This window comes from Acidovorax delafieldii, assembly GCF_007993815.1.
Classification (GTDB): domain Bacteria; phylum Pseudomonadota; class Gammaproteobacteria; order Burkholderiales; family Burkholderiaceae_C; genus Acidovorax; species Acidovorax delafieldii.
Genome location: NZ_VJWE01000003.1, coordinates 57066 through 105020 on the forward strand (window position 1 = coordinate 57066; position 47955 = coordinate 105020).

The following is a 47955-nucleotide window of genomic DNA, read 5'->3' on the forward strand; positions in this document are numbered from 1 at the left end:
GCCCACGGGCCGCCAAACCGCCGCCGTCAAGAAGCGTGCGGCGCAGGCGGCATCGCTGGCCGCTGACGCACTGACCGAGGCCAAGGAACGCGCCGCCATGCGCTGGCTCACGGTGCATGGCGCGCAGTTGCACAACCTGCAGAACGTGACGGCCACCGTGCCGCTGCACCGCCTGGTGGCAGTGACGGGCGTGAGCGGTTCGGGTAAGTCGACTCTGGCGCGCGATGTGCTGCTGGCCAATGTGCAGGCCTGGGTGCAGCAGCGCAGTACCAAGGCCGGGCGCGATGCCATGGACGCGGGCAAGGCGCCGCCACTGGTCGGTTGCACAGGCCTGTCGGGCTTCGAGAGCATCGACCGCGTGCTCGAAGTGGACCAGACACCCATCGGCAAAACGCCGCGTTCATGCCCCGCCACCTACATCGGCTTCTGGGACACCATCCGCAAGCTGTTTGCCGAGACGCTGGAGGCCAAGGCACGTGGCTATGCGGCCGGGCGCTTCAGCTTCAACACCGGCGAAGGCCGCTGCCCTAGCTGCGAAGGCGCGGGCGTGCGCACCATCGAGATGAGCTTCTTGCCCGATGTGAAGGTGCCCTGCGAGACCTGCCACGGCGCGCGCTTCAACCCCGAAACGCTGGCCGTGACCTGGCGCGGCAAGAGCATCGGTGACGTGCTGCAGATGGAAGTGGACGAGGCCGTGGGCTTCTTCGCCACCATGCCCAGCATTGCGCATCCGCTGCAGCTCTTGCAGGACGTGGGCCTGGGCTACCTCACGCTCGGCCAGCCGTCACCTACGCTGAGTGGTGGCGAGGCCCAGCGCATCAAGCTTGTGACCGAACTCACCAAGGTGCGCGACGAGGTCGGCCGACGGGGCCAGAAGGCGCCGCATACGCTGTATGTGCTGGACGAGCCCACGGTGGGGCTGCACATGGCCGACGTGGACAAGCTCATCCGCGTGCTGCACCGCCTGGTCGATGGCGGCCACAGCGTGATCGTGATCGAACACGACCTCGATGTGATCGCCGAGGCCGACTGGATCCTGGACCTGGGGCCCGAGGGCGGTGGCGCAGGCGGCCGCATCGTGGCGGCGGCCACGCCCGAAGACGTGGTGGCGGCGGGGACCCACACCGGCAAGGCCCTCGCGCCCGTGCTGGCCCGCTGAGGCATGCAGGGCTGACGGCAGGAGGCTGGGCCAGCCTGGTGGTTGGCGCACAGCCCTGTCGGCCTCTGTCCTACGCACTGCGCAGAACATGGCGCACGCGCTGCATGGGATGGGCTTCCTACGATGGATTGCAGGGGATCGGCTCCCCACCTTCCATCCACATTTCAAGGACGCCCATCACCATGAACGCATTCAAATTCCTCAAGACCTGTACCGCTCTGGCGGCCACCTCCGTGTTGCTGGTGGCCTGCGGCGGTGGCAATGACGACGACCCATCTCCCAGCAACGAGCCCGGTGTGCTGACAGTCAGCAACGCCACCATCGATGGCCTGAATGGCGTGTATGGCAACGGCGCTCTCAACCTCACCGATGTGGACAAGAAGAACCCTGTCGGTTCGGTGCCGGAGCTGTGCACCTTCCGGTTCGATGGCGCCAACAAGGTGGGTTCATCGGCCACGGCCTTTGGCGATATCCGTTACCGCCCCGACGCCACCAGCCTGCACCAGGTGTTCCTGACGTTCGATGGCAAGGAATACGGCAGCGGCGAACCCACCGACACTGCCGTGGTCCGCGAAAGCGACCAGGTGCGCTTCAGCGGCAAGACGCTGACGGCGTCGGACGGATCTGGCGCCACGCTGCGCGTCAGCGGCATCGTGCCCATGCGCCCCAACCGTCCTTCGGGCTGTTGAGTCCGTGTTTTGCGCCTCTGAGACGCGGTTCAAGATCTGATTGCTTGTCTCCCTCCCCGGTCCCTTCGGCCGGTTCAGCCCCAGCTGCGATAGCGGCAGGGGCTTTTTTTTGGGGGCGTGCGCGCGGCGGGTGCACACCGCTCTCCCTCGGGTTGCGGCGCAGGGCTGGGCGAACCTGTGCACCTGCGATCCCGGTGCGCGCAGCGGTTTGCTGGCGGCACAATGCATCGGTGTGCTTGCGGCGCTGTGGCCGCGCTGCACGCTACCCATCGTCCATGCCCGTACCACCCCCTCACCCAACCACCGTGGTGTGGCTGCACCCCGAAGCACCTGCCAAGCCGGCCGAGGGTGCGCCCTGCAATGGCTGTGGTCTGTGTTGCCTGGCTGAACCCTGTCCGCTGGGTGTACTGGTCTCGCGCCGCCGCCGTGGCGCCTGCGTAGCCCTGCGCTGGAGCGATGTGGACCAGCGCTACTGGTGCGGCATGGTGGCCGATCCGGCCGGGGTGACGGGGCTCACCCACCCCTGGGCAGTGCGCGCCATGTCGGCGCTGGCGCGGCGCTGGATCGCATCGGGCGTGGGTTGTGATGCGCGGCTGGACGTGCAGGGCCCGCCACCAGGCAACCAGCTGAAGTAATCCGCTATAAATTCAATAGCTATTCGGGCGTGTTTGACTAGCGCAAGCAGTGAATTGGACTGAAATTTCAGCCCCCCGCACTGCGCCGAGCCAGGTGCACGCCCGCCAGCATGCAGCGCACCGATCCACCCGCCAGTTCGATGGTTGGCACGTCCAACGGCAGCAAGCGGGCGCTTTGCTCGATGGTGGCACGCTGCGCCGGTGTGAGGCTGGCAGCGGCGCGCGCCGACAGCGCCAGCACCCGGCCCTGGGCGCCCGAGAGCTCCAGCGCGTTGCCGGCAAATTCCCTGATCTGGTGGGGGCTCAGGGCGATGACCTCGCGGCCCGTTTCGCGCAGGCGCTCGCACACGGCTGCACGGCGAGCAGGGTCGGTGATCATGTGAAAGCCACCCAGCGCAAACGCGGTGCCGATGCAGAGCATCACGTTGGTGTGGTAGCAGGGCTGGCCCTCGTCGTCGGCCGTGGCAAAGACCATGGGCTCGTAGTTGAAGTGCGTGCAAAAGCGCTCCAGAGCCACGGGGTCGGCGCGGTTCGATTGCGCGGTGTAGGCAATGCGGCCGATGTGGTCCAGGACCATCGCACCGGTGCCCTCCAGAAACATGCCATCGGCCTCCAGTCCCGAGTAGTCGATCACGTCCTGCACGCGGTACTCGGCCTTGAGCAACGCGATGACATCGCTGCGCCGCTCTCGCCGCCGGCTCCTGGCGTACATGGGGTAGATCGCCACATGGCCGCCCGCGTGGGTGGAGAACCAGTTGTTGGGGAACACTGCGTCGGGCGTGTCGTGCTCGCCGGGGTCGTCGAACAGGTGCACGCGCACCCCTGCGCCCTCCAGGCGCTCTGCCGCAGCAGTGACCTCGGCAAACGCGCGGCGCGAGGTGTCACGGGCCGCCAGCTGCGCGGTGCGTACCTGAAAGGCGTTGTCGGCGGCGGTTTCGGGGTTGGGGTGAAAGCGGTGCGGGCGCACCATCACAACGGCGCTGGGGGCTTGTACTGAGACGTGCATGGCGGGGCTGGGTGTGAAAGAAGAGCGAAGAAGTCCCAGAATTTTCTTGGCAGCCCCTGCTATCCTCTAGCCTCATAACTGGTCAAAATGGCTGATAAATTGCCGTTCTGCCAGTTCTGAAGCCCACTATGACCAAGCTCGACGACACCGACCGCGAAATCATCAGCATCTTGCGCGCCGACGCGCGCACCCCTGTGGCCACGTTGGCGCAAAAGCTGCGCGTATCGCGCGGCACCGTGCAGAACCGCCTGCACAAGATGGAGGAGAGCGGCGTCATCACCGGCTACACCGTGCGCCTGCGCCCTGATTCCGAGCCGCAGCGCATCCGTGCATGGATGAGCATTGCGGTCGAAGGCAATGCCGCCCCCGCCGTCATCCGGGCGCTGCGCGGCGAGCCCACGGTGGGGACGCTGCACACCACCAATGGCCGTTGGGACATCGTGGCCGAGGTGCGTGCCGAGAGCCTGGAGGCGTTTGACGCGGCCCTGGGCCGCATTCGCCTCACGCCCGGCATTGGCAACACCGAAACCAGCATCTTGTTGTCCACCTACAAGGCGTGATGCGGCCCTGGCGGTGCACCAGCGCAAGGGCTGCGCGCTGGCGCCTGGGCGACAGCGGCTAGGGGGTTTCCGCATGCCCTCGCAGCGCGGCCTGCAGTCCAATGGTGAAGTCTTTGTTTTTGCATTTTCAGGAGCCTCGCCATGCAACGTCGCCAGATCATCCAATGGGGAGCCGCCAGCCTCGCCGCCCCCGCATTCCTGGCGCAGGCCCAGAGCTTTCCCAGCAAGCCCATCAAGCTGGTCATCGCCTTTCCGGCCGGAGGCCCCACCGACATCACCATGCGGTCGCTGGCCGACAACGCCAGCAAGATCCTGGGCCAGCCCGTGATCGTGGAGAACAAGCCCGGAGCCGGCGGCACCTTGCCCGCACAGCAGCTGCAAACGTCTCCCGCCGATGGCTACACGGTGGCGCAGATTCCGCTGGGCGTGTTCCGCCTGCCCTACACCACCAAGATCAACTGGGACCCGGTCAAGGACATCAGCTACGTGCTCAACGTCACCGGCTACGCGTTTGGCCTGGTGGTGCCTGCCGACTCCCCGCTCAAGACCTGGACGCACTTCGTGGCCTGGGCCAAGGCCAACCCCGGCAAACTGAGCTACGGCTCCACCGGCACCATGACCAGCCCGCACCTGACGATGGAACTCATCGCCCAGCAGCTGGGCCTGGAGCTGCTGCACGTGCCCTACAAGGGCAGTGCCGACCTGATGCAATCCATCCTGGGCGGGCAGATCATGGCGGCGGCCGACTCCACGGGCTTTGCACCGCAGGTCGAGGCTGGCAAGCTGCGCGTGCTCAACACCTGGGGCGCCGAGCGCCTGGCTAAGTTCCCCGATGCACCCACGCTCAAGGAGCTGGGCCTGAACCTGGTGCAGAACTCGCCCTTTGGCATTGGCGCCCCCAAGGGCACACCCGATGCGGTGGTCAAGCGCCTGCACGATGCTTTCAAGCAGGCGATGGAGCAGGAGAGCTACAAGACCGCACTGGCCCGCTACGACATGGTGCCGATGTACATGAGTACGTCGGCGTACAAGAAGTTTGCGCAGGACACGTTCACGCGCGAGAAGGCGCTGGTGGAGAAACTGGGCTTGGCCAAACCCACCTGAGGCCACTCCCTTCGGAGGGCGCAATGCGTTCCGTGTGATGATCCGCAGCATTGAACGGAACTCACACACGATATGGCATCCCCCTCCGACAGCATCAGCATGGCCCTGTTTTGCGACTTTGAAAACGTCGCCCTGGGCGTGCGCGATGCGCAGTACGAAAAGTTCGACATCAAGCCCATCCTGGAGCGCCTGCTGCTCAAGGGCTCCATCGTGGTCAAGAAGGCCTATTGCGACTGGGAGCGCTACAAGGGCTTCAAGGCCACCATGCACGAGGCGAATTTCGAGCTGATCGAGATCCCCCATGTGCGCCAGTCGGGCAAAAACTCGGCCGACATCCGCCTGGTGGTGGATGCGCTGGACCTCTGCTACACCAAGTCGCACGTCAACACCTTCGTCATCATCAGCGGCGACTCGGACTTCTCGCCGCTGGTGTCTAAGCTGCGCGAGAACAACAAGCAGGTGATCGGCGTGGGCGTGAAGCAGTCCACGTCCGATCTGCTGATTGCCAACTGCGACGAATTCATCTTCTACGACGACCTGGTGCGCGAAAACCAGCGCGCCCAGGCCCGCCGCCAGAGCCCGGGCAGCAATCCGGCACCCGCGCCCCGTCGCAGCCCCGAGGAGGAGCGCAACCGCAAGGAAAGCCAGGACGCACGCCGCACCCAGGGCGTGGAGCTGGCGGCCGAAACGTTTGAAGCCCTGCTGTCCGAGCGCGGCGACACCGGCAAGATCTGGGCCTCGGTGCTCAAGGAGGCCATCAAGCGTCGCAAGCCCGATTTCAGCGAAGGCCGGTATGGCTTCCGCACCTTTGGCAACCTGCTCGAAGAAGCGCAGGCGCGCGGCCTGCTGGAGTTTGGGCGCGATGAAAAATCGGGAGCCTATGTGTTCCGCAGCCACGGTGGGCCGACGGCCGCCGCCGCGTCCGCGCGGCCTGAAGGCGCCGGTGAGCGAGCCAGCCAGGGCGGCGCCACGCGGCACGACTTTCATGCGGTGGCGACGGCACCCGATTTGCGTTCTGACAGTGGCGAAGGGCAGGGCGCGCCGGGCCGCAGCCGGGGGCGTCGCGGTGAGGGCGCAGACCGCCCAGACACTCGCTCCACGCAGCGCAGCGAGCCGCGCCATGACTCGAACCAGGAGCCACTGGCGTCCGAGCAGGCGGATGTGCCGTCAGAGCGCCCGGCCAGCCGCTATTTCAGCCAGCCGGTGGCCCACGAGGCCGGGCCATTGGAGCGGGTGATCGACAGCAGCCCTGAGCAGGATGCGCGCACCGAAGCGTTGGATGGCTCCGAGGCCCCGGCAGCGCAGATACCTGCTGAGAACGATGGTGCCGAGCCTGCAGCCCCTCGCCGCAGCCGTGCCCGCAGTGGAGGCGGTGCCAAGCCAGCTGCCAGCGCCCCCAAGGCTGCTGCTGCGCCCCGAGCGCGTGGCGCGCGTGCCGTGGCGGATGCGGGCGGTGCTACAGCTGCCGAGGCATCGGCTTCTGTGGCCGACGCACCAGCCGCTGAGGCACAAGACGCGGATCCCACCAAGGTGGCCGCTCCCCGTCCACGCAGCCGGGCCCGCAAGCCGGCCGCCAAACCCGCCGAGTAAGTGTTATTGGCCGGCTGCGGTCGCTGAGCGCCGCAACGCCAGCCGCTCTTGCACCTCTTCGTAGCGGGGCGGCGTGCAGCCCGCCCGCTCCACGCAGTGGCTGGCGCTGGCCAGCGCATGGTGCAGCACGGCGCGCAGCCGGGCCTCCGCAACCGGCGCCGTCAGGCCACCCGGGCGCAAGGTCAGCGCTTCTTCGCCCCACTCAGGCCCTGCCAGCCAGGCGGTGATCAAACCCGCCAGAAAACAGTCGCCCGCGCCCACCGTGTCCACCACAGTGATCGGAGCCTCCTCGCGCGCATGCACGGCCAAGCCGTCTCGCTGCAGCAGCCAGGCACCTTCCGGCCCCAGGGTCAGGGCGAGCCATTGGGCCTGTGTTTGCTGCTGCAAATAGTGGGCGCGCTCCAATGCGTTGGCACCCGGAACAGCCAGCGCGTCCAGGTCATCGTCGCTCACCTTGATGAGGTGGGCGTGCTGCAGGGCGGCCATCACATTGGCGCGGTAGGCCTCCGCATCGTCCACGGCCGACAGGCGCAGGTTGGCATCGACCACCACCATGCGGCCGGCTGCGCGCTGCGCTGCCAGCCAGGGCTGGTAGATGGCGGCATCTTGTGCCACCAGCGCCAGGCAGCCCGTGGCCACCACTTGCAGCTCAGGCAATGCGGCGCAAGCAGCCGTCAGCGCGGCGGCCGTCACCTGGCGGTCGGCCACGCCGTCGCGGTAGAAGCTGTAGCTGGCCTTGCCCTCGGCATCCAGTGCGGCCAGCGCCAGCGCGCTGGGCGCACGCACCGGCGTGGGGGATGCCAGGGCCACGCCCGCGTTGTGCAGGCCGCGTGCCAGTTGTTGCCCCAGCAGGTCGCCCGACAGCGGGTTGAGGTACAGCGTGCCCACCCCTTGCAAACCCAGCGCGCGCGTGAGGTTGTACACCGCGCCGCCCGCGCAGGGCTTGAGGCGGCCATCGGGCTCTTCGATGAGGTCAAACAAGGCCTCGCCCGCCGTGGCCACCCGCAGCGGCGGTGCGGTGTGGGCGGGCCTGGAGTCGGCGGACTGGATAGGGAAAACCATAAGTAAATCCACTTGATTTATTAACTTGTCGGCCACTATAGTTCGATCCCATCCACCCGACAAGAGTGGTTCACCTGCCAGCCGCGCAGCACGGGGCCGACAGGAATCTGCCATCCCAACACCCGGAGACAACACCATGCAACGCACCCCCGCCTTCGCGCTTTCTGCCCTTGCCCTCACCGGCGCCCTGGCCTGTGGCCTGGCCCAGGCACAGACGTCCGAACCCGTCATCGGCCTCATCACCAAGACCGAGACCAACCCCTTCTTCGTGAAGATGAAAGAGGGCGCCACGGCAGAGGCCAAGAAGCTGGGTGCCAAGCTGGTGTCGGCCGCAGGCAAGACCGATGGCGACAACGCGGGCCAGGTCACGGCCATGGAGAACCTGATCGCCGCCGGTGCCAAGACCATCCTCATCACCCCCAGCGACGCCAAGGCCATCGTGCCCGCGATCAAGAAGGCGCAGGCGCGCGGCGTGATGGTGATTGCGCTCGACAGTCCCACCGAGCCCATGGATGCGACCGACGCGCTGTTTGCCACCGACAACTACAAGGCGGGCGAGCTGATCGGCCAGTACGCCAAGGCCGCTGCTGCGGGCAAGAAACCTGTGATTGCCACGCTGGACCTGTTCCCCGGACACCCGGTGGGCGCGCAGCGGCACAACGGCTTCCTGAAAGGCTTTGGCTTGCAGGCGAACGATGCCAAGAGCAATGAACTCTCGCGCCCCGCCGAAGTGGTCTGCATGGCCGACAGCTTTGGTGACCGCGCCAAGGGCCAGACCGGTATGGAAAACTGCCTGCAGAAGAACCCTGACATCAACATCGTCTACACCATCAACGAGCCCGCCGCAGCCGGTGCCTACAACGCGCTCAAGGCCGCAGGCAAGGAGAAGAACGTGCTCATCGTCTCGGTGGACGGCGGCTGCGCAGGCATTGCCGACGTGGGCAAGGGCGTGATCGCCGCCACCAGCCAGCAGTACCCGCTGCGCATGGCCGCCATGGGTGTGGCGGCAGGCGTGGAATACGCCAAGACCGGCAAGAAGGTGAGTGGCTACACCGACACCGGTGTGACGCTGATCGCTGCCAAGCCCATGGCGGGTGTGGACAGCAAGGATGTGAAGACCGGCACCGACCTGTGCTGGGGCGCCAAGTAAGAGCCGTTCTCAAAACTCTTCTGGCGTCGTTGCTGCGTCTTGTCGTACTACCGTACTGCCTGCGACGCAGCGCCTAGCCAGAACCGCTTCGCTGAGTTTTGCGATCGGCTCCCAACCGACAACTGCTTTTTCTGAGCGCCCCCTTTTCCACCCGCACGGAGCCGCCATGTCCTCGACCGCTTCCAAATTACCGCCGCTGGCCACGCTGGGGCCGTTCATTGCGCTGATCCTGGCGTGCGCCTTTTTTGCCACGCAGAGCGAACGTTTTCTGTCGGCGCAGAACTTCGCGCTGATCCTGCAGCAGGTCATGGTGGTGGCGGTCATCGCCATTGGCCAGACGCTGGTGATCCTCACCGCGGGCATCGATTTGTCGTGTGGCATGGTGATGGCGCTGGGCGGCATCGTGATGACCAAGATGGCGGCGGACTACGGCCTTTCGGCCCCCGTGGCGATTGCCTGCGGCATGGCGGTGACCATGCTGTTCGGGTTGATCAACGGCCTGCTCGTCACCAAGATCAAGCTGCCGCCCTTCATCGTGACGCTGGGCACGCTCAACATCGCGTTTGCCGCCACGCAGCTGTACTCGGGCGCGCAGACCATCACCGACATCCCCGCTGGCATGACTGCGCTGGGCAACACCTTCCAGCTGGGGCAGACCGCCATCGTCTGGGGCGCGGTGCTCATGCTGGCCCTGTACCTCGTCACCTGGTTTGCGCTGCGCGAGACCGCGCCGGGCCGCCATGTCTACGCCGTGGGCAACAGCCCCGAGGCCACGCGCCTCACTGGCATTGCCACCGACAAGGTGCTGCTGGGCGTGTATGTGCTGGCGGGACTGTTCTATGGCATCGCGTCGGTGCTGTCGGTGGCCCGTACCGGCGCGGGCGACCCGAACGCGGGCCAAACCGAAAACCTCGACGCCATCAGCGCCGTGGTGCTAGGCGGCACCAGCCTGTTTGGCGGGCGCGGCATGATTTTGGGCACGCTGGTGGGGGCGCTGATTGTGGGCGTGTTCCGCAATGGGCTCACGCTCATGGGCGTGTCGTCGGTGTACCAGATCCTGGTGACCGGCATCCTCGTGATCCTGGCCGTGGCCACCGACCAACTCTCGCGCAAAGGAGTGCGTTGATCATGACCAACTCCACACACACAACGAACGCGCCGCTGGTCATGCAGGCCAAGGGCCTGGTCAAGCGCTACGGCCAAGTTACTGCACTCGACGGCGCCGACTTTGAGCTGCGCGCCGGGGAGATCCTGGCCGTGATCGGCGACAACGGCGCGGGCAAGTCGAGCCTCATCAAGGCGCTGTCGGGCGCCACCGTGCCCGACGAAGGCGAGATCCTGCTCGACGGCCAGCGCATCCAGTTCAAAAGCCCCATCGACGCGCGCCGCGCGGGCATCGAAACCGTGTACCAGGACCTGGCCGTGGCCCCGGCCATGACCATTGCCGAGAACCTGTTCCTCGGCCGTGAACTGCGCCGCCCCGGACTGCTGGGCAGCGCGCTGCGCATGCTCGACAAGAAGAAGATGCTGGAAGAAAGCGTGGCCCGCATGGCCGAGCTGAAGGTCGGCATCCGCTCCATGACGCAGGCGGTGGAGACACTCTCGGGCGGCCAGCGCCAGTGCGTGGCCGTGGCGCGCGCGGCAGCGTTTGCGCGCCATGTCGTCATCATGGACGAGCCCACTGCCGCCCTCGGCGTGAAGGAGGGCAACATGGTGCTGGAGCTGATCCGCCGCGTGCGTGACAAGGGCCTGCCTGTGATTCTCATCAGCCACAACATGCCCCATGTGTTCGAGATTGCCGACCGCATCCACATCGCCCGCCTGGGCAAGCGCGCTGCCGTCGTCAACCCCAAGAAGATCAGCATGAGCGACACCGTAGCCGTGATGACCGGTGCCATGGCGGCCTCCGACCTGCCCGCTGAATGCCTTGCCTGAAACATGCTGAAAAATATCGACCCCCTGCTGACCCCCGACCTGCTCAAGGTGCTGGCCGAGATGGGCCATGACGACGCCATCGTGCTGGCCGACGCCAACTTCACCGCCATGAGCCTGGGCGCGGGCAAGCCCGTGCTGCGCCTGCCCGGCATTGGCATGGCGCGTGCCGTGCAAGCGGTGGCCAGTGTGCTGCCCCTGGCGCAGGATGTGCCGCACCCCGTGGCCTACATGCAGGTGGGTGGCACCGAGGTGCCGTACCGCTCAGCCCTGCAGCGCGAAACCATGGACGTACTGGCGCGCGAGGGCGTGGCCAGCGAGCAGGCCGAGGGCGTGGAGCGTTTTGCGTTCTACGAACGCGTCAAAAAGGCCTATGCCATCGTTGTGACGGGCGAGCTGCAGCCCTGGGGCAACTTCCTGCTGCGCAAGGGCGTCATCGGCGACACTCTGAACGCCTGATCGTTTCATCACCATGCTGGACGCCGACGCATCCCTACCCGCCGTTGACAACACTGCCGCCAGCCCCGCGCTGCTGCGCCAGCGCGGCTCCAACCATGTGGGGCTGCGCCAGTTCAACGAACGTGTGGTGCTGCAGGCCCTGCGCACCCACGGCAGCCTGGCCAAGGCCGAGATGGCGCGGGTCACCGGCCTCACGGCGCAGACCATCGGCCTCATCACCGCGCGGCTCGACGAAGACCAGCTGCTGCGCCGCGAAGCCCCCGTGCGCGGCCGCGTGGGCCAGCCTTCGGTGCCCATTGGCCTGAACCCCGACGGCGCCTTTGCCATCGGCATCAAGATCGGCCGCCGCAGCGCCGACTGGCTGCTGGTGGACTTCACCGGCCATGTGCGCGAGCGCATCGTGCTCGACTACGCCTTCCCTGACATCGACGTGCTGTTGCCCGCCATCCGCACGCACCTGAACCAGCTGCTCGACGGCCTGGGTCCGCTGCGCTCGCGCGTGGTGGGCGTGGGCGTGGCCGCGCCGTTCCAGCTCGGCGGCTGGCACCGCATGCTGGGGCTCACCGAGGCCCAGTCCGAAGCCTGGAACAACATCGACCTGGCCGAGCAGGTGCAGCAGATGACCGAGCTGCCCGTGAGCTTTGCCAAGGACACCTCCGCCGCCTGCGTGGCCGAGCTGCTGCAGGGGCGCGGGCGCGACATCCCGAGCTTTTTGTACCTGTTCATGGACACCTTTGTGGGCGGCGGGCTGGTCATCAATTCGCACCTGCATCGCGGTCTGCATGGCAACGCGGGTGCGGTGGCTTCGCTGCCGCTGTCACCCGCCCAGCCGGGCCAGGCCCCCGCGCAGCTCATCAGCCAGGCATCGCTGTGGGAGCTGGAGCAGCGCTTTCGCGAACATGGCCTCGACCCCATGGCCGCCTACGACAAGCGTGTGCTGCAGGTCCCGTGGCTGGAACACAGCCGGGGCTGGATCGCACGCGCGGCTGCGGGCTTGGCGCACTGCATCGTCTCGGCCACCGCGTTTTTGGATCTGGACGCCGTGGTGGTCGATGGTGCCGCCGCCCCCGAGCTGCTGCAGGCCCTGTGCGAGAGCGCCCGCCACGCGCTGGCCGACTACAACTGGGAAGGCCTGCACCAGCCGCCCCGTCTGGAGCTGGGCACCATGGGCTCGGACGCCCGTGCGCTGGGCGGAGCGCTGCTGCCGCTGCATGCGTGTTTTGCGCCGGATACCGATATCTTCCTCAAGGCTTGATGGCAATGCTATTGAAATAATAGCTATTACGGCATATTCCACTAGCGCAAGCGAGCGTTTTCAGTCAAAACTGCTTCCTGGAGGTCTTGCGTGCACTGTGCCGTCCCGGGAGCGCTGACCCCGTTGCGTCGATCAGCCAGGGGCTGTGGCGACTGCGTCCTGTTGCCTGCTGCGCTTGCTTCGCTGACAGTCAGCGGCCCGCCAGGATCGCCCGCGCCACTTCGGCAAACCCCGCGCCCCGTTCGCCCTGCGTCACATAGCGTGGAAGGTGCTTGAGCTGCGGCGCAAACCGCGCGATGTTGGCCACGCCCACGCTGTGGGTGAAGTGCTGGAACATCGCCTGGTCATTGCCCGAGTCGCCCACAAACACCCAGCGGTCCAGCTCCTGCACCAGGTCGCGGCCCAGCAGCTCGCGCACGATCCAGTTGGCACCCTGCCATTTGTTGAAGTCCCCAAAGCAGCCATGGATGTGGATGCTGCTCACCGTGGTCTGCATGCCTTCGCGCTGCAGTAAGTCCAGCACCTGCTGCACGGTCTCGGGCGGGTGCCGGTCGAACTCGGCGTAGTCAAATGCCAGGTCCGTCTCACGCCCGGCGCTGTCGCGGCTGAGGGCGACGCCTGGCACTTCCGCCGCGACCTGGGCGGCGATCTCACGCATGCGCGCCTGGTTGGCATTGCGCGTGGCGGCGTCTTGCTGGTAGCGCTTGACCAGCGTTGGTTGAGCGCCAGAGCTGCGGGTAAATGCCACGGCACCGTTCTCTGCCACCATGGCATCGACAGGCCAGGTCGAACTGGCAGGCCCCGCCATGAAAGGCTCGCACCAGCCAATCGGCCGCCCGGTGATGGGAATGACCACCAGGCCCGCCGCCTTCAGGTCAGCCAGCGCCTGCAGTGCGTCGGGCGTGATGGCGCCCTCGGTGGTCAGGGTGTCGTCGATGTCGGTGAACAGACCTGCGAGATTGGCCGGTGGAATCCAGGCACTCAGTGGCAACAAGGGGGGGCAAGAAGGCATGGTGTGGCGGGTTGGGTGTTGGCGGATGTCATGGCGGCTTGGTGCTTGGGCTCACCCCTCCGGGTGAACGGAAGGAGATCCGTTGTCAGCGAGGGCTTTGGGCCGGTTGCATGCGCGTTGGGTTGTGCCATTTCTCCGCGAGTTTGTCGGTGGACATGGGGACCATGTGGCCGCCACTGAATTCGAAAAACTGCAAGGTATCCAAGGCGATGGAGTCCGCGCTCGGGCTCTTCTCGTCCACGACCCGCAGGTCGCCCGGCTGAGGATTTGGCACAAAGAGGTCGGCGGTTTGTCTGGCCCGGGTCAGCACAAAGCGCTTGTATCCCTCATCGGTGCCACCGAATTCTGGGGCGACGAAGATGCCCTGCCGTGCTTTGTCCAGTGACAGCGCAAAACGGTACAGCGTGTCCCAATAGGCCAGATTGGGCCCCAGCACCTGTTTCTCCTGCGCATGCACGCCCGCCAGGGCAGCAACGAGCACCCCGCTGGCGAGCGTTGCAGCCATGGGGCGCAGCCCCTGGGGCCAGACGGCTGCCAGACAGGCCGAGAACGCAATCCATGGCACAAACAGGTAGCGGTCCGGGCTGTGGATGCCTGGAAAGGCTGTGAGTGGTACCAGCGGCAACAAGACGATGCCAAAGGATACGAGGAGCATGGGGCTGTTCAACCGCCGTTTCACGGCAGCGAGACACAGCAGGCCAAAGAATGCGAGTGCAAGAAGGTTGCCTGGGGGCTTGGAGCCCAGGAGCAGCTTGGGAACCTTGAGCAGCTGGCGCAAGGCCTCGCTGGCCTCAAAAATCCCCTGGCTGTAGCCCCCCATGAGACGCCCCAGCAGCAGATAGCGCCATCCCACATAGGCGAGCGCAATCAGCACGAACGGGATCAGTGCGTGCATCCGTTGCCGCAGCCCGCCCACGGGCAGGAAGGGCAAGAGAATGACCAGGGGTACGTAGACTTCTTTGCACGCGGTCGCTAGCAGGTAGGCAAGGGTGGATAGCCCCAGCCAATATTCGCGCCCGCCCTGCAGATGCCGGGTCCAGCCCAGGATCGACAGCATGGCGAACAGAAAGCCGGTCGCATAGTGCCCATGCATCAGGCCCGCTGCAATGTGGGCTGTGGGCTTGCCAAGCAGCAGTGCGACGGCACCGACCAGTGCAGGCAGGGGCGCCAGCCACTGCCGCAACACGGCGTAGAACAGCACTGAACCCAGCGCCATCACGAACAGCAAATGTGCGTAGTGGCCAGCCGGGGCCATGCCGAACAAGCTCAGATTGATATCGTAGAACAGCAGGTTCCATGGCGCCACGTTGGCGCTGGAGTGCCCTTGTGCAACGAGGGGCTCGAAGAAATATTGCCAGGGCGCATATTGGGCCGCGTAACTCAGGTGCGCGCCGTCATCCCAGCGCCAAAAACCCTGGAGTGACTGGCCGTGTGCAAGCAGGGTGATCACTGACAGAAGCAGCGTCACGCTGAGATACTCGACCCCGGGGTGGCGGTCGATCTTTTCGCGCAGTGCGAGGCGGCCGGTCGTCAGTGCTTGAACGTCCATCGCCAATGCAGGAGGAACGTGAGCGCCGGCAGTGCGACAAAAACCATCCCGAGCCCCACCAGGTAATGCCAGCCCGCCCAGGCAGCCAGCCCGCTGACCAGCACGGTGATGGCCAGCCCGGCCAGGGACACGAGGAGAAAGCGCCCGTATTGCCCTAGCGACGCCGCCGTCTTGAAATTCCATCGGCGGTTGGCCCAATAGGAAAAGATGTTGGCGGCCATGAATGCTATGGCGTTAGCCAGGGAGGGGTGAGCGCCTAGGCGCTCCACAAACAGCACAACGATGGCCGTATGGATCAACGTATTGATGACACCGATGCCAGAGAACTTGGCAATCTTGCTCGATAGGGAATCAGGTGCGATCCGGAAAGTCATAAAGTTCGCGAACAATGTAGATGGGTCGCTGCTTCACTTCCCCATAGATGCGGCCGATGTATTCGCCAAGCACGCCCAGCCCGGCGAGCTGGAGCCCGCCGAGAAAGAGAACGGATGTGATCAGCGAAGCGTAGCCAGGCACGTCGCGCCCGAAGATCAAGGTTTTGAGCAACAGAAAGATGGCATAAACCAGGGCGAAGGCCGCAATGGTGGAGCCGATGTAGGTCCAGATGCGAAGCGGGACCGTGGAGAAGGAGGTGATACCTTCCAGCGCAAAATTCCACAAACGCCACCCTGAGAAATTGCTCGCGCCGGCAAACCGGGGCTCGCAGACAAAAGTGACCATCGTTTGCCGAAAACCCGCCCACGCGAACAGACCCTTCATGAAGCGGCGGCGTTCCGGCAGTCTTTTCAGGGCTTCGATGACTTTGCGGTCCATGAGTCGGAAATCGCCGACATCGGCGGGAATATCGACTTCGGAAATCTTGTTCTGCAGGCGGTAAAACCATCCGGCGGTTGTGCGCCGCGCCCAGTGTTCCTCCTCGCGGCTTTGCCGTTTCGCCAGGACTACCTCGAAGCCCTCGCGCCAGTGGCGCACCATGTCCGGGATCACTTCGGGCGGGTGTTGGAGGTCGGCATCCATCGGGATGACGACGTCGCCCCTGGCCAGCTCTATGCCGCAGGTGAGGGCCGCCTCCTTGCCGAAGTTTCGTGACAGATCGGCGATGCGAATGTGAGGATTGTGCTCCCTTGCCAGCAGCAATTGCGGCAGGGTGTCATCGCTGCTGCCGTCGTTGATGCATAGGATTTCGTAAGTGTCCGCAACGGACTCCAGAACGGGAACCAGTCGCGTAAAAAATGCAGCGAGATTTCCAGCCTCGTTTTTCATCGGGCAGATGATCGTCAGCGAGGAAGGACGAGGCTTCAGGAGTGGCTGTTCCATGGTCGAAGGCTGGGTGATTCATTTCTGCATGAGGAAAATCCGAGGGGCTGAGTGCACAAGAATGTTTTGCCTTGTGCGGACTAGGCTCCCTGCAAAGCCAACCCCGCATGCTCCCGCAGAGGATGGAAGTGGATCTTCGGAAACCGCTCCTGCGCCAGCCGCACGTCGTAGGGCGAGGTGCAAAGGTACGCCAGTGTGTCGGCCGCATCGTGCGCCAGCCGCAGCGGGTAGGCGTCGGTGAACGCGCGCAGGTCGGCGGCGTTGTCCGCTGTGATCCAGCGCGCTCCCGTGTACTGGCAGCCCTCCAGCCGCACATCGGCGTCGTACTCGGCCTTCAGGCGGTGCTGCACCACTTCGAACTGCAGCTGGCCCACGGCGCCCAGCAGCATGTTGCCGCCGGCATCGGGCTTGAAGACCTGGATCGCGCCTTCCTCGCCCAATTGGGCCAGGCCCTGCTGGAGCTGCTTGGTGCGCAGCGGGTTCTTGAGCACGACGGTCATGAACATCTCGGGTGCGAAGAACGGCAGGCCGGTGAACTGCAGGCTGGCGCCGTCGGTGATGGTGTCGCCCAGCTGCACGCCGCCGTGCGTGGTGAAACCGATGATGTCGCCTGCATAAGCTTCTTCGACGGCCTCACGGCGCTGGGACATGAAGGTCACGACCGAGGTGGGACGCAGTTCCTTGGCGGTGCGCTGCACCTTGAGCTTCATACCCGGCGTGTACTTGCCGCTCGCCACGCGCACGAAGGCGATGCGGTCGCGGTGGTTGGCGTCCATGTTGGCTTGCACCTTGAACACCACGCCAGCAAAGCCTTCGTCTTCGGGCTGGATGGTCTTGACCACGGGCTGTTTGTTGACTTCGAGCGTGCTCACGCGCGGGCCGGGTGGCGGTGCCATGTCCACCAGTGCGTCCAGCACCTCCATCACCCCGAAGTTGTTCACGCCGGAGCCAAAGAACACGGGGGTCAGCTTGCCGGCCAGGAAGGCCTCGTGGTCCCAGGCGGGGGAAGCGCCCACGGCCAGCTCCATGCTCTCCAGCGCGGCGTCAAACTCGGCGCCGAAGCGCGCGCGCAGTGTGGTTTCATCCGACAGAGGTATGGATTCAAAGTCCTGCGGGCGGCGTTCGCTGCCGGACTCGAACACCGTCATGGTCTTGGTGCGCAGGTTGATGATGCCGCCGAAGGCCTTGCCTTGGCCTACGGGCCAGGTCATGGGGCAGCAGGGCATGCCCAGCTCGCGCTCCACTTCGTCCATGATGTCCAGCGGGTCGCGTACTTCGCGGTCCATCTTGTTGACGAAGGTAATGATGGGCGTGTCGCGCTGGCGGCAGACTTCGATCAGGCGGCGCGTCTGCGCTTCCACACCGTTGGCAGCGTCGATCACCATCAGCGCCGAATCGACGGCGGTGAGCACGCGGTAGGTGTCTTCCGAGAAGTCCTTGTGGCCGGGCGTATCCAGCAGGTTGATGACATGCTCCCGGTAGAGCATCTGCATGACCGACGAGGCCACCGAGATGCCGCGCTGCTTTTCAATTTCCATCCAGTCTGACGTGGCGTGGCGGCTGGCCTTGCGGCCCTTCACGGCGCCAGCGATCTGGATCGCGCCCGAGAACAGCAGCAGCTTTTCGGTCAGCGTGGTCTTACCCGCATCGGGGTGGGAAATGATGGCAAAGGTGCGGCGGCGCCGGGTTTCTGGGGCGTAGGACACAGGGGTTCCTGAATGGGATGGAGCGGGGCAGCGTGCCCTGCACAAGAATCTGGGGGGGGCGGGGCCTGCGGGGAGGCCGCGAGGTCTGCGGTCGCGGGATTTTACTGTTCCGTGCAAGGCTGGGGGATGGATTGCCCCGCTGGCGTAGCGCCGGGCGAGCACTTGCTTTTATAATCCGCCGATCCGAGGAGCGTTGCAGCGTCCCCAGCACAGGCGGGGCGTGAGGCTCGGAGTCATCTAGCAACGACGCTCATCCACTTCGCGTGCGGTGAGTCGTATCGACCATCCCCTTCGCGCAGTGGCTTTTCAAACATGCTTTGGAGCACACCATCATGAACGCACGCGTCAACGCCCCGGTCAACACCGACTGCATCATTGCCGACATCGGCCTGGCCGAATGGGGCCGCAAAGAGATCCGCATCGCCGAAACGGAAATGCCTGGCCTCATGGCCATCCGCGAAGAATTCGCCGCCAAGCAGCCGCTCAAGGGCGCGCGCATCACCGGCTCGTTGCACATGACGATCCAGACCGCCGTGCTGATCGAAACACTGCAGGCGCTGGGTGCACAAGTGCGCTGGGCATCGTGCAACATCTTCTCCACACAAGACCACGCCGCGGCCGCGATTGCTGCCGCTGGCACGCCCGTGTTCGCCATCAAGGGCGAAACCCTGGCGGAATACTGGGACTACACCCACCGCATCTTTGACTTCGGCGCTGCCGGCACTGAGGGCGAAGGCCCCAACATGATCCTGGACGACGGCGGTGATGCCACGCTGCTGATGCACCTGGGCAAGCGCGCCGAAAAGGATGCATCACTGATCGCCAACCCGACCAGCGAAGAAGAAACCTGCCTGTTCAACGCCATCAAGGCCAAGCTGGCCGTGGATCCGACCTGGTACAGCCGCAAGAGCGCCCACATCATCGGCGTGACCGAAGAAACCACCACCGGCGTATTGCGCCTGAACGAAATGGCCGCCAAGGGCAGCCTGATGTTCCGTGCCATCAACGTGAACGATTCGGTGACCAAGTCCAAGTTCGACAACCTGTACGGTTGCCGCGAATCGCTGGTGGACTCCATCAAGCGCGCCACCGATGTGATGATCGCCGGCAAGGTCGCCTGCGTGGCGGGCTACGGTGACGTGGGCAAGGGCTCTGCCCAGGCGCTGCGTGCCCTGAGCGCCCAGGTGTGGGTCACCGAGATCGACCCCATCAATGCCCTGCAGGCCGCAATGGAAGGCTACAAGGTCGTGACGATGGAATACGCTGCCGACAAGTGCGACATCTTCGTGTCTGCCACCGGCAACAAGAACGTGATCCGCTACGAGCACATGGCCGCCATGAAGGACGAAGCCATCGTGTGCAACATCGGTCACTTCGACAACGAGATCGATGTGGCTTCGCTGGAGAAGCTGCAGTGGGACGAGATCAAGCCCCAGGTGGACCATGTCATCTTCCCTGACGGCAAGAAGATCACGCTGCTGGCCAAGGGCCGCTTGGTGAACCTGGGTTGCGCCACTGGCCACCCCAGCTTCGTGATGAGTTCCAGTTTCGCCAACCAGACCATCGCGCAGATCGAGCTGTTCACCAAGCAGGACGAGTACCAGGCTGGCAAGGTCTATGTGCTGCCGAAGCACCTCGACGAGAAAGTGGCGCGCCTGCACCTCAAGAAGGTGGGCGCCATGCTGACCGAACTCACTGACGAGCAGGCCGCCTACATCGGCGTGTCCAAGCAAGGCCCCTACAAGGCCAACACCTACCGCTACTGATCCCTGTGCAGCGCGCCCCGGCGACGGGGCGCGCGCACGGTGGTCTGGCGCCGTTGCTCGGAGCAATGTCTGATTGCTCTTTAATTGATAGCTGCTGGCGCATGATTCACTAGCGCTACCAGCCGATTTGACTCTAAAAGGATGGGCGCGATGCGCGCAGATGTATTTTTGGTGGAGCGTGGCCACGCTGCCACGCGCTCGCAGGCGCAGCGTCTGATTGCCTCGGGCGTGCAGTGGCGCCTGTCGCCGCTGGCGCCCTGGCAGAAGGTGGTGAAGAACGGCGACGACATTCCGTCAGTGGCCGAGGTGCAGCTGCTGGACGATGCAGAAGCCAAGTACATCTCGCGCGGCGGGCTCAAGCTGGAAGGCGCGCTCAAGGCGCTGGGCCTGTCGGTGGCTGGCCTGCGGTGCCTGGATGTCGGGCAGAGCACAGGCGGCTTTACTGACTGCCTGCTTCAGCAGGGCGCCGCCCAGGTGATTGGGGTGGACGTGGGCCACGCCCAGTTGCACGACCGGCTGCGCAGCGATCTGCGTGTGGTGTGTGTGGAGGGCGTCAATGCCCGCTCGCTCACGCCCGATGCGTTGGTGCAGGCTTGTGAGATGGCCTTGTCCGAAGTCATCGTGCCCGAAGAAGACAACGAGACCCAACCCGAGGCCCCCTACAGCTGGATGCGCAATGGCGGCTTGGTGGACGAGGCGTACGACGACAGCGACGACGCCAAGGACCAGGACATCGAGGCCTTCAAGTCCGAGCGCGCGCAGCGCGCCCAGGGAACGCTGCCGGTGGAGCGCCGCCGCCGGCCCGAGTGCGCAGATGTGGACATCACCCCCATTTTTGCGCTGGTGACGGGTGACCTGTCTTTCATCTCACTCACCCTGGTGTTGCCTGCGTTGGTGCCGTTGCTGGCGCCCCAGAGCGACCTGGTCATGCTGGTCAAGCCGCAGTTCGAGCTGCAACCCGGGCAGGTGGGCAAGGGCGGTATCGTGCGCGACGAGTCCTTGTATGCGGTGGTGGAGCAGCGCATTCGCGATTGCTGCGCCACGGTGGGCCTGGAGGTGTTGGCGTGGATCGATAGTCCCATCCAGGGCGGCGATGGCAACCGAGAATTTTTTGTACACGCAAGGAGAGCCGCATGAATGCAGCCCACGCGCAAGGCACCGGGTTCCCGGTGAGTTTCGAGTTTTTTCCGCCCAAGACGCCTGAAGGTGCTGACAAGCTGCGCGTGGCGCGCCAGCAGCTGTATGCCCTGCACCCCGACTTCTGCTCGGTGACCTATGGCGCAGGGGGCTCCACGCAAGAAGGCACCTTCGGCACGGTGCGCGAGATCCTGTCCGAAGGCGTGGGTGCCGCCTCGCACTTTTCGTGCATCGGGGCCACGCGCCAGTCGGTGCGCGAGCAGCTGGCCACACTCAAGGCCATGGGCGTCAAGCGCCTGGTGGCGCTGCGCGGCGACCTGCCCAGCGGCTATGGCGCGGGCGGCGAGTTCCAGTACGCCAGCGATCTGGTGGCCTTCATCCGCGCCGAAACGGGCCGCGACTTCCACATTGAAGTGGCAGCCTACCCCGAGGTGCATCCCCAGGCCAGGTCGCCCGAGGCAGACCTGCAGGCCTACGTGACCAAGGTGCGTGCGGGCGCGGACTCCGCGATCACCCAGTACTTCTACAACAGCGACGCGTATTTCCGCTTCGTTGAAGACGCTCACCAGCTGGGTGCCGACGTACCGGTGGTGCCGGGCATCATGCCGATTTCCAGCTCCACGCAGCTGATGCGGTTTTCGGATGCCTGCGGTGCCGAGATTCCGCGCTGGATCCGCCTGCGGCTGCAGGCGTTTGGGGACGACACTGCCAGCATCAAGGCGTTTGGCCTAGATGTGGTGACCGACCTGTGCGACCAGCTGCGCAGTGCCGGCGTGCCAGCGCTGCACTTTTACACCATGAACCAAAGCGCCGCGACGCTGGAGATCTGTCGCCGGCTGGGGATCTGATGGCGGGGGGCACACAGCCTCCCGGGGCCCATCGCGGCGCTGCCCTGCGGGTGCTGCTGCGGCGAGCGGTGGGTCTGTGGCTGCTGTGCAGCGCCTGCGCCGCTGTTCAGGCCCAGGGGTTGCAGGCAGAGCCGGATGCGCTGGCCCCTAATCTCTTGTCCGTGCCGGGTGAGGCCATGCTGATCGATCCCCCGGCCAAACCGGAGCCGAACACTCCTGCCGGGTCGCCGCTCAGCCTGGAGGCGGATGAAGTGGGCCTTGCCTCATGGTACGGGGCGCAGTTCCACCGGCGGCGTACTGCCAGCGGGGAGCTGTTTGACATGCGAGCGCTCACGGCCGCGCACCCCACGCTGCCCTTTGGCTCACGCGTGTGTGTACGCAGCCAGGCCACAGGGCGCACGGTGATCGTGCGCATCAACGACCGTGGTCCACACACCCGCAACCGGGTGATTGATTTGAGCCGGGGCGCCGCCGAGGCGCTGGGTATGGTGGGCCTGGGGCTGAAGCCAGTGGAGCTGTTCGCCCTGCAGGACGACGACAAGGACTGCCCGGCGGCGCCTTGACGCCAGGCTTTGAACAGGTTCTTGTGAGGCCGGTCAGCCGCCCGATTCGAGCGTGTGGGTGGCGTGTTTGTCCTGCGCCAGCAGCTCGGCCATCTGGGGCAAGGCGTCTTTGAGCGCGGCCTTCAGTGTGTAGGGCGGGTTGATCAGGAACATGCCGCTGGCGGGCAGGCCTGGGCGCTTGGTGTCGCCCGTGACCGTTTCCGTGATCTTGCTCGATTTGACGGTGAGCGTGGCGTGCAGCCAGCTTTTGCCCGCCTTGGTGGCCAGCGTTTTCAGGCGGCGGGGCAGGTCATGGGCTTCGGGGCGCGGAATGATGGGGTACCAGAACGCATAGGTGCCCGTGGCAAAACGCTTGAGCGAGTCGGCCGCCATGTCGAGCACCTTGGCGTAGTCGCTCTTGATTTCATAGCTGGGATCGCACAGCACCAGGGCGCGCCGGGCCGGTGGGGGCAGGAACTTTTTGATGCCCTCAAAGCCGTCCTCGTGCAGCACGGCCACCTGGCGGCCCGCCTCCAGCTGGGCCACGTTGCCGGCCAGCGCGCGCAGGTCGGTGGGGTGCAGCTCAAACAGCTTGAGCTTGTCGTGGTCGCGCAGCAGGCGCTGGGTGATGAAGGGCGATCCGGGGTACACGCGCAGCGCCTTGCCCTGGTTGAAGGCGCCCACCATGTCCACATAGGCCTGCAGGGCGGGGGTGAGGGCGGGGGTGGTTGGCGCAAACAGCCGGGCCACGCCATCGGCGGCTTCGCCACTGGTGCTGGCATAGTCCCCGTCCAGCCGGTACAGGCCCGCGCCCGCATGGGTGTCCAGCACGGTCAGCGCCGCGTCTTTTTCGGTGAGATGTTGCAAGGCGGCAATCAGCACGGTGTGCTTGAGCACATCGGCATGGTTGCCTGCGTGGAAGGCGTGGCGATAACTGAACATGGCCCAATGGTAACGAGTGTGTTGTGCCAGGGGGGGCTCCCGTGTCCGGGCGCGGCACAATCGGGGGGGCGTGTGGTGGCGGGGGACGTGATGTTTTTGGCAGACAGGCCGCACTTTGTTAGCCATTTGTTGCCAAATCCTGCGCGGCCATGCTTCATGATCGCGCCTGCGGCGGGGTCAGCGTTTCGCCGTCGCCGTAGTTGCCTCATTGATTTGCATTTGAAATTGCCAGCCCGCCCCGTCCTCTGACCATGACCGCAAGCTCCAGCACAGCCCCCGCCAGTGGTGTCAGCCATATCGATGCGCTGCCCCCTGGCACCCGCCTGGCGGAGTTCGAGATCCTGGGGTTGCTGGGGGTGGGCGGGTTTGGCATGGTCTACAAGGCGTTTGACCATTCCCTGCACCGGGCGGTGGCCATCAAGGAGTACATGCCCTCGGCGCTGGCCGGACGCTCGCAGGGGCAGTCGCTCTGGGTGCGGTCCTCGTCCGACCAGCAGACCTTCCAGGCCGGGCTGGTCTCTTTTGTGGGCGAGGCCCGTCTGCTGGCGCAGTTTGACCATCCCTCTCTGGTCAAGGTGTTCCGCTTCTGGGAGGCCAACAACACGGCCTATATGGTCATGCCGCTGTACTCGGGCATGACGTTCAAGCAAGCCCGTGCCCAGATGCGCACCCCCCCACCCGAGGCCTGGCTGCGCAAGCTGCTGTGGTCGGTGCTGGATGCGCTGCGCGTGCTGCACGATGGCAACACGCTGCACCGCGACATTTCGCCCGACAACATTTTCCTGCAGGACAACGGCCCGCCGGTGCTGCTGGACCTGGGCGCCGCCCGGCACGCCATCAACGACCAGGACCGCAAGCACACGGCGGTGCTGAAGGTGAACTACGCCCCCATCGAGCAGTATTCCGACGGCGACGAGGAACTGCGCCAAGGCCCGTGGAGCGACTTGTACTCGCTGGCGGCGGTCATGCACGGGTGTCTGGCCAATGACACGCCCCTGCCCGCCACGCTGCGCTCCATCCGTGACCGCATGGTGTCGTTCTCCCGCATCGCCAGAACCGTCAAGCGGCAGTTTGGGGTGGAGTATTCAGCGCCTTTTGTCGCGGCGATTGCCGAATCGCTGGCCCTTCGGCCCGAGGACCGCCCACAGAGCATTGATGCCTTTCTCCAGACCATGGAGATGACGTCGGCGCCGGACGATGTGCAGCACTTCGACTTCCGGGCGGAGTTGGGCGACATCTGGGTGGAGCCCGCCGACCAGCCTGGCCCGGGTCTGGCCACCCCCACCGTGGACGTAACCTCCGCCCCCAAGATCGTGGCCGAGATGCAGGCACAGGCCCAGCGTGAGGAATTGGTGGCGGCGGCTCCCGTATCGGATGCCAGCCGCCCTGGCGATGATTTTGGTGGGGACACGGTCATGCTGGCTGGTCCTGACACCGTGGCGGCCGATGCTGGCGACACGGTGTTCATCGATGCCGGCGATACCGTGGTGGCCGACGACGATTCGCGCTTTGAGGACCTGCCACACCACCGTTCACCGGGCGCAGGCGGGTCGCGTGCAGCCGATAGGCGTTCTGCGCCTTTGGAGCGGGATGTAGTGCGCAGCAATGGCAAGCCGACCCCATCCCCACGGCGTTCCCCTTTGGTGGCGGGCATCGTGATGGCGGCGTTGGTGGCTGTGGTGGCCGGCGCCGGTTGGCGCTGGAGCCAGGGCAACAAGCCGCCCCGTGACGAGATCATTACGGAGATGGCCGAGCGGCCTGCCGCAGCGGCGGCTTCAGACGCAGCCCTGGTGGAGGTCAGTGCTCCGGCTGCTGCCGGGGGCGACGCGCAAGGTCTGAGCTCGGATGGCGCAGTGGCGTCAGCCAGCGCCGCCTCTGCGGCCGCACCTGCTCCTGCCTTTGTGGTCGCGTCTGCACCCAAGGTGAGCCCCCGGGTGGCCAAGCGTGCAGGCGCAGAGCCCGCACCCACACCCATCGTGGTGCATGAAGAGCCCGTGCCGGCGCCGCCTCCGGTGGTGGCCGAGCCCAAGCCCCGCCCCGCGCCGCCGCCCCGTCTGCCCTCGCCGCAAGAGGTGTGCGCCGACGCCAACTTCCTGGCCCGCCCGATGTGTATTCACCAGGAATGCCAGAAACCGTCCCAGGCCAATCAAACTGTCTGCGTGGAAAACCGTCGCCGTTACGAGGCCGACGAGCAGCGCCGCCGCCAGACGCCGAACTGACCGGAGCAGGTGCCCTGAGGGCCGTGGCTGGGGTGCTCTTGCGCTAACGCATGGCTCTTTCGTATAATGGAAGGCTTCGCAGCGCTTTTGTGGTCCCGCGGCGAAGACTTTTTGCCACCTAAGAGGCTTCCTTCAGAGAAGCACCGACCGTGGAAAAGGACCCGCCAAACCCTCTTTTGAAGAGAAAACTCATGACAACTACTTTCAGCGCAAAGCCCGCTGAGGTCGTGCACGAGTGGTTTGTGATTGACGCGACCAACAAGGTCCTCGGACGAGTAGCCAGCGAAGTTGCTCTCCGTTTGCGCGGCAAACACAAGGCCATTTACACGCCTCACGTCGATACCGGTGACTTCATCGTCGTTATCAACGCAGCCCAACTCAAGGTCACCGGCACCAAGTCCCTGGACAAGGTGTACTACCGTCACTCGGGTTATCCCGGCGGTATCACGGCCACGAACTTCCGCGACATGCAAGCCAAGCACCCCGGCCGCGCGCTGGAAAAGGCTGTCAAGGGCATGCTGCCCAAGGGCCCCCTTGGCTACGCGATGATCAAGAAACTCAAGGTGTACGGTGGTGCTGAGCATCCCCACACCGCCCAGCAGCCCAAAGTGCTGGAAATCTAAGGAGCCTTGAGATGATTGGTGAATGGAACAATGGCACCGGCCGTCGCAAGTCCAGCGTCGCCCGCGTGTTTCTGAAAAAAGGCTCCGGCAAGATCACGGTGAACGGCAAGGACATCCAGTCCTACTTCGGCCGCGAAACCTCGATCATGATTGCCAAGCAACCCCTGGCGTTGACCAACCATGTCGAAACCTTCGACATCCAGATCAACGTGCACGGTGGTGGTGAATCCGGCCAGGCTGGCGCTGCCCGCCACGGTATCACCCGCGCCCTGATCGATTACGACGCATCCCTCAAGCCCGTCCTGAGCCAAGCCGGCTTCGTGACCCGCGATGCCCGTGAAGTCGAACGTAAGAAGGTCGGTCTGCACTCCGCACGCCGCGCCAAGCAGTTCTCCAAGCGTTAAGCTGTGGCCCTGCCGGATGTTGCCTTGTGCAGCATCCACTGCAAGGCACTCCTCGCGGGTGCTTTACAGAGAAAAACCGCCTTCGGGCGGTTTTTTCGTTTATGGTGCGCTCTTTTCGTTTTTTGGGGAGGCCTTCCATGGTCCGCCTGTTGAGCCTATGCGCTTTCGCCTGCTTCGCCGTCGGTTGACCATCAGCGCCCCCCGGGTGGCCATCCGCAGCGCCTTGCCCTGGCCCTTTCGATGGCTGGCTCTGGCCGTGGTGATGGGTTTCTGCGCCGCCGTGGCGTTGTGGGCCTTTGAATTCGGCAAATCCATTGCCGGGATCGATACCGTTTCGCGTGACGAAGTGATCCAGATGAAGGCGGAGATCAGCCGCCTGCGCGAAGAGGGCCAGGAGCGCCAGACGGTGGCATTGACCGCCGAGAGCCTGCTGGCCACCGAGCGCGCTGCCAAGGAGAGCCTGATGGCCCAGGTGCGCCAGCTTGAAGCCGACAATCGCACGCTGCGCGAGGATCTGGGCTTCTTTGAAAAGCTGATCCCTGCGGCCAAGACCGATGGGCTGGCCATTCGCGCGCTGCAGGCCGAGGTGCTCGGCGGGATGCAGTTGCGTTGGCAGGTGCTGGTGATCCAGGCCGCCCGCAATGCGCCGGAGTTCAACGGGCGGCTGGAGTTGGTGCTGGCGGGCACTCTGGATGGCAAACCGTGGGCACAGACCCAGCCACCCCAAGGCCAGTCGCTGCAGGTCAAACAATACCGCCGCATCGAGGGCGTGCTCGATCTGCCGCCCCAGGCCGTGGTAAAAACCGTGACCGCGCGCGTGCTGGAGGGCGCCACCGTACGCACCAGCCAGACCATGGCCATCGAATAGTGCAAGGTGGACGGTGGATGCGCTGATCAGGTCTTGGCGCTCTCGCCCCGGCAATCCAGCCCCAGCTGCCACCCACAACCTGCCGCCTTGCTGGCACGAATTCCATCCCCAAGCGGGTCTTTGCAACCGCCTGGCACTTCAGGAGTCTTCCGACCATGTTCTCGCGTAAAAAGCAGCCACCCATCAAAAGCCTGGTGGCACAGGGCACCAAGATCGAAGGCAATGTGCATTTTGCCGAGGGCATGCGCATTGACGGTGAAGTGGTCGGCGATATCCGGGCGGCGGCGGACCAGCCCAGCATCCTCGTGATTTCCGAGACGGCGCGGGTCGAGGGGGCGGTGCATGCCGACCATGTGATCATCAACGGCCAGGTGCTGGGCCCTGTGCATGCGGGAGAGCTGCTGGAGCTGCAGCCCAAGGCGCAGATCACGGGCAATGTGCATTACAAGGCCCTGGAGATGCACCAAGGCGCCGTGATCGCGGGGCAATTGATTCCAATGGCCGTGCTGGTGGAGGAAAAGCCCCCACTGAAGTTAGCGTCAAACAGCCAGTGACCTGAATTCCCGAGAGGTTTGCAGTAGTATTCCCTGCAAACCCTGAACCCGGAGTACCCCATGAGCGCAGTTGCCGAAAACATCCAGACCGAAATGCCCGCCCCCATCCTGTTCACCGACAGCGCGGCGGCCAAGGTGGCGGACCTGATTGCCGAAGAAGGCAACCCCGACCTGAAGTTGCGGGTGTTCGTGCAAGGCGGCGGCTGCTCCGGCTTCCAATACGGCTTCACGTTCGATGAAATTACCAACGAAGACGACACCACCATGACCAAGAACGGTGTGTCGCTGCTCATCGACGCCATGAGCTACCAGTATCTGGTGGGTGCCGAGATCGACTACAAGGAAGACCTGCAAGGCGCGCAGTTCGTGATCAAGAACCCGAACGCCACCACCACCTGCGGCTGCGGCTCCAGCTTCTCGGCCTGAGGGGCGCGTTGACAGGCGCAGCCCTGCTCCCCTGACTGAATCAACCGCCTTCGGGCGGTTTTTTCATGGGGTGCGTTCGTTTCGTTTGAAAACCCTGCAAACCATGCACCAGGAACCCTCCCAGAAAGTACTGCTGTGGCTGGTGGCCGTCGGCTTCTTTATGCAGACGCTGGACGCCACCATCGTCAACACCGCGCTGCCCGCCATGGCACAGAGCCTGGGCGAGAGTCCGCTGCGCATGCAGTCGGTGGTTGTTGCGTATTCGCTGGCCATGGCGATGCTGATCCCAGCATCGGGTTGGGTGGCCGACCGGTTTGGTGCGCGCCGGGTGTACTTTCTGGCCATCGTCTTTTTTGTGGCGGGCTCGGTGTTCTGTGCGCTGTCGCACAGCCTGACCCAACTGGTGGCCGCCCGGGTGCTCCAGGGGCTGGGGGGCGCGCTGCTGCTGCCCGTGGGACGGCTGGTGGTGTTGCGCACCTTCCCGCGCGAGAAGTTCTTGCAGGCCATGAGTTTTGTGGCCATTCCCGGGCTGATCGGCCCGCTGATCGGTCCCACGCTGGGCGGCTGGCTGGTCGAGGTGGCCTCCTGGCACTGGATCTTCCTGATCAACGTGCCGGTGGGTCTGCTAGGCTGTGTCGCCACCATGCGCTACATGCCCGGGGTACCCGCGCCGACGGTGGCACGGTTTGATCTGGCGGGCTACCTGATGCTCGCCTTTGGCATGGTGGCGCTGTCGCTGGCGCTGGATGGCCTGGCCAGCCTGGGGCTGCGGCAGGCGAGCGTGCTGGTGCTCATGATCTTCGGGCTGGCGAGCCTGGTGGCCTACTGGCTGCACGCGGCGCGGCGGCCCGACCCTTTGTTTTCGCCCCGACTGTTTTCGGTCGACACCTTGCGCATCGGGCTGCTGGGCAATCTGTTTGCCCGGCTGGGCAGCTCGTGCATGCCGTTCCTCATTCCGTTGCTGCTGCAGGTCACCATGGGCTATTCGCCGCTGCAGGCGGGCATGATGATGTTGCCCGTGGCGGTGGCGGGCATGTCCATGAAGCGGTTCACCACCACGCTGATCACCCGCTTTGGTTACCGCCAGGTGCTGGTGGGCAACACGCTGCTGGTGGGGGTGACCATGGCCAGCTTCGGGCTGGCGGCACCCTCGCAGCCGCTGTGGGTGCATGTGGTGCAGCTGGCGGTGTTTGGTGCGGTGAACTCGCTGCAGTTCACGGCCATGAACACCGTGACCCTCAAGGACCTGGGGCACGACATGGCCAGCAGCGGCAACAGCCTGCTGTCCATGGTGCAAATGGTGGCCATGGGGATGGGGGTGGCTGCGGCGGGGGCGGTGCTGGCGGCGTTCACCGATTTCTTCCAGCCTCCGGGCACCGCCCAGACCCTGCAAGCCTTTCAGGCCGCGTTTGCCTGCATGGGGCTGATCACGGTGGCTTCAGCCGGTATCTTCTGGCAACTGTCGCCGCAAGACCGGTCCGGCACCCAGGCAGGCGCCTCGGTCGATGCCGGGGACCACGGCTGATCGCCCTGTCCAGGGCTGTGTAGACCGGGAGGTTCAGGCGGGGTACACCGCGCCCAGCACACGGCTACCGGCCGCACCGGTCACGCTGGGCAGGTTGCCTGGCGCCCCCTGCAGCGCCTGGCGTGCCAGCCAGGCAAACGCGGCGGCCTCCACCTGCAGGGCGGGCAGGCCCAGCGCATCGGTGGCCACCACCTGCAGGGACGGGCAGGCAGCCTGCAGCCGCTGCATGAGCTGGCCATTGAGCGCGCCACCGCCGCAGACGGCCAGGGTTTTGCTATTGTTTGGATAGCTGTTAGCGCATATGGCACTAGCGCCTGCGGTGAATTCGGTCAATGTGGCCTGTACATCGGCCGCTGCGGCCTGCGCAAAGGGCTGCAGGTGCGTTGCCAGCCAGGCGGGGTTGAACAGGTCGCGGCCCGTGCTTTTGGGGGGCGCCTTGTGCAGATACGGCTCCTGCAACAACGCAGCCAGCAGGTCCGGCAGCACCTGGCCCGTGGCGGCCCAGGCACCATCCTTGTCAAACGGCTGGCCGGTATGCTGCTGGCACCAGTGGTCCATGAGGGCGTTGCCCGGGCCGCAGTCGAAGCCCAGCACGCTGCCATCTGCCCCCAGCACGCTGAGGTTGGAGATGCCGCCAATGTTCAGCACCAGCACCGTCTCATCCGGCCGGCCGAACACGCCCTGGTGGAAGGCGGGCACCAGCGGCGCACCTTGGCCGCCCGCGGCCACGTCGCGGCTGCGCAGGTCGGCCACCACGGTTATGCCCGTCAGCTCGGCCAGCAGGGCGGGGTTGCCCAGTTGTAGTGTGTAGCCTGTGTCGTCAAATTCCTGGGGGCGGTGCCGCACCGTCTGCCCGTGGGCACCTATTGCACGGATGGCGCTCGCCGGGTGGCCGCTGCGCTGCAGCAGGGTGTGCACCACCTCGGCGTAGGCCCGGGATAGCGCGTTGCCTGCGAGGGCAGCGCGGTGCAGTTCGTTGTCGCCGGGGGTATTGAGGGCCAGCAGCTCGGCGCGCAGTGCGGGCGCAAAGGCGGCGCTGGCGTGGTGCGTGACCTGCAGGCGCGGGCCCGAGAAATCAGCCAGCACCCCGTCGATCCCGTCGAGCGAGGTGCCCGACATCAGGCCGATGTACAGATCGGACATGGCCTGACGGGTGGTATCTGGAGATGCGGGAGCGATCAGTCTGCGCTGGCCTGCTCGATGAGCGCAGCGGCGTTCAGCTGGACACGCATGTTGGCCGCGAGGCGGTCAAACGCAGGGCGTGCGGCTGCAGACACCGGTGCTGCGGCTTCGCTCTGGGCCACGATGGTCATCGGGTCCTGGTGCACGCCGTTGACGCGGAACTCGAAGTGCAGGTGCGGGCCGGTGGCCCAGCCCGTGGCGCCCACGGCGCCCAGCGTCTGGCCTTGTTCGACCGACTGGCCCTGGCGCACGTCAATGCGGCTCAGGTGGGCATACACCGTGACGTGCTGGTTGCGGTGCTTGATGAACACCACGTTGCCGTAGCCGTTCTGCACGCCTGCAAACTCCACCACGCCATCGCCCACGGTGCGCACGGCGGTGCCCGTGGGGGCCGCAAAGTCGGTGCCCAGGTGGGCGCGCCAAGTTTGCAGGATGGGGTGCAGGCGCATCTTGAAGCCGCTGGTCACGCGCGAGAACTCGACGGGCGAGGTCAGGTAGGCGCGGCGCATACTTTCGCCGTCCAGCGTGTAGTACGCGCCCTTGGTGGCGTTGGGTTCCTGGAACCAGACGGCCTGGTGGGTCTTGCCGTTGTTGACGAACTCGGCACTCAGCACGCGGCCGCTGGACAGGGGCTCGCCATCGGCTTCCAGGGTTTCGTACACCACCGAGAAGCGGTCGCCCTTGCGCAGCGAGCGGCGAAAGTCGATATTGCCCGAGAACAGTTCGGCCACTTGCACGGCCACGGCGTCGGGGATGTTCGACGCGTCGGTGGCGGCAAACAGCGAGCTATTGATGATGCCACCCGCCAGACGGCTGTTGGTCGTCATCTTGGCGGTTTCGATGCGGGTCGCAAACTTGTTGTCGCCCGTGCGCTCGACGATCAGGCGGCGGAAGTTGCCGCTGTCGTCCGGCACCCAGCGCACCGTCAGGCGGATCAGGCGGTGGTCGTCGGTGGTCTCTGCCGACACGATGCGGCCGGTGCGACCCAGCACGTTCTGGCGCACCGGCGTGTCGCTGCGCATGAAGGCGGCGGCGGCCGGGTCGGCCACGCCCATGCGCTGCAGCAGCGACTCGGGGGTGTCGCTGCTGCGCACCTGTTCGGAGCGAAACAGCGAAAAGCTGGGCGCATCCAACTGGCCCAGCACCATGTTCTCGGCCAGCGATTCGACCGGGTAGTTCACCATGCGCACCGGCAGCTCGGCCGGGTCGGGTGCGAAGGAGGCCACGGCAAATGCGCCGCCGCCGCCCGTCAGCAGGATGGCTGCGACTGCGGCGGTGATGCGTTTGGGATGTTGTTGGATCGTGCGGGACAGCCGGTCAAGCAAAGCGATGCTGGCGGTGCGGACCGTAGTGAGGCCGTGAATCAAAGGTCTATCCCCAGGGTGATTGCGGATCCGTGGCACACCCCCGGTGTGAATGCGGGGCGGGGCCAGGAGCACAGACTGTCAGGCTGCAGCCATTCGACAGGTTGATGAAAAACAGGTCGAAACGGCGGGCCCACTAGAATCCGCCTCTGCAATGTGGGCTGAAGTATAGCGGTGCATGCTGTCTAGACATCCCAAAAAACCCTTATGAATCAATCTGCTGTTACAACAACCCCGGTCTCTGATGGTGTAAGACAAGCCCTCGAAATCTCGCTGCGCGGCGTGCAAGAGCTGCTGCCACAGGACGAATGGGTCAAGAAGCTGGCGCGTTCGGAGGCCACGGGCCAGCCGCTGCGCATCAAGCTGGGTCTGGACCCCACTGCCCCCGACATCCACATCGGCCACACGGTGGTGCTGAACAAGATGCGGCAACTGCAAGATCTGGGCCACCAGGTCATCTTCTTGATCGGCGACTTCACCAGCCTGATCGGCGACCCCTCGGGCCGCAACAGCACCCGCCCGCCGCTCACGCCCGAGCAGATCAAGGTGAATGCCGAGACCTACTACAAGCAGGCCAGCCTGGTGCTGGACCCGGCCCGCACCGAGATCCGCTACAACAGCGAATGGAGCGAACCCTTGGGCGCTACCGGGATGATCCAGCTGGCCGCCAAGTACACCGTGGCGCGCATGATGGAGCGCGACGACTTCCACAAACGCTTCACCACCGGCCAGTCCATTTCGGTGCATGAGTTCCTGTACCCGCTGATGCAGGGCTACGACTCGGTAGCCTTGAAGAGCGACCTGGAGCTGGGTGGCACCGACCAGAAGTTCAACCTGCTCATGGGCCGCCACCTGCAGCAGGAATATGGCCAGGAACCGCAGTGTGTGCTCACCATGCCGCTGCTGGTGGGCCTGGACGGCGTGGACAAGATGTCCAAGTCCAAGAACAACTACATCGGCATTGCCGAGGACGCCAACACCATGTTTGCCAAGGTGCTGTCGATCAGCGACACCCTGATGTGGGACTGGTACACGCTGCTGTCGTTCAAGAGCCTGGCCGACATCGCCGCGCTCAAGGCGGAGATCGCTGGCGGGCGCAACCCCAAGGACGCCAAGGTGATGCTGGCCAAGGAGATCACCACGCGCTTCCACAGTGCGGCTGCGGCTGATGCCGCGGAGCAGGATTTCATCAACCGCAGCAAGGGCGGCGTGCCGGATGAGATCCCTGAGGTGAGCGTGTCTGGCGCGCCGCTGGGCATCGGTGCGCTGCTCAAGCAGGCCAACCTGGCCCCCTCGACCAGCGAGGCCAACCGCCTGATCGACGGCGGCGGCGTGCGCGTGGAAGGCAGCGTGGTCAGTGACAAGGGCCTGAAGCTGGACGCCGGCACCTACGTGGTGCAGGTGGGCAAGCGCAAGTTTGCACGGGTGACTTTGGCCTGATTTTGGGTTAAATCAGTCGCAAGCGATAGAAGAATAAGCGCTGATAGCTATCAAAATGAAAGCGCTGAGGCCGCAAGGCCCAGCGCTTTTTTCATGACCCGTCCAGGTTGTCGTTCAGGTCCGGGTCGGGCACATCGCCAATCGCCTGGCGGGTGGCCTCGGCCTGCACCTGCAACCAGGCGCAGAAGGCCTTGATCTCCGGCCGTTGCGCGCTGCGCGGCCCCACCATGAGCCAGTAGGCCAGGGGCGAGTCGATACGGTGGCCGGGCAGCACCTCCACCAGGTCGCCCGCGGCCAGGGCATCGGCAATCAGTGGCATGCGCGCCAGGGCCAGGCCCTGGCCGGCCAGCGCGGCCTGCACGATCTGGTGGGCGTAGTTGAAGTACAGCCAGCGCTGGGGCTGGAGCTTGGTCAGGTCGCGGGTGTCGAACCAGCGGCGCCAGCTCAGGTATTCCAGGTAGTGCGTGCGGTGGGCGTCGCCCGCCTCGATCAGGGTGAACTGCGCCACATCGGCGGGGGTGCGCAGCGGCTTGCCGCTCTTGAGCAGCCAGGGGCTTGCCACCACGGCCAGTTGCTCGCCAAACAGGCGGATGCCGCCCTGCGTGGCTCCGGCCGGCATGGCATAGCGCAGGGCCAGGTCCACGTCCGAGGTTTCCAGGTCCACCTGCACGTCGCTCGCATCAATGCGGATGTCGATGCCCGGGTTGTCGCGCTGGAACTCCTCCATGCGCGGTATCAGCCACATCGATGCAAAGCTGGCCCAGGTGGTGATGGCCACGCTGCGGCGCCCCGCCGTCTGGCGCACCAGGCGCACGGCGGCGTCCATGCGCTCCAGCGCCGGGCCCACGGCGCGCTGCAACTGTGCGCCCGCGCTGGTCAGCTCCACGGCACGGGTGTGACGCAGGAACAGGGGCACGCCCACTTCTTCTTCCAGCGCCTGGATCTGGCGGCTCACGGCCGACTGGGTGAGGGCCAGCTCGTCGGCGGCCGCGCGAAAGTTCAGGTGTTTGGCCACGGTCAGAAAGGCGCGCCAGTGCCCTGTGGCCACGGGCCGGGTGCGCAAGACGGCGGGAGAGTATTCGGCAGAGGCCATGGCAGTGATCCTGAGTGCGATTCATGCGTTGACGGAATGAATAGCGTACCTTGTTTTCATTGGACTGTGTACGGTGTAAAGCGCACTATCCAGTCTCCTCAACACGTTTTACTGAAGCCAAGGAGCCTGTCATGTCCCCCCGCAACGTTCTGGAATCGCAACAATCCGTCCACGCCGCCACGGCTGGCCGTAGCGCGGCCGGTTGCTGGAAACTGGCCACAGGCCAGGCCTTGTCATTGCACCCAGACACCCATGGCGTGCTGCAGATCGCCCAGGGGCAGGCGTGGGTTACCTTGCGTGGCGTTCTGGCGGACATGCCGGGCGCCGCTGTGGACCACGTGCTGCAGCCCGGCCAACAGCTGACGGTTGCGCCGGGGCAGCATGTGGTGATGGAAGCCTGGACCGGTTCCGGCTGCGCGGAGCCGGTGGCTTTCCGCTGGGACGTCGTGGCAGCCCCCGCTCTGGCGCAGCCCGCCAGCACGGCTGCCAGAGATTGGGAATGTGGCGTCGTGCAGCCGCTGCGCGATCTGGGCCAGGCGCTAGGGCAGGGCGGACGTGCGCTGGGCACGGCGCTGGCCGGTGTGGCGGGCGCTGGGGGCCGGTTTGCCGCTGGCCTGGCCCGTTTGCTCTGCTTCGGATAGCAGCACCGCTACAGCGCAGAACCGTTTGAGCAGCTCATGCAGGAAAAGCATCAATCGGTGCCGTGCTTTTCATTGGACGTTGTTCTGCAACCGGCGCACCATACGGTCATATTAGGGTTAACCCGGAGAAAGCCATGACAACCTCTCACGCTTTGCATCTGTTTGCATCTTCCCGCGCCACGGGCGCTGCCGCCGGTGAGGCGGGGCAAGTGGCCGCAGGCGCCGCCGTCACCCTGGCCCCCAAGGCCGCGATGACCCTGCGCATTGCCGAAGGCCAGGCCTGGGTCACGCTGGGCCAGGGCCTGGGCAATGGCAGCGACGTGTTTCTGTGCGCCGGTCAGTCGCTGCCTGTGGCGGCAGGCCAGGCGGTGGTGGTCGAACCCCTGAACGGTCGCCGCCTGCAATACCGCTGGGTGCGTGGCGATGCCGCCGATGCGCGCCCTGCCACGTGGTGGCGCCGTGCGTCGGTGGGCAATGGGGCTCCCGCCTGGGGCGACGCCTGCTGCGCCTGACGTGATCCCAGGGGTGTCTTGCCCCGGGTGATGTGACTTGTTAATAAGAACGGCCAGTGCTTGTGACGCAAGCGCTGGCTGTTCTTTTTTACTTCGAGGGGCTGGTGGATGTGTTGTCCAGCCAGTCCGTCAGCTGCGTCTGCAGCGTCACCATCAGCTCATTCGACAACGCGGGTTGCGCCGCTGCCGTGGCGCGGGCCAGCACCATCCCCCCCACCATGGTGGCCAGCACATGGATCGCGCGGGCGCGGTCTTGTGGCGATGGGGTGGCGCCGCCGCCGGCATCGGCAGCGCTGTCAGCCAGCAGCTGGGCAAACCGTTGGATGTTGCGCTCGATGCCCTGGGCAAACACTTCGGACAACCCGCCGCCCGCCCGCGCGGCGTCCACCGCCAATGCGGCCACGGGGCAGCCTGAGCCCGGCGCGTCGCGGTGTTCAGGTGAGAGGTAGCGCTGGATGCGGTCGCCCACCGTGGCGTGGGGCCGCTCGCTGTCCAGCACGGGGATGGACCAGTCGAACGCCTTGGTGCACGCCTCCTGCACCAGCACATCCTTGGACGCGAAATGCCGGTACAGCCCGCCATGCGTAAGCCCGGCATCGCGCGTGATGTCGGCCACCCCTACGCCGGTCAGCCCCCGCTCGCGGTACAGGCGGGCCGCCGCGTCCAGGATGCCCTGCCGGTTTTCTGCGGCCTGTGCTTTGGAAACCTTCATGGAAGCCTCTTATTGATTGCGGTCGTACGCAAAAATGGGTTTGCAGTTTATGATGACGATTGCAATCATAAAGGTGCAGAACCTCTGTGCCCCAACTGTCTGACGAGGTGAATCCATGAAAAAAGTGAGTGGTATGTGCAGCAACGAGGGGGTGGCCTGATGCGCCGCGTGGTGGTCACGGGCATGGGCCTGGTGTCGCCGCTGGGCTGCGGTGTAGAACTGGCGTGGCAGCGCTTGCTGGCTGGGCGCTCCGGCCTCTCGCGCTTGCCGGACGCGGTGACAGAAGGCATTGCCGCCAAGGTTGCCGGGCAGGTTCCCGGCATAGCGCAAGACCCCGAGGGCGGCTGGGATGTGGACGCCATCGTCTCGTCCAAAGACCAGCGCAAGATGGACCGTTTCATCCCCTTTGCACTGGGCGCCGCGCAGCAGGCGCTGGCCCAGGCGGGCTGGCCACCGGCCGACGAGCGGGCGCGTGAGCGCACGGCCACGGTGATCGCCTCGGGCATCGGCGGCTTTGGTGCGATTGCCGAGGCCGTGCGCACCACCGACACGCGCGGGCCGCAGCGGCTGTCGCCGTTCACGGTGCCGTCATTCCTGGTCAATCTGGCGGCGGGGCAGGTGTCGATCCGCCACGGGCTCAAGGGACCGCTGGGAGCTCCGGTCACCGCGTGCGCCGCCAGCGTGCAGGCGATTGGCGATGCCGCACGCCTGATCCGCAGCGGCGAGGCCGATGTGGCCGTGTGCGGCGGCAGCGAGGCGGCCGTTGACCGCGTGAGCCTGGGCGGCTTTGCAGCGGCCAAGGCGCTGGGCACCGCGTTCAACGACACGCCCGAGCAGGCCTCACGCCCGTTCGATGCGCAGCGCGACGGCTTTGTGATGGGCGAGGGCGCAGGCATGCTGGTGATCGAGGCGCTGGACCATGCCCTGGCGCGCGGCGCACAGCCGTTGGCCGAGCTGGTGGGCTACGGCACGTCGGCCGACGCGTACCACATCACCTCCGGCCCCGAAGACGGTGACGGGGCCGCGCGCAGCATGTGGGCCGCGCTGGCGCAGGCAGGGCTCACGGCCCAGGACGTGCAGCATCTGAACGCACACGCCACGTCCACCGGTGTGGGTGACCGGGGCGAGCTGGCCGCCATTCGCAGGGTGTTCGGCGCGGGTGCGCAGGTGGCCATCAGTTCGACCAAGTCGGCCACCGGGCACCTGCTGGGGGCGGCGGGCGCCGTGGCCGCCATCTTCACCACCCTGGCGCTGCGCGACCAGGTGGTGCCTGGCACGCTGAACCTGCACACGCCCGATGCGCTGGCCGAGGGGCTGGACCTGGTGGCCCTGCAGCCCCGGCCCATGGCGCTCACGCATGCCATGCTCAACGGGTTTGGTTTTGGCGGCGTGAATGCCACACTGATCCTGCGGCGCTGGACCGAGGCCGCGTGAAGGTTTGAATGAAAGAAGCGCGAGGAGGCCGGTCAGATCACCAGCTCGCCCCGCACGATCTCAAATGCGGCGATGGCCGCATCCCCATCCAGCAGCTCCATGCGAGCCAGTGCATCCACATCTTCTACGGTGCTGAACGCCAGGCTGAAGTGCTGAAAGCGCCGCCCCGCCAGCGGGCCGTGGTGCAACACCTCGACGTTGATGTGGCGGGGGTCGTTGCGGATGCGTTCAATGAGCTTGAGCACGGCCTTTTGCGGGCCTTCCAGCTGCTGACAAAAGCGCTGTCCGTCAAAGATCAGCAGGCCTGTGATGTCCAGCTCGGCATTCACAAAGCGCGCGCGCCCTGCAATCTCGGCCACCACGCTCAGCGGTTGATCGGGGGCGATGGTGCTCACGTAGAGCACCTCGTACAGGGCAGGGGATAGGTTCATAGGTGCAGCCCAATGTAGGTGGCGCATGGTGCCTGCGCAATGTCAAAAGACATAGAGGAGACAGCCGTTGCACATTGCGCGCAGCTTTGTTGCAACGAGCTGTTTCTGCGTGATTTCCATCCCTAGAATCGCTTCCTCATGAACGTCACCTTGCCCCCCAATGTCTGCCCTCCGGCCTGCCGCGATTGCCGATTGCGCAAGACTGGGGCCTTCACACCCGTGAAGCCGGAGGTGCTGGATTTCATCGAAGGCTTTCGCACCGACAGCCTTGCCGTGGAAGCGGGCGGCGCGCTGGTGCGCGAGAACCAGACCAACGCCAAGCTGTTCACGCTGTATTCGGGCTGGGCGTTTCGCTACAAGACGCTGAGCGACGGGCGCCGACAGATCCTCAACTTCCTGCTGCCCGGTGACTTGGTAGGCCTGCAGCAGGAGTTTGGCGATGTGTCGGCCCACGGTATCGAGGCGCTGACCGACTGCTCGCTGTGCGTGTTCCAGAACGACAGCCTGTGGGCGCTGTTTCGGGAGCACCCGCGCCTGGGCTACGACATCACCTGGCTGTCGGCGCACGAAGAGGGCCATGTGGACGACAACCTGCTCACCGCCGGCCGCCGCAACGCCACCGAGCGTGTGGCCATGCTGCTGATGCACTTGTACCGCCGGCTCGACCGTATCGGGCTGGTGGAAGATGGCTCGGTGGCGTTCCCGCTCAACCAGCAGCACATTGCCGACGCACTCGGGCTGTCGCTGGTGCACACCAACAAGACGCTGCGGCGCCTGTCCATGCTGGGCCTGCACGAGCTGAAAAACGGGCGGCTGCGCCTGCTCAACACCCGCGCGCTGGCACGCATTGCCGAGTACTACGACACCCCGCCACGCTTGATGCCGCTGCTGTAGCGCCGTCGTTGCGGCAGGTTTGGGGTTCAACAGGCCGCAAGCGCTAGTCAATCATATGCAGTTAGCTATGGATTGGATAGCGTGTTGTGCCCCGTGGGCTGCAGCCGATAATCCACGCAACGCCCGCGCGTCGGGCTTGTGCTGCGCAACCCCCATTCCATTTTCATGACCCCACTCGACATCCTCATCATGGCGGCCGGCAAAGGCACGCGCATGAAAAGCCGCACCCCCAAAGTGCTGCAGCGCCTGGCCGGGCGCCCGCTGTTGCACCACGTGCTGGACCAGGCCGCGCACCTGCAGGCCCGCAGCGCCATTGTCATCACAGGCCATGGTGCTACAGAAGTAGAAGCGGCTACCGCAAACACGACTAGCGCTACGGGCACTTTTGACCTGAAGTTTGTGCGCCAGGAGCCCCAGCTGGGCACCGGCCACGCCGTGCAGCAGGCCGTGCCGCACCTGCGCGACGACGGCACGGCCGTGGTGCTGTCGGGCGATGTGCCGCTGACGCACGCCGACACCCTGCGCGCCCTGGTGGCTGCCAGCGAAGGTGACAAGCTGGCCCTGCTGACGGTGATCCTGCCCGACCCCACGGGCTACGGCCGCATCGTGCGCAACGCCGACGGCGCAGTGCAAGGCATCGTCGAGCACAAAGACGCCACCGACGCCCAGCGCGCTATCACCGAGGTCTACAGCGGCATCATGGCCGTGCCCGCGCGGCTGCTCACGCCCTGGCTGGCGCGGCTGACCAACCACAACGCCCAGGGCGAGTACTACCTCACCGACATCGTCGCCATGGCCGTGGCCGATGGTGTGCCCGTGGTGGCCCACCGCATCACTGACGCATTGCAGGTGGCGGGCGTCAACAGCCCGCTGCAACTGGCCGAGCTGGAGCGTGCCCACCAGCTGCGCCAGGCCCGAGCCTTGATGGAGCAAGGCGTGCGCCTGGCCGACCCCGCCCGCTTCGATGTGCGCGACGACACCCGCACCGGCGTGCGCGGGGAACTGGTCTGCGGGCAGGACGTGGAGATCGACGTGAACTGCGTCTTCACCGGCCGCGTGGAGCTGGGCGAGGGCGTGAGCATTGGCGCGAACTGCTGCATTGCCAATGCGCGCATCGCAGCAGGCGCGGTGATCCACCCATACACCCACATCGACGGCGAAAAGGCCGGTGCCACCGTGGGCGAGGGCGCCTTGATTGGCCCCTTTGCCCGCCTGCGCCCCGGCGCGCAGCTGGGCCGCGAAGTGCACATCGGCAACTTTGTGGAAGTGAAGAATTCCACCCTGGCCGATGGTGCCAAGGCCAACCACCTGGCCTACCTGGGCGACGCTACCGTGGGCGAGCGTGTGAACTACGGCGCAGGCAGCATCACCGCCAACTACGACGGCGCCAACAAGCACCGCACGGTGATCGAGGCCGACGTGCATGTGGGCAGCAACTGTGTGCTGGTGGCGCCCGTGACCATTGGCGCAGGCGGTACGGTGGGCGGCGGCAGCACCATCACCAAGAGCACGGCGCCCGGCGCGCTGAGCGTGGCGCGGGGCAAGCAAGTCAGCATTGCCAACTGGTCCCGTCCGAAAAAATGAAGCACCCCCTGAGTCGCTTCGCGCCTTCCCCCTCCAGGGGGACGACAGCCTTTGCTGCGGGCCGGCCCTTGCTGGCTGTCCTCGCCTGCGCCTTCGTCTTCGTGCGTAGCGCGTTGGCGCCTCGTTGTGCCGTGCACGCTTCTGTGGCCTGCGGCGGGAGATGAAAGTGGCTGGTGCAGACATGACCCCCGAACAGCTGCGCGCCGAACTGGCCCGCAGCCAGCAGCAGGTGGCCGATATGGCGGCTGCGCAGGAGGAGTTCTTGCGCGCCGTCTCGCACGACCTGCGCGCGCCGCTGCGGCATGTGACGTCCTACGGAACGCTGGTGCGCGAGGTGTTGGGCGACCTGCCGCCCGAGGTGGTGCAGGGTGCTGAGGTGCAAGAGGCCCTGGGCTTCCTCGCCACCATGGACCAGTCGGCTCGGCGCATGGGGCTCATGATCGACGGCCTGCAAGCCCTGGTGCGTGCCAGCCGTGCGCCGCTGCGCCTGCAGCCCGTGCCACTGACCGATGCCATGGCCCAGGCGCGCGCCACACTGGCCCCGGCCGAGGCCGGACGCGCGGTGGAATGGCGGGTGGGTGCCGATTTGCCCACGCTGTGGGCCGACCCGACGCTGCTGCAGGATCTGCTGGTGCAACTGCTGGGCAACGCCCTCAAGTTCACCCGCTCCGTGGCGCACCCGTGTATCACGGTGTTGGCGGATGCGGCACCCGCAGGCCAGGGCGCCTTCACCGTGCAGGACAACGGCGTGGGCTTTGACCCGGCACGCGCGGGCAGCTTGTTTGGCGTGTTCCAGCGCCTGCACCGCGAGACGGAGTTCGAGGGCGTGGGCACAGGGCTTGCGCTGTGCCGTGCCATTGCGCAGCGCCACGGTGCGCAGATCAGTGCGACGGCGGTGCTGGGGGGCGGTTGCACGGTGCGGGTGCAGTGGCCGGTGAGTCCTGCAGTCGCCGCCGACGAGTCCTGAAGCTGCCTTCAGTGCTGGCTGCTACACCGCCGGCGCAAGCTCCCGCTCCATGTGTCCTGCCACCTGGTTGCGCCCGCCGTTCTTGGCGACGTACAGCGCCGCATCCGCCGCGTCGATCCACGCACGCAGGCTGCTGTGGCGGTGGTCGGCCGGGGCCACGCCGATGCTGCTGGTGATGCGCAATTCGGGCAGGCTGCGCAGGCGCACGCCTTCGGTCTGCTCGCGGATGCGCTGGGCAATGGCCAGGGCGTCCCGGGCCTGCATGCCGGGCAGCACGATGGCGAACTCGTCCCCGCCGTAGCGCCCCGCGCAGTCGCCTGCGCGCACGTTGCCCCGCACCACATGGGCCAGCGCGCGGATCACCTCGTCGCCCACGGTGTGGCCGTAGGCGTCGTTGATCTCCTTGAAATGGTCGATGTCCAGCATCAGCATGCAGGCGGGCTCGTCGGTGGTGTGGTGGCGGCGCAGTGCGGCCTCTGCCTGCTCTTGCCAGTGGCCGCGCCCGAACAGGCCGGTCAGCGCGTCCACGCGGCGCAGCTCGTCCAGCATCTGGTTCTGGCGCGCAGACTGCCGGATGAGCTGGTAGCTCACGGCGCTGACCGACAGCGTGTGCAGCGACATCACCGGCAAGCAGGCCACCATCACACGCATGGAGGTCTCGGGCGCCCAGTGCAGGCCCATGACCGCCGTGCTGGCCACACCGGCCGCCAGCATCACCCACAGCGCGCGTGTCCACAGCCCCCGGATGCCGGTCGTGATCTTGTCCACCATGGTCAAGGTGAGCAACATCACGCTGGGCAGCAGGTTGAAGTGCATCAGCGGCACCAGCGCAGCGACCAGCGCTGAGTCGATGAGCAGGTTGCGCACTTCGGCGGCATAGGGGTCGGCGGCGCGGCGGGTGAGCAGGTAGGCCACATGCGGCCACACCAGCGTTGGCAGCAGCAGCGCCACCCAGGCTGCGGCGGACGCCTGGCGCTCCCACAGCACCACCGCCACCACCATGCCGCCCAGCCCCATGCCCAGGATGCGCAAGGGGTAGATGCGGCGTGGCATCTGGCGGCGGGGCGTCGGCATGGGGGTGCAGGAGAAGGGCGGTGCTGCCACGCGGGCATCCACCGGCCAGGTAGGTTGAAAGTGCGGGGGAGCTTACAACGCCCGGTCAGGCGATACCAGCAAGAAATGACCGTGGTCCATTCCCATCAGTCGCATGGATGACGTTGCTGGGTTGTGGGATGCGCTGCCGGGCCTGTCAGGGGCGGGGCTGCGGGGCGAGGTAGTGAGAGGGCGCCGGTGAGCATTCAGGTGAGTTTGCTAACAAATTGATAGCGGCTAAGGCATATCAATCTAGCGCTACCGGTACTTTTGTCTCAAATTTGGCCCGCCGGGTCGCGAAGAACGCCTTCACATTGCGCACGTTGGCGTCGCCCGTGAACAGCCGCTGTGACAGCGCCAGGTAGCCCGGCATGTCCCGCGTGTGCACCACCAGCACAAAGTCGGGCCCCGGCGACACGCGCCAGCACTGCTGCACCGCGGCCTCCTGCACGGCTCGGGCTTCGAACGCGTCGAGTTGTTCTGCGCCCTGGCGGTCCAGCGACACCTCCACGATGCACCCCAGCCCATGGCCCTGCAGCGCTGCCAGTCGGTCGGGCTGCAGGATGGCCACCTGCCGCTCGATCAGCCCCACATCATGCAGGCGCTTGACCCGGCGCAGGCAGGTGGGCGGGGACACGTGCACCTGTTCGGCCAGGGCCTGGTTGCTTTGTGCGGCATCGGTTTGCAGCAGGTTGAGCAGCTGGAGATCGATCGCATCGAGAGATATGGATTCCATTAATTGATAAAAAATGAATGAAAATTTCACCGGTATGAATTGGTGAAATTTAAGTTCATTTTTATGCAAATATCAATGAATAATTTTTCTCTTTGCTGCCTACGATCGCCCCATCGAATCCAACCCAAGGGCAACCACCATGTGCGGCATCGTCGGCGCAGTCTCCACGCGCAACATCGTTCCCATCCTCGTGCAGGGCCTGCAGCGGCTTGAATACCGGGGCTATGACTCCTGTGGCGTGGCCGTGCATGCGTCCAGCCTCGACGCTACGCGCCCTGCCGGCCTGCAGCGCGCCCGCAGCACCGCCCGCGTGGCCGAGCTGCTGGAGCAGGTGAGCACCGAGCACATCGACGGCGCCACTGGCATCGCCCACACCCGCTGGGCCACGCACGGCGCGCCCGCCGTGCACAACGCCCATCCGCATTTCAGCCACGGCACGGGCGCAGACGCGCAGGTCCAAGGCGCAGGTCGCGTGGCGCTGGTGCACAACGGCATCATTGAAAACCACGAAGAACTGCGCAAGGCACTGCAGGCACGCGGCTATGTGTTTGCGAGCCAGACCGACACGGAGGTCATCGCCCATCTGGTGGACAGCCATTACAGCGGCGACCTGTTCGAAGCCGTGCAGGCCACCGTGGCCGAACTGCACGGCGCCTACGCCATCGCCGTCATGCACAAGGACGAACCCCACCGCGTGGTGGGGGCACGCGCCGGGTCCCCATTGATCCTGGGGGTGGGCAAAGACGCCACCGCTGGCGCATCTGCGTCGCGCGAGCACTTTCTGGCCAGCGACGCCATGGCCCTGGCAGGCGTCACCGACCAGATCATCTATCTGGAAGAGGGCGACCTGGTGGATCTGCAGCTGGGCCGCTACTGGATCGTAGGCAAGAACGGCAACGCGCTGACCACCGAGCAGCGCCCCGTGCGCACCGTGCTCGCCCACAGTGGCGCGGCCGAGCTGGGGCCTTACCGCCACTACATGCAAAAGGAAATCTTCGAGCAGCCACGCGCGATTGCAGACACGCTGGAAGGCCTGGCCGGCATCGTGCCCGAGCTGTTCGACGGCGCAGGCCAGCATGGCCAGCCCGGCGCGGCCGCCTGGCGTGTGTTCAAGGAGATCGACAACGTGTTGATCCTGGCCTGCGGTACGAGCTACTACAGCGGCTGCACCGCCAAATACTGGCTGGAAGACATTGCTGGCATCCCCACGCAAGTGGAAGTGGCCAGTGAATACCGCTACCGCACCAGCGTGCCCAACCCGCGCACCCTCGTTGTCACCATCAGCCAAAGCGGCGAAACCGCCGACACGCTGGCCGCCCTGCGCCACGCGCAGTCGTTGGGCATGCAGCACACGCTCACCATCTGCAACGTCGCCACCAGCGCCATGGTGCGCGAATGCAAGCTGGCCTACATCACGCGCGCCGGGGTCGAGATCGGCGTGGCCAGCACCAAGGCTTTCACCACCCAGCTGGCAGGCCTGTTCTTGCTGACGCTGGCGCTGGCCCAATCCAAGGGTCGTTTGAATGACGAGCAGGAAGCTGCGCACCTCAAGGCCATGCGCCACCTGCCTGTGGCCTTGCAGGCCGTGCTGGCGCTGGAGCCACAAATCATCAGCTGGGCCGAAGACTTTGCGCGCATGGAAAACGCGCTCTTTTTGGGCCGGGGGCTGCATTACTCCATCGCCCTCGAAGGTGCCCTGAAGCTCAAGGAAATTAGCTACATCCACGCCGAGGCCTACCCGGCCGGCGAACTCAAGCACGGCCCCCTGGCCCTGGTGACCAGCGCCATGCCCGTGGTCACCGTAGCACCCAACGACACCCTGCTCGAAAAGCTCAAGAGCAACATGCAGGAAGTCCGTGCGCGCGCGGGTGTGCTGTACGTGCTGGCTGACGCCGACACCCGCATCGAAAGCAGCGAGGGCATCCACGTCATCCGCATGCCCGAGCACTACGGCCCCTTGAGCCCGCTACTGCATGTGGTGCCGCTACAGCTGCTGGCGTACCACACGGCCTGCGCGCGGGGGACGGATGTGGATAAGCCCAGAAATTTGGCCAAGAGCGTCACGGTGGAGTGACTTGTCGAACGGACCGCTTTTTTTGCCTTAATTGACTAAATTTATGGACTTTTCTCTTTATAAAAAATAGATTTCAACAATTATTTTTGAGTTATGGGAATTTTCTACAAATTTGACTCATGACTGTTGATCGGAAAGAAAGCTCTGCAGCCCGTAAATAAAACCCCGAGGGTGCCGCGCACTTGTACCGATGGGTTCCAAGCGCCTCAGTTGAGGCGCTTTTTTATTGTCAGTTCACAAGGCTATGGGGGAGTTGGGTGTGCTGCTTCAGGCTGGTTGCAGTCATACACAGCCCGCAAACGAATGAGTACTATCGGCCAAGAGCTGCCTGCGGTTGCAGATGAAAGCGGTCGTTCAACGTTCGAGTTGACCGGCGCGCAACGGCATTGCGCCGCGAGGCGTACGCTCGCCAGCACACCTCGCGGCGCAATGCCGTTGCGTGTCCGTGTCGAACGACCTGTTAGACCGCGTTGCCACGTTATCTCGTCGCCTCATCGACTCTGGCTGCGAGAAGGCTTAGAAGCTGGATGTACTGCATGGCTCGCTCGTCCGGCCCTGTGGGGAATCCGTGACCACCGGGATTCCTCAGCGCCATCACCGCTCCCTCGTAGAGGTGCATCATTCCCTCTTGCTCGTCCAAATCCGAAGCCGTAGCAAGCTCGTTGAACTTCAGGATTGGACTGTTCTTCGAGAACACAGTGCGCATCAACGCCACACCTTCTAGGTCAGTCCGACCAGAACGCTGCTTCACATGCAGCACCAAAGCCTTCCCTGCAGCGAAGAGCGCTTCCCAGGCGTGTCCGCTAGCCACCAGATCCTTCGTCGCCGTGGCAACTACGGGATGAAGCTCTTCGGACGCAGACGGTAGAGAGCACGCTTCAATACGCCTGCGAAGTTCGATGATCTTCTGCTGCAGGCGCTGAATAAGCTCAGAGAGTACGTGGACCATGTAGTCACGCCCACGAAGTCTTGCGAGCGCCACTTCGCCGGCGGACATCCCTACGCGTAGCGGCCCTTGGAGCATCTGAACATTACCAAACTCTTCGAACTCAGGAGAGTCGGTACCGAACACCTCCCGGATGGTGTTCCGAAAGGCTGACTCCTGCACGCTCACGCTCACCCCATTTGCCTCGATGTCACTCTTTAGGCTGGGCGCTCCAAGCGCGTCCATCCGATACATGAGCTTCCGGATGCCCTCCGACAAGTCCTCCTCATTCTTCCACTGCGTCGGCACGTGTTCTCCTTCAACAATACTTGCACGGTCTATGGCTGCCAGAGCTCGGTCAAACCTCTCTGGAGCCCTTTGCGAAAGCTCTCGTAGTTCTTTTTGTCATGTCTCCCCCCGTAGTTGCTGAGCCATGTTTCTGCGCTGCCTAGTTCGGGCAAGAGAAATAGCACTCCGTTTTCAACTTGGATTCTTGACTGAACCGCCCCGGGTTTTGAGGAGGCTCTTTTCTCTGAGAGGATTGAGCCATGAGCAAGAAGTCAAACAAGTTCTCACCCGAGGTTCGCGAACGCGCTGTTCGCATGGTGCAGGAGCACCGAGGCGAGTACCCCTCGCTGTGGGCCGCGATCGAATCCATCGCCCCCAAGATTGGCTGTGTGCCGCAGACCCTCAACGAATGGGTCAAGCGCGATGAGATCGACACCGGCGCGAGGGCCGGTGTCACGACGACCGACCTGCAGCGCCTGAAGGAACTCGAACGCGAGAACAAGGAGCTGCGCAAGGCCAACGAGATCCTCAAGCTGGCCAGCGCGTT

General features: G+C 65.3%; 47 protein-coding genes and 1 riboswitch (1 of these 48 cut by a window edge). Of the genes, 31 read left to right on the forward strand and 16 right to left on the reverse strand.

Going from position 1 to position 47955, the window contains the following annotated elements; translation table 11 throughout:
* From uvrA to ATF69_RS01770, 3 genes are all read left to right on the forward strand, one after another.
* Positions 1-1159: the final stretch of an excinuclease ABC subunit UvrA gene (uvrA, locus tag ATF69_RS01760; protein ID WP_146869731.1), read on the forward strand. Its footprint begins 4715 nt before the window's first position; only the last 1159 of its 5874 coding nucleotides appear in the window; its start codon lies off the left edge, out of view; its stop codon occupies positions 1157-1159.
* Positions 1160-1341: 182 nt separating this feature from the next.
* Positions 1342-1848, forward strand: coding sequence for a hypothetical protein (locus ATF69_RS01765; protein ID WP_121941067.1), 507 nt, complete (start codon positions 1342-1344; stop codon positions 1846-1848).
* A 275-nt stretch (positions 1849-2123) separates the two neighbouring features.
* Positions 2124-2483, forward strand: coding sequence for a hypothetical protein (locus ATF69_RS01770; RefSeq protein ID WP_108498454.1), 360 nt, complete (start codon positions 2124-2126; stop codon positions 2481-2483).
* 67 nt (positions 2484-2550) lie between these two features.
* On the opposite strand, the gene ctlX is transcribed toward ATF69_RS01770, so the two are convergent.
* Entirely contained in the window at positions 2551-3489 is a 939-nt protein-coding gene (ctlX, locus tag ATF69_RS01775) for a citrulline utilization hydrolase CtlX (RefSeq protein ID WP_146869732.1), read from the reverse strand.
* A 128-nt stretch (positions 3490-3617) separates the two neighbouring features.
* Between ctlX and ATF69_RS01780 the strand changes: the two genes are divergently transcribed.
* The 3 genes from ATF69_RS01780 to ATF69_RS01790 all read left to right on the forward strand — a co-directional run bounded on the left by ATF69_RS01780 (position 3618) and on the right by ATF69_RS01790 (position 6743).
* The gene (locus ATF69_RS01780; protein ID WP_056057905.1) at positions 3618-4049 is read left to right on the forward strand and encodes an Lrp/AsnC family transcriptional regulator; all 432 of its coding nucleotides are present in this window, start codon (positions 3618-3620) and stop codon (positions 4047-4049) included.
* Positions 4050-4190: 141 nt separating this feature from the next.
* Positions 4191-5153, forward strand: coding sequence for a Bug family tripartite tricarboxylate transporter substrate binding protein (locus ATF69_RS01785; RefSeq protein WP_108498456.1), 963 nt, complete (start codon positions 4191-4193; stop codon positions 5151-5153).
* Between the two features lie 72 nt (positions 5154-5225).
* The gene (locus ATF69_RS01790) at positions 5226-6743 is read left to right on the forward strand and encodes an NYN domain-containing protein (RefSeq protein WP_146869733.1); all 1518 of its coding nucleotides are present in this window, start codon (positions 5226-5228) and stop codon (positions 6741-6743) included.
* Positions 6744-6746: 3 nt separating this feature from the next.
* On the opposite strand, the gene ATF69_RS01795 is transcribed toward ATF69_RS01790, so the two are convergent.
* A complete protein-coding gene (locus tag ATF69_RS01795) occupies positions 6747-7805 on the reverse strand; it encodes a PfkB family carbohydrate kinase (protein ID WP_146869734.1) in 1059 nt (352 codons plus the stop codon).
* A 136-nt stretch (positions 7806-7941) separates the two neighbouring features.
* On the opposite strand from ATF69_RS01795, the gene ATF69_RS01800 reads away from it, so the two are divergent.
* From ATF69_RS01800 to ATF69_RS01820, 5 genes are all read left to right on the forward strand, one after another.
* The gene (locus tag ATF69_RS01800; protein ID WP_056638934.1) at positions 7942-8955 is read left to right on the forward strand and encodes a sugar ABC transporter substrate-binding protein; all 1014 of its coding nucleotides are present in this window, start codon (positions 7942-7944) and stop codon (positions 8953-8955) included.
* 166 nt (positions 8956-9121) lie between these two features.
* Positions 9122-10081, forward strand: coding sequence for an ABC transporter permease (locus ATF69_RS01805; protein ID WP_057270395.1), 960 nt, complete (start codon positions 9122-9124; stop codon positions 10079-10081).
* Positions 10082-10083: 2 nt separating this feature from the next.
* A complete protein-coding gene (locus ATF69_RS01810) occupies positions 10084-10890 on the forward strand; it encodes an ATP-binding cassette domain-containing protein (RefSeq protein WP_057225962.1) in 807 nt (268 codons plus the stop codon).
* A gap of 3 nt (positions 10891-10893) precedes the next feature.
* Positions 10894-11346, forward strand: coding sequence for an RbsD/FucU family protein (locus tag ATF69_RS01815; RefSeq protein WP_057270393.1), 453 nt, complete (start codon positions 10894-10896; stop codon positions 11344-11346).
* Between the two features lie 13 nt (positions 11347-11359).
* Positions 11360-12601: an ROK family transcriptional regulator gene (locus ATF69_RS01820; protein ID WP_146869735.1), complete on the forward strand. Its 1242-nt coding sequence runs from the start codon at positions 11360-11362 to the stop codon at positions 12599-12601.
* 190 nt (positions 12602-12791) lie between these two features.
* Here ATF69_RS01820 and ATF69_RS01825 read toward each other — a convergent pair whose 3' ends face one another.
* From ATF69_RS01825 to ATF69_RS01845, 5 genes are all read right to left on the reverse strand, one after another.
* Complete coding sequence (locus ATF69_RS01825) at positions 12792-13613, reverse strand: HAD family hydrolase (RefSeq protein WP_146869736.1); 822 nt, start codon at positions 13611-13613, stop codon at positions 12792-12794.
* An 85-nt stretch (positions 13614-13698) separates the two neighbouring features.
* Entirely contained in the window at positions 13699-15162 is a 1464-nt protein-coding gene (locus ATF69_RS01830) for a hypothetical protein (protein WP_146869737.1), read from the reverse strand.
* Positions 15144-15536, reverse strand: coding sequence for a GtrA family protein (locus ATF69_RS23465; protein WP_056743831.1), 393 nt, complete (start codon positions 15534-15536; stop codon positions 15144-15146). Before ATF69_RS23465 ends, ATF69_RS01830 begins: the two co-directional genes overlap by 19 nt.
* Positions 15514-16479, reverse strand: a complete 966-nt coding sequence (locus ATF69_RS01840) for a glycosyltransferase family 2 protein (protein ID WP_208758681.1) — start codon at positions 16477-16479, stop codon at positions 15514-15516. Before ATF69_RS01840 ends, ATF69_RS23465 begins: the two co-directional genes overlap by 23 nt.
* Positions 16480-16559: 80 nt before the next feature.
* Entirely contained in the window at positions 16560-18185 is a 1626-nt protein-coding gene (locus ATF69_RS01845) for a peptide chain release factor 3 (protein WP_146869738.1), read from the reverse strand.
* Positions 18186-18364: 179 nt separating this feature from the next.
* Positions 18365-18444: riboswitch (S-adenosyl-L-homocysteine riboswitch) on the forward strand.
* 73 nt (positions 18445-18517) lie between these two features.
* Between ATF69_RS01845 and ahcY the strand changes: the two genes are divergently transcribed.
* From ahcY to ATF69_RS01865, 4 genes are all read left to right on the forward strand, one after another.
* On the forward strand, positions 18518-19951 hold the full coding sequence (gene ahcY, locus ATF69_RS01850; RefSeq protein WP_056058155.1) for an adenosylhomocysteinase: 1434 nt from the start codon (positions 18518-18520) through the stop codon (positions 19949-19951).
* Between the two features lie 150 nt (positions 19952-20101).
* Positions 20102-21088 carry a TlyA family RNA methyltransferase gene (locus tag ATF69_RS01855; protein WP_146869739.1) on the forward strand — a complete coding sequence of 329 codons (987 nt, stop codon included), beginning with the start codon at positions 20102-20104 and terminating at the stop codon, positions 21086-21088.
* Positions 21085-21936 carry a methylenetetrahydrofolate reductase [NAD(P)H] gene (gene metF / locus ATF69_RS01860; protein WP_121941056.1) on the forward strand — a complete coding sequence of 284 codons (852 nt, stop codon included), beginning with the start codon at positions 21085-21087 and terminating at the stop codon, positions 21934-21936. Before ATF69_RS01855 ends, metF begins: the two co-directional genes overlap by 4 nt.
* A gap of 176 nt (positions 21937-22112) precedes the next feature.
* Positions 22113-22499, forward strand: coding sequence for a septal ring lytic transglycosylase RlpA family protein (locus ATF69_RS01865; protein ID WP_369817452.1), 387 nt, complete (start codon positions 22113-22115; stop codon positions 22497-22499).
* A gap of 33 nt (positions 22500-22532) precedes the next feature.
* Here the strand turns inward: ATF69_RS01865 and ATF69_RS01870 are convergent, their stop codons facing one another.
* Complete coding sequence (locus ATF69_RS01870; RefSeq protein WP_099729247.1) at positions 22533-23420, reverse strand: 23S rRNA (adenine(2030)-N(6))-methyltransferase RlmJ; 888 nt, start codon at positions 23418-23420, stop codon at positions 22533-22535.
* 251 nt (positions 23421-23671) lie between these two features.
* On the opposite strand from ATF69_RS01870, the gene ATF69_RS01875 reads away from it, so the two are divergent.
* The 7 genes from ATF69_RS01875 (at position 23672) to mdtD (ending at position 30039) form a co-directional block, all read left to right on the forward strand.
* Positions 23672-25639 (forward strand): serine/threonine protein kinase, encoded by a 1968-nt coding sequence (locus ATF69_RS01875; RefSeq protein ID WP_146869740.1) that lies wholly within the window; start codon positions 23672-23674, stop codon positions 25637-25639.
* 191 nt (positions 25640-25830) lie between these two features.
* A complete protein-coding gene (gene rplM / locus ATF69_RS01880; RefSeq protein WP_015015720.1) occupies positions 25831-26262 on the forward strand; it encodes a 50S ribosomal protein L13 in 432 nt (143 codons plus the stop codon).
* A gap of 11 nt (positions 26263-26273) precedes the next feature.
* A complete protein-coding gene (gene rpsI / locus ATF69_RS01885; protein WP_005798582.1) occupies positions 26274-26666 on the forward strand; it encodes a 30S ribosomal protein S9 in 393 nt (130 codons plus the stop codon).
* Between the two features lie 157 nt (positions 26667-26823).
* A complete protein-coding gene (locus ATF69_RS01890; protein ID WP_099729249.1) occupies positions 26824-27534 on the forward strand; it encodes a DUF6776 family protein in 711 nt (236 codons plus the stop codon).
* Between the two features lie 155 nt (positions 27535-27689).
* Positions 27690-28088: a bactofilin family protein gene (locus ATF69_RS01895; protein WP_056057955.1), complete on the forward strand. Its 399-nt coding sequence runs from the start codon at positions 27690-27692 to the stop codon at positions 28086-28088.
* Between the two features lie 60 nt (positions 28089-28148).
* The gene (erpA, locus tag ATF69_RS01900; RefSeq protein WP_008907234.1) at positions 28149-28514 is read left to right on the forward strand and encodes an iron-sulfur cluster insertion protein ErpA; all 366 of its coding nucleotides are present in this window, start codon (positions 28149-28151) and stop codon (positions 28512-28514) included.
* A gap of 103 nt (positions 28515-28617) precedes the next feature.
* Positions 28618-30039, forward strand: coding sequence for a multidrug transporter subunit MdtD (mdtD, locus tag ATF69_RS01905; protein ID WP_146869741.1), 1422 nt, complete (start codon positions 28618-28620; stop codon positions 30037-30039).
* A gap of 33 nt (positions 30040-30072) precedes the next feature.
* On the opposite strand, the gene ATF69_RS01910 is transcribed toward mdtD, so the two are convergent.
* The gene (locus ATF69_RS01910; RefSeq protein ID WP_146869742.1) at positions 30073-31182 is read right to left on the reverse strand and encodes an anhydro-N-acetylmuramic acid kinase; all 1110 of its coding nucleotides are present in this window, start codon (positions 31180-31182) and stop codon (positions 30073-30075) included.
* A gap of 35 nt (positions 31183-31217) precedes the next feature.
* Positions 31218-32588: a M23 family metallopeptidase gene (locus tag ATF69_RS01915; RefSeq protein WP_099729252.1), complete on the reverse strand. Its 1371-nt coding sequence runs from the start codon at positions 32586-32588 to the stop codon at positions 31218-31220.
* Between the two features lie 204 nt (positions 32589-32792).
* Here ATF69_RS01915 and tyrS point away from each other — a divergent pair, with 204 nt between their 5' ends.
* Positions 32793-34025, forward strand: coding sequence for a tyrosine--tRNA ligase (tyrS, locus tag ATF69_RS01920; protein WP_056743852.1), 1233 nt, complete (start codon positions 32793-32795; stop codon positions 34023-34025).
* A gap of 91 nt (positions 34026-34116) precedes the next feature.
* Here the strand turns inward: tyrS and ATF69_RS01925 are convergent, their stop codons facing one another.
* Positions 34117-35118, reverse strand: coding sequence for a LysR substrate-binding domain-containing protein (locus ATF69_RS01925; RefSeq protein WP_056743853.1), 1002 nt, complete (start codon positions 35116-35118; stop codon positions 34117-34119).
* A gap of 131 nt (positions 35119-35249) precedes the next feature.
* On the opposite strand from ATF69_RS01925, the gene ATF69_RS01930 reads away from it, so the two are divergent.
* Together ATF69_RS01930 and ATF69_RS01935 are read left to right on the forward strand one after the other, a co-directional pair.
* Complete coding sequence (locus ATF69_RS01930) at positions 35250-35759, forward strand: DUF2917 domain-containing protein (protein WP_244303638.1); 510 nt, start codon at positions 35250-35252, stop codon at positions 35757-35759.
* A 134-nt stretch (positions 35760-35893) separates the two neighbouring features.
* Positions 35894-36271, forward strand: a complete 378-nt coding sequence (locus tag ATF69_RS01935; RefSeq protein WP_056057975.1) for a DUF2917 domain-containing protein — start codon at positions 35894-35896, stop codon at positions 36269-36271.
* A gap of 88 nt (positions 36272-36359) precedes the next feature.
* On the opposite strand, the gene ATF69_RS01940 is transcribed toward ATF69_RS01935, so the two are convergent.
* On the reverse strand, positions 36360-36983 hold the full coding sequence (locus ATF69_RS01940) for a TetR/AcrR family transcriptional regulator (protein ID WP_146869743.1): 624 nt from the start codon (positions 36981-36983) through the stop codon (positions 36360-36362).
* Between the two features lie 159 nt (positions 36984-37142).
* On the opposite strand from ATF69_RS01940, the gene fabF reads away from it, so the two are divergent.
* Entirely contained in the window at positions 37143-38417 is a 1275-nt protein-coding gene (fabF, locus tag ATF69_RS01945; RefSeq protein ID WP_146869744.1) for a beta-ketoacyl-ACP synthase II, read from the forward strand.
* Between the two features lie 32 nt (positions 38418-38449).
* Here the strand turns inward: fabF and ATF69_RS01950 are convergent, their stop codons facing one another.
* Positions 38450-38848: a BLUF domain-containing protein gene (locus ATF69_RS01950; RefSeq protein WP_056057981.1), complete on the reverse strand. Its 399-nt coding sequence runs from the start codon at positions 38846-38848 to the stop codon at positions 38450-38452.
* A gap of 138 nt (positions 38849-38986) precedes the next feature.
* Here ATF69_RS01950 and ATF69_RS01955 point away from each other — a divergent pair, with 138 nt between their 5' ends.
* From ATF69_RS01955 to ATF69_RS01965, 3 genes are all read left to right on the forward strand, one after another.
* On the forward strand, positions 38987-39742 hold the full coding sequence (locus ATF69_RS01955; protein WP_056057983.1) for a Crp/Fnr family transcriptional regulator: 756 nt from the start codon (positions 38987-38989) through the stop codon (positions 39740-39742).
* 165 nt (positions 39743-39907) lie between these two features.
* Positions 39908-41326 carry a bifunctional UDP-N-acetylglucosamine diphosphorylase/glucosamine-1-phosphate N-acetyltransferase GlmU gene (gene glmU, locus ATF69_RS01960; protein ID WP_146869745.1) on the forward strand — a complete coding sequence of 473 codons (1419 nt, stop codon included), beginning with the start codon at positions 39908-39910 and terminating at the stop codon, positions 41324-41326.
* Between the two features lie 181 nt (positions 41327-41507).
* Complete coding sequence (locus tag ATF69_RS01965; protein ID WP_208758682.1) at positions 41508-42293, forward strand: sensor histidine kinase; 786 nt, start codon at positions 41508-41510, stop codon at positions 42291-42293.
* A 21-nt stretch (positions 42294-42314) separates the two neighbouring features.
* Here ATF69_RS01965 and ATF69_RS01970 read toward each other — a convergent pair whose 3' ends face one another.
* Together ATF69_RS01970 and ATF69_RS01975 are read right to left on the reverse strand one after the other, a co-directional pair.
* Positions 42315-43367 carry a diguanylate cyclase gene (locus ATF69_RS01970; protein WP_146869747.1) on the reverse strand — a complete coding sequence of 351 codons (1053 nt, stop codon included), beginning with the start codon at positions 43365-43367 and terminating at the stop codon, positions 42315-42317.
* 265 nt (positions 43368-43632) lie between these two features.
* Positions 43633-44121, reverse strand: a complete 489-nt coding sequence (locus ATF69_RS01975; protein ID WP_121941043.1) for an Lrp/AsnC family transcriptional regulator — start codon at positions 44119-44121, stop codon at positions 43633-43635.
* A gap of 139 nt (positions 44122-44260) precedes the next feature.
* Between ATF69_RS01975 and glmS the strand changes: the two genes are divergently transcribed.
* Positions 44261-46195, forward strand: coding sequence for a glutamine--fructose-6-phosphate transaminase (isomerizing) (glmS, locus tag ATF69_RS01980; RefSeq protein WP_146869748.1), 1935 nt, complete (start codon positions 44261-44263; stop codon positions 46193-46195).
* A 478-nt stretch (positions 46196-46673) separates the two neighbouring features.
* Here the strand turns inward: glmS and ATF69_RS01985 are convergent, their stop codons facing one another.
* Entirely contained in the window at positions 46674-47429 is a 756-nt protein-coding gene (locus tag ATF69_RS01985) for a TIGR02391 family protein (protein WP_056059009.1), read from the reverse strand.
* A 239-nt stretch (positions 47430-47668) separates the two neighbouring features.
* On the opposite strand from ATF69_RS01985, the gene ATF69_RS01990 reads away from it, so the two are divergent.
* On the forward strand, positions 47669-47955 hold a 287-nt coding region (locus ATF69_RS01990; RefSeq protein WP_146869749.1), incomplete at its 3' end, for a transposase.

What these genes read in the sequence shown, in the direction of transcription:
- ATF69_RS01955 (WP_056057983.1), top strand. Translation starts at nt 38,987, where the DNA reads ATGAACGTCACCTTGCCCCCCAATGTCTGCCCTCCGGCCTGCCGCGAT.
- erpA (WP_008907234.1), top strand. Translation starts at nt 28,149, where the DNA reads ATGAGCGCAGTTGCCGAAAACATCCAGACCGAAATGCCCGCCCCCATC.
- ATF69_RS01825 (WP_146869736.1), bottom strand. Translation starts at nt 13,613, where the DNA reads ATGCCTTCTTGCCCCCCCTTGTTGCCACTGAGTGCCTGGATTCCACCG.
- ATF69_RS01815 (WP_057270393.1), top strand. Translation starts at nt 10,894, where the DNA reads ATGCTGAAAAATATCGACCCCCTGCTGACCCCCGACCTGCTCAAGGTG.
- ATF69_RS01780 (WP_056057905.1), top strand. Translation starts at nt 3,618, where the DNA reads ATGACCAAGCTCGACGACACCGACCGCGAAATCATCAGCATCTTGCGC.
- ATF69_RS01770 (WP_108498454.1), top strand. Translation starts at nt 2,124, where the DNA reads ATGCCCGTACCACCCCCTCACCCAACCACCGTGGTGTGGCTGCACCCC.
- ATF69_RS01970 (WP_146869747.1), bottom strand. Translation starts at nt 43,367, where the DNA reads ATGCCGACGCCCCGCCGCCAGATGCCACGCCGCATCTACCCCTTGCGC.
- rplM (WP_015015720.1), top strand. Translation starts at nt 25,831, where the DNA reads ATGACAACTACTTTCAGCGCAAAGCCCGCTGAGGTCGTGCACGAGTGG.
- ATF69_RS01925 (WP_056743853.1), bottom strand. Translation starts at nt 35,118, where the DNA reads ATGGCCTCTGCCGAATACTCTCCCGCCGTCTTGCGCACCCGGCCCGTG.
- tyrS (WP_056743852.1), top strand. Translation starts at nt 32,793, where the DNA reads ATGAATCAATCTGCTGTTACAACAACCCCGGTCTCTGATGGTGTAAGA.
- ATF69_RS01830 (WP_146869737.1), bottom strand. Translation starts at nt 15,162, where the DNA reads ATGGACGTTCAAGCACTGACGACCGGCCGCCTCGCACTGCGCGAAAAG.
- ATF69_RS01840 (WP_208758681.1), bottom strand. Translation starts at nt 16,479, where the DNA reads ATGGAACAGCCACTCCTGAAGCCTCGTCCTTCCTCGCTGACGATCATC.
- mdtD (WP_146869741.1), top strand. Translation starts at nt 28,618, where the DNA reads ATGCACCAGGAACCCTCCCAGAAAGTACTGCTGTGGCTGGTGGCCGTC.
- ATF69_RS01875 (WP_146869740.1), top strand. Translation starts at nt 23,672, where the DNA reads ATGACCGCAAGCTCCAGCACAGCCCCCGCCAGTGGTGTCAGCCATATC.
- ATF69_RS01865 (WP_369817452.1), top strand. Translation starts at nt 22,113, where the DNA reads ATGCTGATCGATCCCCCGGCCAAACCGGAGCCGAACACTCCTGCCGGG.
- fabF (WP_146869744.1), top strand. Translation starts at nt 37,143, where the DNA reads ATGCGCCGCGTGGTGGTCACGGGCATGGGCCTGGTGTCGCCGCTGGGC.
- metF (WP_121941056.1), top strand. Translation starts at nt 21,085, where the DNA reads ATGAATGCAGCCCACGCGCAAGGCACCGGGTTCCCGGTGAGTTTCGAG.
- ATF69_RS01810 (WP_057225962.1), top strand. Translation starts at nt 10,084, where the DNA reads ATGACCAACTCCACACACACAACGAACGCGCCGCTGGTCATGCAGGCC.
- ATF69_RS01935 (WP_056057975.1), top strand. Translation starts at nt 35,894, where the DNA reads ATGACAACCTCTCACGCTTTGCATCTGTTTGCATCTTCCCGCGCCACG.
- ATF69_RS01785 (WP_108498456.1), top strand. Translation starts at nt 4,191, where the DNA reads ATGCAACGTCGCCAGATCATCCAATGGGGAGCCGCCAGCCTCGCCGCC.
- ctlX (WP_146869732.1), bottom strand. Translation starts at nt 3,489, where the DNA reads ATGCACGTCTCAGTACAAGCCCCCAGCGCCGTTGTGATGGTGCGCCCG.
- ATF69_RS01975 (WP_121941043.1), bottom strand. Translation starts at nt 44,121, where the DNA reads ATGGAATCCATATCTCTCGATGCGATCGATCTCCAGCTGCTCAACCTG.
- ATF69_RS01765 (WP_121941067.1), top strand. Translation starts at nt 1,342, where the DNA reads ATGAACGCATTCAAATTCCTCAAGACCTGTACCGCTCTGGCGGCCACC.
- ATF69_RS01965 (WP_208758682.1), top strand. Translation starts at nt 41,508, where the DNA reads ATGACCCCCGAACAGCTGCGCGCCGAACTGGCCCGCAGCCAGCAGCAG.
- ATF69_RS01930 (WP_244303638.1), top strand. Translation starts at nt 35,250, where the DNA reads ATGTCCCCCCGCAACGTTCTGGAATCGCAACAATCCGTCCACGCCGCC.
- glmS (WP_146869748.1), top strand. Translation starts at nt 44,261, where the DNA reads ATGTGCGGCATCGTCGGCGCAGTCTCCACGCGCAACATCGTTCCCATC.
- ATF69_RS01890 (WP_099729249.1), top strand. Translation starts at nt 26,824, where the DNA reads ATGCGCTTTCGCCTGCTTCGCCGTCGGTTGACCATCAGCGCCCCCCGG.
- ATF69_RS01940 (WP_146869743.1), bottom strand. Translation starts at nt 36,983, where the DNA reads ATGAAGGTTTCCAAAGCACAGGCCGCAGAAAACCGGCAGGGCATCCTG.
- ATF69_RS01895 (WP_056057955.1), top strand. Translation starts at nt 27,690, where the DNA reads ATGTTCTCGCGTAAAAAGCAGCCACCCATCAAAAGCCTGGTGGCACAG.
- ATF69_RS01795 (WP_146869734.1), bottom strand. Translation starts at nt 7,805, where the DNA reads ATGGTTTTCCCTATCCAGTCCGCCGACTCCAGGCCCGCCCACACCGCA.
- ATF69_RS01855 (WP_146869739.1), top strand. Translation starts at nt 20,102, where the DNA reads ATGCGCGCAGATGTATTTTTGGTGGAGCGTGGCCACGCTGCCACGCGC.
- ATF69_RS01820 (WP_146869735.1), top strand. Translation starts at nt 11,360, where the DNA reads ATGCTGGACGCCGACGCATCCCTACCCGCCGTTGACAACACTGCCGCC.
- glmU (WP_146869745.1), top strand. Translation starts at nt 39,908, where the DNA reads ATGACCCCACTCGACATCCTCATCATGGCGGCCGGCAAAGGCACGCGC.
- ATF69_RS01805 (WP_057270395.1), top strand. Translation starts at nt 9,122, where the DNA reads ATGTCCTCGACCGCTTCCAAATTACCGCCGCTGGCCACGCTGGGGCCG.
- ahcY (WP_056058155.1), top strand. Translation starts at nt 18,518, where the DNA reads ATGAACGCACGCGTCAACGCCCCGGTCAACACCGACTGCATCATTGCC.
- rpsI (WP_005798582.1), top strand. Translation starts at nt 26,274, where the DNA reads ATGATTGGTGAATGGAACAATGGCACCGGCCGTCGCAAGTCCAGCGTC.
- ATF69_RS01950 (WP_056057981.1), bottom strand. Translation starts at nt 38,848, where the DNA reads ATGAACCTATCCCCTGCCCTGTACGAGGTGCTCTACGTGAGCACCATC.
- ATF69_RS01800 (WP_056638934.1), top strand. Translation starts at nt 7,942, where the DNA reads ATGCAACGCACCCCCGCCTTCGCGCTTTCTGCCCTTGCCCTCACCGGC.
- ATF69_RS01870 (WP_099729247.1), bottom strand. Translation starts at nt 23,420, where the DNA reads ATGTTCAGTTATCGCCACGCCTTCCACGCAGGCAACCATGCCGATGTG.
- ATF69_RS23465 (WP_056743831.1), bottom strand. Translation starts at nt 15,536, where the DNA reads ATGACTTTCCGGATCGCACCTGATTCCCTATCGAGCAAGATTGCCAAG.
- ATF69_RS01790 (WP_146869733.1), top strand. Translation starts at nt 5,226, where the DNA reads ATGGCATCCCCCTCCGACAGCATCAGCATGGCCCTGTTTTGCGACTTT.
- ATF69_RS01910 (WP_146869742.1), bottom strand. Translation starts at nt 31,182, where the DNA reads ATGTCCGATCTGTACATCGGCCTGATGTCGGGCACCTCGCTCGACGGG.